Below are 56,926 nucleotides of genomic sequence, written 5' to 3'. Positions count from 1 at the left end.
TCGAGCCGTGACGCGATCGAATTGTCGCGGAAGAGGTCGGACTTGCCGCTCCGCACGCCCGTCGCCGGGCTCCCCAGCCGGGGGGGGAACAGGAACGTGCTCGGCTCGTTGGGTACGGTCGGCCCGAAAGCGGCCGGTGGCGTCGCTCACCACCTTGATCGCGATGTCCGGCCTGCGTACGTGGGCACTGGGGGCGTGTGCCGGAAGTGTTCTAGGTTGGCTCATGTGAGTGTGGAGGGGCGGGGTTACCGGTATGTCGGGCCGGCCGGGCTGAAGGCCGCGGTCCGGCCCGGCAGCGGCGGCTGCCGGATCGACTCGGCGGCCGACTTCGGCAGTTGGGTCGCCGAGCGATCAGCGGCGGAGCTGGTCGAACCGTTCACGTTCGTGGTCGGCATGGACGGCGTGCTTCGGCTGGCGCCGCGACGAAGCGAGCATGTGGCTTGTGCCGGTGGGGAGATGGTTCTGAGCGCCGGCGAGATCAGCTTCGTCCGCGAGGCGGGCCGGTGGGCCGTCGCCGACGTCAGCAACCACTCGACCGGGTACTGCCCGGACGTCAGCTCCTGGTCGGCGGTCGCCCATGCTCTGGACGGCATAGGGCTCGAGCGTCCGTCCGGCTTCACGCACGAAGTGGTCTTCCGGCGCTGTCCCGGCTGCCAGGAGCACAACATCGTGCGCGAGGGCGACTTCGTCTGCGTCTTCTGCGGCAACGACGTGCCCGAGACGTGGAACGTGGACCCCGTCGGATGACTGCCGTCGGTCACAGCCACTCGTTGATGGCCGCGATGCGCCGCGGCCCCGATGACCGGCCCGGCGCGCCCCGTCCAGCGGCCCTGGTGACAGCGCGCCGGCCTTGGTTCCGCCTCACGTGCTTCGGCTCGGCCGCAGACGAGGTCCGTGACTCTCCGGCGCGGAGGCTACAGGTCGAACTCCAGGTGCTCGATGTCCGTGAAGCGGACTTCCTCCAGTTGGCCGGCGCGGCGTCCGCTGTCCTGGAAGTACACCTCCTTGAGCGCTTCGGCGACGATCTCCCGCAGCTGCTGGTCGCCGGCGCCGGTCTGCTGGGCGTCGAAGAGGCGGGCGGCGTACCGTGGCGGCAGGGCGACGGTCAGGTGGCGGAGCCTGTCCTCGTCCGTCGAGCCGATCGGCGCGGTGTAGCCGATCCGGGCACGGGTGTCGATGACGATGCCGTCGGTCGTCGCCGCCTTCCGCCGTGCCCTGGCGCGGATCTGCGGCTGCCAGCGCTCCTTCACCTCGTGTTCCAGACGGGCGGCGAGGTCCGGGCGGGGTTTTCTGATCTGGCCCTTCACGTACCGTTCCACGGTGCGCTGGGAGATGCGCAGCATCTGGGCGACCGCACGGGTGCCTTTGAGCTGTCTGACCAGGTACCGCATCTGCGCGGGCGCGCTTTTGGGCGCCGGGCGGGTGAACGATTTCCGCACCGCGGCGTCCAGGCCGTCCCCGAACAGGGTCATCGTCGCCTTCTCCTACTCGCCGTTGTCGATGTCGGTGACGGTGCCGTCCTTGATGTAGCGGGCGAGGTTGAGTTCCGGGGCGTCGAACCGCTCGCGGACCTCTTCGCCCCACAGGACGCTCTGGGTGCCCTCGTGCTTGACCAGGCCCGGGTTGACGCCGAGCTTGAAGCCGCCGGGCAGCGGCTTGCCGTCCCGGTAGGGCAGGAAGTCCAGCGGGCTCTCGCCACCTGCCGCGTAGACGACGCAGTCGGAGAGGATCGCGACCGGGTACCGGCCGGTGAACGCCGCGTGTTTGACGATCTTGCGGTGGAGGTTGATCCGGGTGCGGGAGATGACGGCCGCGCGGATGTCCGGCCGCCACGTCGGCCGGGCGAGGGCCCGCCACGGCCGGCCCGGCCGCCAGCCCTCGCCGCGGGGCCGTTCGCGCAGTTTGCCCAGGCCGCCCTTGACCGTCGCCTTGATCGCCGAGACGACGATCGTCAGCTGCGGGTCGCGCCCCTGGTAGCCGTTCATGGCCGTCAGGAAGTCGGCCGGCTCCATGTCCGCGTGTACGCCGAGATCGGCCATCGTCGCCAAGTAGGCGCCGCGCAGCCTGTTGTACCAGTCGTCCAGGTAGCGGCCGTTGTCGTGGCGGACGTACGCCTCGATCGGACGCACCTCGTAGCCCAGCTCCACCGCGTACGCGACGGTGGGTGTGGCGTACCAGGCCGCGCCCTCGGGGCGTTCGCCCTTCGGCGTGAACGGGCTGGGCAGCAGACTCGCGTCCAGTTCCGCCCATTTGTCCTTGCCGATCCTCACCCTCGACAGGTCGACGTGGGACAGGTCCACCAGCCACGACCCGGGCAGCTTCGGGTCGAACGCGGGGGCCTTGACGTGCTCCGGCGCGCCGAGGCCGACGACCAGGCCGTTGGCGCCGGCGGCGAAGGCCATGTTCACGTCGATGCCGACCAGGTGCCGCAGGGTGCATTCGTCGTCGGTCATCGGCCGCGCCCAGTCGTACGCCTCCTCGAACAGCTTCTCGCCGGGGCCGCGGACGTGGAAGCGCGGCAGGTCCGCCAGGAGGGGGTGTCCGTCGGGGGCCTCGCACGGGGCGCAGTCCACCGGGTCCTTGCCCAGCGAGCCGGGGTTGCGCTCGGAGTGCCGCTTGCCCGTCGCGTCGGGTTCGGAGGCGCGGGTCGGCGGGTGCAGCGCGGTCATCAGCTCCAGGCCGGTGACGGCGGTGGAGCCGCGCGGCGTCATCACGCGGGAGGCGTACACGCCCAGGGTCCGGGCCAGGTCCGCCGGCGGGAGCTGTGCGGCGTGGCCCCAGTGGCGGGAGTCGAGGGCGTGCCAGGACGGGATGCACAGCTGGACGCAGTTGCGTTCCGCGCCCCGCGCGGGGCGGTAGATCCGCGCCCACGGTCCGAAGCCGCGCTTCGTCAGCTTCCACTCCGCCCGGGTCAGCTGCTTGACGACCTTGTGGCTCTCCGGGATCCGCCCGGCGAGCCGCTCCTCGTCGGTGAGGGCGACGGGGAGGCCGTAGCGCTCCAGCGCGGCCTCGGTGAGCACGAGCAGCGGGTCGGCGTCCTTGCCCGGACCGGACAGCTTCGGCTGACCGAGCTTCGCCTCGCGCAGCGTCCAGTCGACCAGGGCCGGCAGGGACCTGGCGGGCACCTCCAGGACCAGTCCGCCGGTGCAGTACGCCAGGACCTGCCCCTCCGTGTCGACGTCGACGACCGCGAGCGGCCCGTTCTCGAAGCGCGGATCGGCGCCGCCCGCGGGGGTGCCGGCCGGGGCCGCCTTCCGCGCGTCCGGGCGCCGTGACGTCGACGACGGCCCGGGGGTGTGCGGCGCCGCTGCTGGGCGGGCCCGGGTGGGGTTCTCAGCCGTGGTCATGGCTACGGCTTCGGCCCCCTGGCCCGTGGGCAGGGGCCTCTCCTTCGGCGCCGGGGTCACCGGGGTGGTGAGCGTCTCGGGTGTCGCCGTGTCCTCGCCCTGGGCGCCGGTGTCGGCCGGGGCGGGGTACAGCTTGGAGAGTCCGTCGAGGAGACGTGCGTACGCGTCACGCTCCGGCGGGCGGGGTTCGGTCTTGCCGGCCTCCCAGCCGCTGACCGTGGCCCGGCGCACCTGCAGCGCGGTGGCGATCTCGTCGATCGTCAGGCCGTGGGCCTTGCGCAGACGCTTGCGCTCTTCGGGCGATGGCAGTGGGGCGCGGGACGCGAGGAGCGCGTCGACCCGGTCGAACAATTCGGACATGGAAGGCCTCCTGTCCCCCAACCATAGCGTGAAGCGTACGGATTGAGTACGAGTCGAGTACGGATCGCGTACGAATCGTGTGCGGATACCGTTCGATCAGTACAGGGAACTCGGACGGCGGTCGGCGGGATCCCGCGCCGGCGGCGAAGGGGCCTGCGACCGGAGTACGGCAGGGTGCCCTTCCCTTACTGGGCGCAGCCCGGCAAGGACGAGCCGGGCCGGACGGCCCGGCTCGTCGGTCCCTTCCGGGAGCAGGGGGATCACTCGAGCCCGGAGCTGCTGGGGAGCATCAGCACCGAGTCCGTGTGGACCGTGACGCGCACCGGTGTGAAGGTGGTGGCGTCCACCGGCGATTCCCCGGTGCCGGGGTTACGGGCGTAGCGGGGACTCGCGCCTCCGCTGATCTGCCAGCGTATGCGGTGCCCCGCGGCGAAGCGGTGGGCGGTGGAGCTCATCTCCACGGTGACCTGCGAGGGCTCGGATCCGGTTGTCCGGAGTCGGCCCAGTCCGTCGCAGACGTTGACGGAGCGGCCTTGCGCGTCCACGTCGCACAAGCGGGCGAAGACGTCGGCGTGCCCGGTGTCCGTGGAGATGCCCAGCCGCGCGGAGACCGGGCCCAGGATGTCCACGGGCTCGGTCAGTGGTGGGCCGGTGAACGTCAGGACGTCGTCCCGGGCTTCCAGAACGCTGTTGTCGCGTGGGCCGGCGGTGCGGGAGAGCAGAGGGCCTCCGAGGGAGGGGGTGGGGTCGGCCGGGTCGTAGCGGAACGTCGTCAGTGGCGCGGATTCCGTGGGGGGCCGCTGGGTGAGGTGCCCGTCCGGGGCGGGGTACCACGAGGTGGCAGCGGAGGCCGGCGGCCAGTCGTCGAGGTCCCGCCAGGTGTTCTCGCCGTTGATGTGCACGCGTACCGCGGTGGGGCGCAGGCCGGAAGGGTCGGCGCACAGGTGGGCGCGCAGCCAGGCGAGGCTTTCGGCGAACACCTCGGGCCATCCCTGCTGCAGGGCGGAGGTGTGGGTCCAGGGTCCGACGAGCAGGGCGGTTTCGCATCCGGCCCGGCGCAGCCGGTCGTACTGCCCGAAGGTCTGGTCGACGAGCGCGTCGTGCCATCCGGTGATCAGGGCCGTGGGGACGCCGAGCCGCTCCGCCGACTCCGCCAATGACGCGCCGCGCCAGTAGGCGTCCTTGGCGTCCGGGTGCGTCATCACGTCGTCCAGCCAGGGCACCTCGCCTCCCAGGGCGGACTCGTACGCCCCACGCAGGGGTTGCGCGGCGGTGACGTCGCGCAGGCGGCGCTGCAGGCGCAGCGTCGCCTTCAGGAACGGCACCATGCCCTGGTGCTGGTAGGTCATGCCCGCGCCGACGGCGAGGACGTTCTCCAGGCGCAGCGCACCGTCCGCGTGGAACAGGGCGTAGGGATCGTGCAGTCCTACCTGCACCACCATCGCCTTCAGTTCCGGCGGCGGGTCCAGAGCGAGGGCCCATTGCACGTAGCCCAGGTAGCTGGGGCCGACCGTCCCCAGCGTCCCGTTGAACCAGGGCTGCTCGCGCAGCCAGGAGACCGTGGCCCGGCCGTCGGCGGTCTCGTTGCGCCACAGGTCGAACACGCCGCCCGAACCGCCGGTGCCGCGACAGCTCTGCAGGACCACGTGGAAGCCCTGTTCGGCGAAGAGCAGGCCGTACTGGGGCGACCACGGCAGGCCTCGGCCGTAGGGCGAGCGGACCAGGAGGGTGGGGAAGTCACCCTGGGCGCGCGGGAAGTAGTGGTCGGTGATCAACGGGCTGCCGTCGGCGGCCGGCACCACCAGCCCCGGCTCCCATCCGACCTCGTGCCGCTTCGCCGGCAGACCTCGCCAGGTCGCCCTCATCATCCGCGAGGACAGCGGCGGTTTCCCGGCGGGCGGCACCCAGACAGGTCCGGTCACGGCGTCGGGCGTGCGTGATGGCATCGTTCCCCTCCTCATTTCCGTACGTTGTACGAGAATAGAGGATGCTTGGATGACCTTCGCAAGGACCACCCCCGCAACCGGAGGAAGGAGCGCAGGAGCGTGCCCGGTGACCAGAAGTCCAGCGCCGCGAGCGTCGATCCCGAACAGCTCTGGCTGCGTCCCGCCGAGTTCCGCAGAGGCCGCAGACCCTCCTTCAGCCGGGAGGTGATCACCGAGGCGGCCGTCACCCTGGCGGACGCCGAAGGCCTCGAAGCGGTCACCATGCGGCGGGTCGCCGCCCGGGTCGGAGCCGGTGTCATGTCGCTCTACAGCTACGCCCCCGACAAGGAGACACTGCTGGAACTGATGGTCGACCACGTCAGCGGCGAACTGGCGGCCACGGACCCGCCCAGCGGCGACTGGCGTACCGACCTGAAGACCGTCGCCCACCTGCAGCGCGCCCACATGCTGCGCCATCCCTGGCTGCCCGCCGCCCTGACCACCCGTCGCGTCCCGGGCCCCAACACGCTGGCCTTCCTGGAACACGCGCTCGCCGTCCTACGGCCCACCAGGCTGGACGGTGCGGCGAAGCTGGAGGTCTTCGCCCAGCTCACCGCATTCGTGGCCGGACACGTGGCTCACGAGATCGCGCAGGCCGCAGCCGCACGGTCCCCGGAGCGGGCCGCCGCCGAGGCCCGCTACCTCGCCGCCGTCGCCGCCGACGGCCGCCACCCGGAACTCGCCGAAGCCCTCTCCGCCCCCGGACGCCCGCTCACCGCCGAAGCCACCTTCGCCCGGTTCCTGGGCCGCCTGATCGACGGTCTCGACGCCGACTGACGCAACGCGCCCGCGGACGCGTCCCGTCCGCGGCGCCCCGGAGGAACAAGCCGATGGTACGGAGCGCCCGTACGTCGTCACGGGGCGGACCGCGACGCCGACGCCCGGCGGGCCGTGCCGGAGGGCCGAGTGCGTCACCGTACAGTCGGCGCGGGCGGGCGCCGGCCCCGCGCCGCCGGCAGCCGTCCGGGCGGCTCGAACGTGCGCGAGGACGCCCGCCCGGTGCGCGTCCTCCGCGGAATCCGGTACCGCGACGGCATCAGCGGTGCCGAGGAGTCAGCACCCCTTGGAAGAGCGCGCCGTACCGTGACGTCAGTTCCGTACGGTCCATTCGGAGCAGCCCCTCGTCCCCGACCACCCACAGTGCGTACAGCAGCCCTCCCGCCAAGGCGGCCGTCATGCGCGCGCGGACGTCGGCGTCGGGGCCGGACAGACGACGGCGCAGCGGTGCGACGAAGAGTCGCTCGTGCGTGTCGCGCAGACGTTCGCGGATCTGCGGTTCGCCGCTGCTGCGCACCAGGGCCAGGAAGACACCCCGCGCGGAACCACCGAGGTCGACGAGGAGTTCGGCGAGCCGGTCTCCCAGGTGTTCCAGTGGCACGTCGAGCAGTGGCTCGTCATCGATCGTCAGGTGCATCGTCTCCAGGAACAGGAGTTCTTTGCTCTTGAAATGACGGATCACCAGTGCGGGGTCCGTGCCGGCCGCCGCCGCGATCTGGCGGACGGTGGTCCTGGAGAAGCCCTGGTTCCGGAACAGCCGGGCAGCGGCCGAGTGGATGGCCTCGCGGGTCGTGGCACTGGAGCCGGTCTGCAGCATGCGGGACAGGATAGGGGCCCCGGCGCTTCGCAACTGCGGGTTCGCGCGTCCGCGGGGCGATCCGGGGGTCTTTCGTAAGCGTTTCAAGAAGTCCGGTCAACAATGTTGACTCCCCGCCGGGGGGCCTGCACATTACCTGACGGTAGAACTGCTCGGTAACGACGCGGCCCCGCACTCCCCCACGCCCGAACCGCTCCGTTCGCACCGACGGCACGCCCCACCACTCCTCCCCCGAGAAGAGGGATCACATGCCGAAGCACGCCCTGCGGAATGTCATGGCCACATCATCCGCACTCGTCGGTGCGCTCGCCCTCAGCCTCACGGGCGGCACCGCGCACGCCTCCACGTCGCTGGACTACGTCGCCCTCGGCGACAGCTACAGCGCCGGCTCGGGCGTGCTGCCCGTGGATCCCACCAACCTGCTGTGCCTGCGCTCCACCGCGAACTACCCTCATGTGATCGCCGACCGTACGGGCGCCCACCTGAAGGACGTGACCTGCGGCGCCGCCCAGACGAAGGACTTCACCACATCGCAGTACCCCGGGGTCGGGCCCCAGGTGAACGCGCTCGGTGCGGGCACCGACCTGGTGACGCTGACGATCGGCGGCAACGACAACGGCACCTTCATCAACGCCATCACGGCCTGCGGTACCGCGGGCGTCCTCAGCGGAGGCAAGGGCAGCCCCTGCAAGGACCGGCACGGCACCTCCTTCACCGACCAGATCGACGCGAACACCTACCCCGCGCTGAAGACCGCCCTGCGGGCCGTTCGCGCCAAGGCCCCCAACGCCCGCGTGGCGGTCCTGGGTTACCCGTGGATCACACCGGCCGAGGCCGATCCCTCCTGCTTCGTGAAGCTTCCGGTCGCCGCCGGTGACGTGCCGTACCTGCGGGGCATACAGGCGCGCCTCAACGCGGTCGTCGAACGCGCCAGCGAAGAGACCGGCGCCACCTTTGTGGACTTCTCCCGGATCTCCGAGGGCCACGACGCGTGCAAGCCCGGCGGGACCCGCTGGATCGAGCCTCTCCTCTTCGGCGGCAGCCTCGTACCCGTCCATCCCAACGCCCTCGGAGAGCGGCGCATGGCCGAGCACACCATGAGCGTCCTCGGCCTGGGCTGACGGCGGCGCGTCTCACCCTCGACGACCGGTCCGCTCGGCATGTACCACCTCGTGGATGCCGCGCCGTACGGCAGCCGGCTGTACGGCGTTCGGGGGTGCGGGTCATGGGAAACCCTGTTGCGGGGTGATCATCCCCACGGCTAGCGTCAGCCGTCATCGACGTGTAGCTCAGCAGCAGAGCACCGGGCTCGGGACCCGGAGGGCGCAGGGGCGGAACCTGCCACGTCGGCTTATGAACGACAACGCTGAGCAGCAGCCTCCCACCGTGGCCCTGTCCTATCCGCAGGCCCAGCTGGCCAAGGCCTTCGTGACCGCGCTGACCCATGAGGACGCCGGCACCCGGCGCCGCGCCGAGGTGCGCGGGCAGCGCTGGCGGGAGGTGCTCGCGGGACTGGTCACAGGCCGGTTGTCGGTCGGTTCGCGTACGCCCGTGGACGGGTTTCCGGCCTGGGTGACCCTTGAAGTGGTGCGGGGCGGCTTCGCCACCGGGACCGCGAGCGCGGGCGGCCCGCTCCAGGAGTACGAGACCGAGGCCGCGCGAAGTCTCGGGGTGCCCGCCGAGCGGCGCGCGCTCTTCGCCCACTGCCTCACCGAGCCCGGACTCGCCTGGCTGGGGGGCCTGTTGGACAGTGGCCGCTACGAGATCGGCGTGCCCGAGGAGGCCGCGCTGCTCACCATGGCCTGGCTGGTCCGGCACGGGGAGACCGACGCGGCGCTCGACCTCGTGGCGGAACTGGAACCGTTCGCCGACCGGCTGCGGTTCCTGCCCCGCCCGGCGGACGGGCCCGTGCCGGACGCCGGCGCGGCCGTCCACCGGCGCACCGTCTCCGAGGCCGTCGACATCCTGATACGGCGGCGGCCCAACGCGGCCGTCGAGACCCAGCGCGAGGCACTCGCCGTATGGCAGCCGTTCGGCGACGAGCTGCTCGTGCACTGGCTGCGGACGGCGCGGGACGGACGGGTCCTCGAACTCGTCCCGGACGCCGACTGGCTGGCGCACGGCGAGGTCCTGCTCAGCCGTTACCGGCTGCTCGCCGCGGAACACACCCGTTGCACCAAGCACCGCGACCCCAAGGGGAATCTGGGCATTCTGCGCGGCGCGCTGGAGGAGACCGTCGCCGGACGGCCGCTGGACGTGCGCCGGCTCGGTCTGCTGCGGCACGCGGTGGAGTCCATGGTGCGGCGGCGCGGCCTGCCCGGCTCCACCGCCCACACGGCCCTGCGCCGGAGCCAGGCCGAGCAGGCGGCGCTTCCTTCCCACCACGCCCTGGCCCAGCTGATGCTGCGTCGGCTCGCCGTGCTCCCGCAGGAGACGGGCATCACCGATGTCGCCCCGCTCCTGGGCGCGGTGAGCGGGGAAGAAAGCCGGGAGACCGGCCTGCCCGCCGGAGCGGTCGTACCGCCCGTGATCCGCCAGGTGGTCGAGTCCGCGCTGAGCGCACCGCTCGGCACGCTGGTGGAGCGGGGCGTCGTCCCGTCCGCCGAGGTCCTGGCCGGGCTGGTGCCGCAGTTGGTCGCCGCCACCACCGCGCAGGCGTACGGCGACGAGACGCTGCGCACGCTGATGACCGCGAACTACCGGGCGTTCCGCAACCGCCGCTCATTGCTCCTGCTCAACCTGGAACGCCAGGTGCGCTTCGAGGAACTGCCCTGGGTACGGGCGGTGTCGGGGCAGCGATCCGCGGCGCTGGGCAAACCGGACGACGAAGGCGCGCTCGCCGTGCTGCGGCAACTGGGCGAACTGGCCGTACAGGCCTTCCCCGGCACGATCCTGCCCAACCCGCTGGTCCGCGAGTTCGGCGTTCTTGAACGCCAGTGCGACCTGGGCGCCCCGTTCGTGGAAGAGCTGGCCGCCGACATCTTCATGGGCACGTTCAGCCCGAAGTTCCTCACGGCGGCACGGATCGCGGGCGAACTGCTCGGCGGCACGCTGTACGAGCGTTACTACGGCGTCGACTACGCGGCGATCCGCAATCCGGCGATCACCGAGACCGCTACGGCCCTGACCCGTTCCCACGGTGCCCGTACCTCTCCCGGCTTCGCGCGGCTGTGCGCCGAGCGGGCCGGGGCGGTGTCGCGGTCCTCGTCGGTCGCGGCGAACGGCATGGTGATCGAGCAGGCGCAGATCCTCACCACGCACAATCTGGCCACGCTGGTCCACCGGGTGGGCATCGCCCCCCGGCCCGGCTGGGCCGGCCTGGCGCGCTGCTGTTTCGTGACCGTGTGCCGGCTGGTCTCCCGTGTGCACCACAACCCGCGGCCGTTGGGCACCATCAAGGACGCCGCGTACGCGTGGCGCCAGATGGTGTTCCACCTCTCCCTGTGTCCGCCGGAGGAGCAGCGGCAGTTCATCGCGGGCCTGGACGAGGTGATGGCCCGTCAGCCGGACCACGTCGCAACCCGGCTGGCCCCCGCCCTGGCGGGCCTCGCCCTGGTCGCCGAGGGCGGCGCTTTCGGCGGTGACGGAACGGCGGACGGCAGCCGTGCCCGGCGTTTCCTGGGATGGAGCACCGACGGGCACTGGATGCGGTGAGGACGAGAGCGCGGGCGTGGCAAGGCGGATCGCGTCCGGGTCGGCGGTGGCCGAACCGGCAGGTGCCCGTCCGTGCGTGTGGAACACTGCGGGTGTGCCCACCTGGATAACTCCGCGCCGCCTGGGCGCTGTTGCGGTGCTGTACGCCGTCTTCGTCAGCGGCTGGTACCTCGGTCAGCCCCTCCCTCATGTCGGCTGTCCCACCTCCGAAGCGGCTCCCGTCCACGACGCTGCGGTGCTCGGGGAACCCGGCGACGTCTCCGACGACCTGGACCGGCTGTTCGGGCAGTTCGAGCAGGTCGTCACCACCGATATCGTCCACACCGACGCGTTCGTGGCGTGCGAGCCGTGGACGGGCCGCCCTCGCCTTGTCGCCTGGCTCATCGGCGACTGGCGCTGAGAGCGCCGCGGCGTGCCACGGTGCGGGACGGAGCCTCGACGGCACCCCGCCACCGCGGTGATGGTGGCGGGGTGCGTGTGGTCCGTTTCCCGGCGGTGGGAGGCCGCCGGGCGTTCGTCACTTGGCCAGGAACGCCAGCAGGGCGTCGGTGACCTCCTGGGCGTGGGTCCACAGCAGGCCGTGCGGGGCGCCGTCGATGACGACGTAATCGGCCTGCGGGAGCGCCTGGTGGAACGGCTCACCGGTGGACTCGATCGGCAGGATGCGGTCGGCGGTGCCGTGCAGGATGAGCGCCGGTACGTCGATCTTCTCGATGTCGGCGCGGAAATCGGTGGTCCAGGTGTCCACGCAGGCCAGGGAGGCGTACCAGGAGGCGCCGGCGGCGGTGTTCCAACTGGCCCGCAGGGCCTCCTCGCTGATGCGCGTGCCGAGGTTCTCGTCGAGGTTGTAGAAGTCCTGGTAGAACGCGGTGAAGTAGGCGTAGCGGTCGGTGGTGACGGCCTGCTTGATGCCCTCGAAGACGCCGCCGTCGACGCCGCCGGGGTTGTCGTCGGTCTTGAGCAGGAAGGGTTCCAGGGAGGCGAGGAAGGCGGCCTTGGCGATGCGGGCGGAGCCGTAGGTGCTCAGGTAGCGGCCGACCTCGCCGGTTCCCATGGAGAAGCCGACCAGGACGGCGTCGCGCAGGTCGAGCGTCTCGAGCACGGTGTTGAGGTCGGCGGCGAAGGTGTCGTAGTCGTAGCCGGTGGTGGGCCGGCTGGAGCGGCCGAAGCCGCGCCGGTCGTAGGTGATGACCCGGTGGCCGGCCTTCAGCAGGGCGGCGGACTGCTTCTCCCAGGAGTGGCCGTCGAGCGGGTAGCCGTGGATGAGCACGACCGGCTGCCCGGTGCCGTGGTCCTCGTAGTAGAGCTCGATGTCGGTGGTGTTCTCCTGGCCGACCTTGATGAACGGCATGGTGGTTGCTGCCTTTCGGTGCTGGATGTGGTGCGGGGGTGGAATCGGGCGCGGTCAGCGGACCGTGCCGGCGGCCTTCTCGACGATGCGGGTCACGGCGCCGGGGTGGGAGACGGACACCGCGTGGGAGGCGTCGATCTCGGTGGTGCGGGCGTGGGCCCGGTGCGACATGAAGCGCTGTGCGGCCACGGGGATGTTGAGGTCCTCGGTGGTGACCAGGGACCAGGAGGGGATGGTCTTCCAGGCGGCCCCGGTGGACTTCTCCTCGAGCGCGGCGGCGGCGATCGGGCGCTGGCCCGCGGCCATGAGCCGGGCCCGGCCTGCCGGTACGTCCGCGGCGAACTGCTTGTGGAACTTGTCCTGCTCGATGTAGACGTCGGCGCCCCGACTGCCGTCCGGCAGCGTGTGGTTCACCGAGTCGATCACATCGCCGAGGGTGCTGCCGGGGAACTTGTTCGTCAGCCCGAGGGAGCTCTCTCCGGTGTCGGGCAGGAAGGCGGCGACGTAGACGAGGGCCTTGACCTTGTCCTCCAGGCCGGCGGCGGCCTGGCTGATGACGGTGCCGCCGTAGGAGTGGCCGACCAGGACCACGGGGCCGTCGATGTGCTGGACGACGCCGCGCAGGTGGGCGGCGTCGCTCGCCGGACCGCGCAACGGGTTGGCGGCGGCCACGACCGGGTAGCCCGCCCGCTCCAGGCGCTGGACGACGCCGTCCCAGCTGGAGGCGTCGGCGAACGCGCCGTGCTCCAGCACGATCGTCGGCCGGGTCTGGTGGTGGCGGGGCGCCGCGTCGGCCTCACCGGGCAGGGTCACGGCCGTGACGGACAGGCCGACGGCCGCGACACCGAGCAGCGTGATTAACCGGGCCGACGGGGTCGGTCGGGTGATGCGCATCTTCAACGTCCTTCTGTGTGCGGGATTCTGCCCGGATCGGGTCGGGTCGGGTCGGCGAGACGGTCCCGCCCCTGCTGGAAACATAGCGTCAAATTGAATTGGACACAACTTAATTGTCTGAACGGCATGGTCCGGAGCGAGGGCGCGCCGATATCACCGGGGCCGGACTCCCGAGTGCCGTCCGGCCCCGGTGACGGGTCAGCGGGTGACGTCGAACGTGGCCGCGCGGGGCACGAACGTCGTGCCGCCGTCCTTCGCCGTCGCCAGCACCGACACGTGCCAGGTGCCTTCCGCGAGGTCGGCCGCGTCCCGCTGCGTCACCTTCAGCGTGTAGATGCAGCGGGACGTCCCGTCCGAGGTGGCGCGGCACGTGGCCTTGTCCACGTACCGCATCTCCGCCTTCGTCGGGTCGAGTTCGGAACCCACGGGCCACGCGATGACCCTGACTTCGCGGACACCCGAGTCGTCGCTCACGTCCGCGGTGTAGGAGAGCTTCCCCGCGCCCTGCCGGGACGGAGCGGCATAGTCGGCGGAGCCGTTCTCCACGGTCGGCTCCGTGCCGGTGGAGGCCATGGCGTAGCCGCCGGCGGCGAGGGCGACGAGACCGATGACGGACGGGACGAGAACGCGCTTGGACATGAGGGATCCCCCTGCTTGCGAGTGGAGTTTCGATGGGCGGGAAAGCTCAGGAACCGCTGGTCGGTCGGCCGCTTTCCCGATGTGATCGAGACTAGGGCCGGGAGCACCGCCCGATCCTCCCGCCGGAGGACGATCGCCGTGTCGAACCGCGGGTGTGGCATCTCCACCCCAGGTAAGAGAACGGGGTCCGCCTCGAGCCCGAGGACAGCCGCTCACCTGCGGCCATAACCTTGATCTCTCATGAAGAACACCGACGACCGGTTCCTGCCCCTCGTGCTGCTCGGCGCCCAGGCCGCGGTGTGGCCGGGGGCCGATGTGATCCGCGGGAACGTTCCGGCGGAGGCCGGCCTCTTCGTGGCGGCCCTCGTCGCCGGGCTGGTGACGGCCGCGCTTTCGCTGCGCCGTTCGAGGCCGGTGATCTCCCTCGTCGTGGTCGCCGCCGCGTGTGCGCTGGGGGCCGGTCCCCTGCCCGCCGGCGCCATGGCGGTGCTGGGAACGGCGGGTGTGGCTCTGGCCGTGTTCACCCTGGCCGGCGAACGCGACGCCTTCACCGCCCTGTTGTGCGTGACGGCGCTCGCCCTCTGGCAGTCCCTGTACGGCATCACCCTGCACGGGCTCAGTGACCGCGACGGACTCGACCTCGTCCTGACGGCCGTGCTGTACGCCGCCGCGTCCGCCGCCGGAATGCTGGTACGGCGCAGCCGGCGCACCCGGCTGGCCGCCGAACAGCGGCTGAAGCGGGCCGAGATCGAGCGTCACCGGCTCCCGGCGGTCGAACGGCGGCGGATGGAGAGGGAGTTGCACGACGTCAGTGCCCACCATCTGACAGCCGTGGTCGTCACGGCGGGTGCGGCACTCGGGCTGCGCGACCGCCGGCCCGAACTGGCCGAGGAGGCCCTTCGGTTCGCCGCCGAGACGGGCCGTGAGGTCGCCCGGGCGCTCGGCGCGGTGAGGGCGCCGGCGCCCTCACCGGAACAGCAGCCGTCGCCGCGGGAGCGGATGCTGGGTCTGGCAGCCGGTTTCTCCCGGCTCGGTCAGCACGTGGAGTGCGAGATCGACGCGCTGCCGGACGGTGCCGTCGGGGACGCGGCGTACGGCATCGTGCGCGAGGCTCTGACCAACGTGGCGCGGCACGCACCCGGCGCGCACACCACCGTGACCTGCCGGTACGACGACGCCCGTACGGAGGTCGTCGTCACCAGCGCCGCACCGCCGGCCGGTTCACCGGCGCACGGCGCCGGCCTCGGCTCGGGGCGCGGCCAGGGCTTTCTGCGCTCGCGGGCCCGGGAAGCGGGCGGCACCCTGACCAGCGGCCCGACGGCGGAGGGCGGCTGGGAGGTGAGCGCGGTCCTGCCCGGCCGGCTCGCCGCCGCCTCGGTGAAACCTCCGGTCCCGTGGCGGTACCGCCTGGCACAGGTGACGGCCGCCGTCGGTCTCGCCGTGCAACCGCTGCTGCCCCTGCTGGTCGTCCGGACGGAATCCGCGTCGAGCGGTCCGGGGGTGTCGGCGGGCGTGCTCTTCGCGCTGCTGGCCGCGGGGCAGGCGCTCGCACTGCTGTGGCGGCATCGGGCACCCGGCGTCACCCAGGGCGTCGTACTCGCTCTGGCTCCGCTGTGGCCGGTGGCGATGGCCGTGGGCGAGTACACCGGCTGGGTGCTCCTGCCGCCCCTGCTGAGCATGGCCGCCACCTGCGCGGTGACCGCCTCCGCCGCGGCCCGCACGGTCACCGGCCCGTCCGTCGCCGGCGGCCGCCCGCGCCCGCCCGCGTGGACCGGCCCGGTGGTGGCCACGACGGTGCACGCGGCGGCCACCACCGCCGCCCTTCTGCACCGGGGCGTGTCCATCCCCGGCTGGGTGCTCGCCCCGGGGTCGACGGTCCTGGCGGCGCTGGTGGTCGGCGCGGCCTGGTGGGGCGGGACCCTGCGCGGGCGCCGCCGCCGGGCCGCCGGCAGCGCGCAGGCGGAACATCTCGCGGCCTGGACCGAGGAGGCGGTACGGGACGCCTGGGCCGAGCGCCGCCGGATCGCCACCGGGCTGGAGACCACCGTGCTGGCGCGGACCGCCGACATGGTCGCGCAGGCCGAGGCGGGCCGGCTCGACGAGGTCGCCGAACGCGCCCGCGAGGCCCTCGCCGCGATGCGCGCCCTGCTCGATGCGGTCCGGGACGCCGGGGCCGTGCCCGCGCTGCGGCCGCAGCCCACCCTGCAGGCTCTCGACCTCCTCGCCCATCAGATCCGGGCCACCGGCCGCGACGTCGGGATACGGCTGACCGACCGGATACCGAGACGGCTGCCCACCACCGTGGACCTGGCTGCCTACCATGCCTGCGAAACGGTGCTCGCGGCCGGCGGCGAGGAGCCGATGGCGGTGGAACTCGACGCGGACGACACCGCGTTGACGATCACGGCGATCGGCGTTCCGGACACCGCACGTCCCGCCCTGTGCCGGCGGCTGTCGGCGCGGACGGCGATGGCCGGCGGAACGGTCACCGCCGGCCCGTCGGGTCCGGTGCGCGTCCTGCTGCCGCTGACCGCGGCACCGGCCGCACCGCGGGACGACGAGGAGGGACAACGATGAGCCTCAGGGTGCTGGTCGTCGACGACCAGGGCATCGTACGGGCGGGGTTCGCCGCCGTGATCGACGCCGAGGAGGACTTGACGGTCGTCGGCGAGGCCGCCGACGGCGCCGAGGCGGTACGGCTCGCCGGGGAACTGGCACCCGACGTGGTCCTCATGGACGTCCGCATGCCCCAACTGGACGGCATCGCCGCCACCCGGATCATCACCGGGCGTCCCGACGCGCCCCGTGTGCTGGTGCTGACCACCTTCGACCTCGACGCGTACGTGTTCGACGCGCTGCGCGCCGGCGCCTCCGGTTTCCTCCTCAAGGACGTGCACCCCGGCGAACTGCTGAACGGCATCCGGGTGGTGGCCGCCGGTGAGAGCGTCCTCGCCCCGTCCGCGACCCGCCGGCTCATCGGCCACTACGCCTCCAGACCGGGCACCGCGTTTCCGGGCGGCAGCACTCCCCGCGAGCTGAACAGCCTGACCGGCCGTGAGCGCGACGTCCTCGGCCTGATCGCCGCGGGACTCACCAACACGGAGATCGCCGAACACCTCGGCATCACCGTCGGCACGGTGAAGTCCCACGTCAACGCGCTGCTCCGCAAACTCGAACTACGCGACCGGGTCCAGGCGACGATCCTCGCCTACGACCTCGGCCTCGCCCACCCCAACCCGCCCCACTCCCCCGCCTGACAGCCCACCGGCCACCGGCCACCGGCCACCACGATCCAGGAGTCCACCACCATGACCGGTCCAGGTCCGTCCGTCCCGCGCGGTGTGCGCCGTGCCCTCGGCACCGCCGCCGCCCGTGTCTACCTGGCGGGCTGCGCGCTGCTGCTCGGATGGGCGCTCGTGGTCGCCTCCGACGGGTCCATGGCGGCTGTCGTCCCGCTGTTCGCCACCCTCCCGGCCAGTCTCGTCCTGCTGCTCGTCCTTCCCGAAGGCGGCATGATGTTCCTGCTCTCCATCGTCCTCGGAGCGCTGATCAACGCCGTGGTCATCGGCTGGTGCGCCCGTGCGCTGCGCCGTGGGAGCACCCCGGGCACGGCGTCCTGACGGCCTGCGGTGGCGGTTCAGGAGGCCGCTCGGCTCATGCCGTTGAGACGTGCCCGTCACGGCCCTCGGACACGGTGTCCACCCACACGGGCCCAGCCCTTCGGCTGCTCGGGGAGCGGTTTGCCGACCCGCTTGCCGTCGCGGTCGACGTAGTGGAAACGCCGCTTCTTCAGGTCGAATCGGTCGATCAGCCCCATCACCAGAGGGTGGCTGCGGGGATGCGCATCGCGCCCGCCTCGGCGTGCTGGCGGCTATGACCGAACGTTCCCCTCTCGTCCCGGAGTCGACCCGAAGGAGCGAAGCTGCGACGGATCCTGACGTCACGGCGGGTCCGCCGGCGCGGACGGCTCGGGGAACCCGAAGGAATGAATGCCGGGCGACCCCGCGATGCCGTCGCGATCTTTCCCGCACACTGCCAGGTGCGTATCCACATCCGTGCCCTCCGGCGGGCTCGCGCGGCGCGTCGCGTACGCGGCGCCGTCCCGGGCCCACAGGAGTGCGGGGCGACCGAGGGGGGAAGGGTGGCGCAGCCGCGCGCTCGGTTCGGCGACAGGGCCCGTTACTGGTTCGACAGCACGCTGACCCGCGGCGCCTCCGCCCTCGTCGGCTGGATGGCGCTGTTGTGTCTGGCCGTCGTCGTCCCGGCCAGTGCGGTGCTGGTGTGGACCGACCCCGACGCGCCGGCGTCCCTGACGGACCGGTTCGCGCAGGTGTGGCGCCTGACCGGGGAGACGCTGCGGCTGGGCGGTTCGACGGGTACGCCGCTGCGAGCGACGTTGTCGCTGCTGCTCGCACTGGTCGCCCTGCTGTACGTCTCGACCCTCGTCGGTCTGATCACGACGGCGCTGACGGAGCGGCTCACCGCGTTGCGCCGGGGCCGTTCCACGGTGCTCGAACAGGGGCACGCCGTGGTTCTGGGGTGGTCGGAGCAGGTCTTCACGGTGGTGGGCGAGCTGGTGGCCGCCAACGCCAACCAGCGGCGGGCGGCGGTGGCCGTGCTGGCCGACCGGGACAAGACCGCCATGGAGGAGGCCCTGAGCACGAAGGTGGGTCCCGGCGGCCGCACGCGGCTGATCTGCCGCAGCGGCCCCACCACCGACCCGGCCGTGATCGGCCTGACCAGCCCGGAGACGGCCGGTGTCGTGCTGGTGATGCCGCACGACGAGCCGGACGCCGACGCCGAGGTGGTCAAGACACTGCTGGCGCTCAGGGCGGCCCTGCCCGGGGACGCCGCCCTTCCGCCCGTCGTCGCCGCCGTCCGGGACGACCGCTACCGCCTGGCCGCCCGTCTCGCCGCCGGGCCGGGCGGCGTCATCCTGGAGAGTGACACCGTCACCGCCCGGCTGATCGTCCAGGCCGCGCGCCGCCCCGGGCTCTCCCTCGTCCACCGGGAACTCCTCGACTTCGCCGGCGACGAGTTCTACCTGATCGCCGAACCGGCCCTGGCGGGGCGGCCGTTCGGCGACGCGCTGCTGTCCTACCCGACGTCGAGCGTCGTCGGGATGGTGCGCTCGGGCACTCCCCTGCTCAACCCGCCGGAGCAGACGCCCCTGGCCCCGGACGACCTGCTCGTCGTCATCTCCCGTGACGACGACACGGCCTGGCTCGGCGACTGCGCGGAGCTGGTCGAGAAGGGGGCGATGGCGTCCGGGCCGCCGGCACCCGCGCGAGCGGAGCGGGTTCTCCTGCTGGGCTGGAACCGCCGGGCGCCGCTCATGATCGACCAGTTGCGCCGCCGCGCCCGGCCCGGATCCTCCGTCGACGTGGTGGCGGACGAGGACGAGGCGACGGTCCGGCAGGTGGACGAGGCCGACGCGCACGGCGGCACCGGCCTGGCCCTGACGCTGCACCACGGGGACGTCACCCGCCCCGAGACCCTGCGGCGTCTGGACGTCCACTCCTACGACAGCGTGATCGTGCTCGGCCGGGACCCCGCTCCCGGACAGCCGCCGGACGACCCGGACAACCGCACGCTCGTCACCCTCCTGCTGCTGCGCCAACTGGAGGAGGCCACCGGGCGCGAACTACCGGTCGTCACCGAACTGATCGACGACCGCAACCGGGCGCTGGCCCCCATCAGTCCCGGAGCCGACGTGATCATCAGTGGCAAGCTCGTCGGCCTGCTCATGGCGCAGATCTCCCAGAACCGTCACCTGGCGGCGGTGTTCGAGGAACTGTTCTCCGCCGACGGCACCGGGGTCCGTCTGCGGCCGGCCGCCGACTACGTACTGCCCGGGTGCGAGACGTCCTTCGCCACGGTCGTGGCCGCGGCACGTCGTCGCGGCGAATGCGCCATCGGTTACCGGAGCCACGACGGCCCACCGACGGGTCCCGGTCACGGCGTGCGGGTCAACCCGCCCAAAGCCGAGCGGCGCCGGTGGACGGCCACGGACGAGGTGGTCGTCATCGGCGAGGACTGACGGACGGTCCCGCTCGGCCGCGTCGGGGCAGGGGCGGGTCCGCCGGTCACTCGCCGGGGGCCGGGGGCAGGCGCGCCCCGACCCGCGCGGCCATGTCACGCAGCCAGATGTGGGCGGCGTCGTGGGTGTGCACCGGGTGCCACCAGAGGGCTTCCCGCAGGGGCACGGCCTCGTACGGCGGTTCCATCAGCCGCACCGCGGCGACCGGTGCCAGCAGCCTGGCCAGGCGTGCCTGGATGAGGGCGATGCGCCGGGTGCCGGCGATCATCAGGGGCAGCAGCTGGAAGCTGTCGACGGAGACCTCCACCCGCGGCTCGATGCCGAGCATGCCGAGCTGGCGCACCGCGGGGGCGTCGTACGTGCGCTGGTACGTCACCCACGGCAGCCGGGCCAGGTCCCGCCGGGTGAGCCGGTCGTCGACGTCCGGGTGGTCGGCGGCGACGAGGAGGACCCAGTGGTCGTCGTAGAGGTGGGTGGCGGGGAAGCCGCTGATGATGCCGTGCGGCATCAGGAGGCCGTCGGTGGCGCTGAGCAGGGTGGCGGTGTCGTCGACCACGGTCGGGGGCGTCTGGGTGAAGCGCAGCCGGATGCCGGGGGCCTCCTCGTGGACGACGCGGGCGAGTCCGGCGCCGAAGACGGCCACCGCGTAGTCGGAGGCCACGAGCTTGAACTCGCGGTTCTCCCGCGCGGGGTCGAAGTCGGCCTGGCTGGAGAAGAGGCGTTCCAGCACGTCGTAGGCGGTGGAGGTGCGGTCGAGGAGGACCTGGCCGAGGGCGGTGAGCTCGTAGTGGCCGCCGACGCGGTCGAGGAGGGCGTCGTCGAAGTGGCGGCGCAGGCGGGCCAGGGCGGCGCTCATGGCGGGCTGGCTGAGGCCGACGCGCTGTCCGGCCCGGGTGACGTTGCGCTCCTCCAGGAGGGCGCGCAGGGCGACGACGAGGTTGAGGTCGAGGCGGGCCAGGTTCACGGTCTTCCCCTTGCGGTGCGGCGACGACACCAGGAGCAATAAACGCCGTGGATGCCGATTATCCACGGAATCGATTTCCCTGATCACTGGTGGCGGGTCCAGATTAGTGGCACCGCAATCAGGAGGACATGTTCGTGAAACCTGAAGCCGCGTCCGCGCTCTTCGCGGGACCGTTCGCCCTGGCCACTCTCTCGGCCCCGGACGGGCCGGCCTTCCCCGCCCTCGTGACCCCCGACGCCCGGGCCCTCGATCTCCGGGCCGCCTTCGGTGACGAGCGGCTGACCGTCCTGGGACTGCTCGGCCGCTGGGAGACGGCACTGCCCCGGCTGCGCGCGCTGGCGGCCGACACCGGCCTCGACCGCATCCCCGTCTCGGACCTCCGCGTACACGCGCCGGTCGAGCCGCGTCAGGTGCTGCAGTCCGGGGCGAACTACCGGCAGCACGTCATCGACCTGCACGTCGCGCACCGGGCGCCCGGTGACGACCGGCCGGAGGAGGAACGGCGGGCGGAGGCGGCGCAGATCATGGACTGCCGGGCGGCCGAGGACCTGCCGTACGTCTTCATCGGCCTGCCGAGCGCGATCACCGGCCCGTACGACGACGTCGTCCTCCCCGCGTGGGCCGAGCAGCCGGACTGGGAGCTGGAGTTGGCGGCCGTGATCGGCCGGCCCGCCCACCGGGTCTCCGTGGAGGAGGCGCTGGACTGCGTGGCGGGGTACACGATCGCCAACGACCTCACCGACCGCGCCACCGTCTTCCGCCGGGACATGCCGCAGATCGGCACCGACTGGCTGCGCAGCAAGAACGCGCCCGGCTTCACCCCGCTCGGCCCGTGGATCGTGCCCGCCGAGTCGATCGCGGACCCCGGCGACCTGCGGGTCACGCTGAAACTGAACGGCGAGACCATGCAGGACGAGTCCACCGGGGACATGATCTTCAACGTGGCGCGCATGGTGGCGTACGCCTCGCAGACGGCGCGGCTGCTCCCCGGTGATCTGGTGCTGACCGGGAGCCCGGCCGGCAACGGCATGCACTGGGGGCGGCTGCTGCGCGACGGCGACGTCATGGAGGGCACGGTCACCGGTCTCGGGGTCCAGCGCACCCGTTGTGTCGCGGAGGACGCCGCGTGAACCGCCACGACCCCGAGGGCGCGATCGCCGAGGCCGCCAAGTCGTTCTCCAATTGGGGGCGTTGGGGCGAGGACGACCGGCTCGGCACCCTCAACTTCCTGGACGAGGGCAAGCGCCGTGAGGGCGCGGCGCTGGTGCGGCGGGGCGTCAGCTTCTCGCTCTCCCAGCGGTTCGACATGAACGGCCCGCAGAAGGGCTGGCGGCGGCGCACCAACCCGGTGCACACCATGCTGGACACCGGCACCGACGCGGCCCTCGGCCACCAGGGGTTCCCGCACGGGCTGGGCGGCGCCGACGACGTGATCGCGATGCCGTTGCAGTGCTCCACGCAGTGGGACGGGCTCGGGCACATCTTCGACCACGGCAAGGCGTGGAACGGCCGCCCCGCCGAGAAGGTCGTCACCTCCGACGGCGACCTGGTCACCGGCATCGAGCACGCGGCGCCGCACGTGGCCGGGCGCGGGGTGCTCCTCGACGTCGGGCGGGTGGTCGGCGAGGACGGTGAACTGCCCGACGGGTTCGCGATCACCGAGGACCATCTGACCGCCACCGCCGAGGCGCACGGGGTGAGTGTCGGACGCGGGGACATCGTCGTCGTGCGGACCGGGCAGCTCGCCCGGGTCCGCCGGGACGGATGGGGCGAGTACGCCGGCGGTCCCGCGCCCGGGCTGTCGTTCACCACGGCCGGCTGGCTGCACCGTACGGAGATCGCCGCGATCGCCACCGACACCTGGGGCTTCGAGGTCAGGCCGAACGAGTTCGAGCACGCCTTCCAGCCGCTGCACCAGGTGGCCATCCCGAACATCGGCCTGCTGATCGGCGAGATGTGGGACCTGGAGGCGCTCGCCGAGGACTGCGCCGAGAACGGCGGGTACGACTTCTGGCTCACCGCCGCTCCGCTGCCCATCACCGGCGCGGTCGGCTCCCCCGTCAACCCGGTCGCCGTCAAGTAACCAGCGGAACGAAGGAGTTCCCCCATGAGCACACCCCGTACGGTCCTCGTCGTCGGCGGCGGCGCGGCCGGCAACGCCGTCACCGTCCTGCTGCGCCGGGCCGGTCTGGCCGTGGACCTGATCGAGGCCAGGTCCGACTGGAACGCCACCGCCGGCTCGGGCATCACCCTCCAGGGCAACGCCCTGCGCGTCCTGCGCGAACTGGGCGTCTGGGAGCGGGTGGAGGAGTCCGGCTTCGGCTTCGGGTCCGTCGGCATCACCGCGCCGGACGGCACCGTACTGCATGTGGCCCGTGACATCCGCACCGGTGGTGACGATCTGCCCGCCACCCTCGGCATGCAGCGTCCGCGGCTCCAGCGGATCCTGATCGACGCGGTCCGCGCGAGCGGCGCCTCGGTGCGCCTGGGCACCCGGGCACAGTCCCTGGAACAGGACGCCGACGGGGTGACCGCGCGGTTCACGGACGGCACCGAGGGCCGCTACGACCTGGTGATCGCCGCCGACGGCCTGGGCTCCACCACGCGGGCGGCGATCGGCATCACGGCGAAGCCCGAGCCCACCGGCATGGCCATCTGGCGCGTCGCCGCACCACGGCCCGCCGGCGTGACCCGCACGGACCTGGCCTACGGCGGCCCGGCCTACATCGCCGGCTACTGCCCGACCAGCGAGACCACCCTGTACGCGTACGTCGTCGAGGCGAACCGTGACCGCGCGTCGATCCCGCCGGAGTCGTACGCCGACGAGATGCGCCGGCTGGCCTCCTCCTACGGCGGCTTCTGGCCGGAGATCACCGAGCACATCACCGACCCGGCGAAGGTCAACTACACCTGGTTCGACCGGATGCTGGTCGAGGGCTCCTGGCACCGCGGCCGGGTGGTGCTGGCCGGGGACGCGGCGCACTGCTGCCCGCCGACCCTCGCGCAGGGCGCCGCCCTGTCCCTGGAGGACGCCCTCGTCCTCGCCGAACTGCTCACCGGCGGCCGGGAGTGGGACGACGCGCTCTTCCAGGCGTACTACGAGCGTCGCGCCCCGCGGGTCCGTGCGGTGGTCGAGGCGTCCGTGCGGATCGGGCAGTGGCAGCTGGACGGCGTCCGTGACGCCGACGTGCCCGGCCTGATGGGCCGCACCATGACGATGCTGCGGGAGGCGCCGTGACCGGGCCCACCGTGGACGTGCACGCGCATGTCCTGCTGCCCGAGGTCGAGGCGCTGGTGGAGGGCCTGCCGGGCCTCGCGGAGGCGAGGGCGCTGGACGCCCGGCGCAACGGCCGTGCCGCCCTGGCCGTCAACGGCCCGATGGTGCGGGAGCGCGTCACGCGGCTGACGGACGTCACGGTGCGGCTGGCCGCCATGGACGCGCAGGGCGTGGACGTCCAACTGGTCAGTCCCTCGCCCTCGCACTACCACTACTGGGCGGACCGGGAGACGGCCGAGAAGGTGTACCGGACCGCCAACGAGGCGACGGCGGCGCACTGTTCGGCCGCCCAGGACCGGCTGCGCGGGCTCGGCCTGGTGCCGCTCCAGCACCCGGACCTGGCGGTCCGTGCCCTGGACCACGCCCTGGGGCAGGGACTGGCCGGGGTGGAGGTCTCCAGCCACGCCCCCGGGCGCGAACTCTCCGACGCAGCCTACGAACCCCTGTGGAGCCGGGCCGAGGAGACCGGCGCGATCCTCTTCCTGCACCCCTTCGGCTGCACCCTGGACGAGCGGCTGGACCGGTGGTACCTGTCCAACACGGTCGGCCAGCCGGTGGAGAACGCCGTCGCGCTGTCCCATCTGATCTTCTCCGGGGTCCTCGACCGGCATCCGGGACTGAAGGTGATCGCCGCGCACGGCGGCGGTTACCTGCCCACCCACATCGGCCGCAGCGACCACGCCTGGTCGGCCCGCTCCGACGCGGGCGCCGGCTGCGCCCACCTGCCCAGCAGCTACCTGAAGCGCCTGTACTTCGACTCCCTCGTCCACGACCCGCACGTCCTGCGGGAGCTGGTACGGGCCGCCGGGGCGGACCGCGTCCTGCTCGGCTCCGACTTCCCCTTCGACATGGGCACCGAGGACCCGGTCGCCGCCCTGCGCGCCGCGCGGCTCTCCCAGACCGACTTCGACGCCGTACGAGGCGGCAACGCCGCCGCCCTGCTCTCCCTGGAGTGATTCTCATGCGTCTGCTCACCCACCTGCGCCACGTCGACCTGGCCGTGCCCGACTACGACAAGCAGCTCGACTTCTACTCCGGCGTCTGGGGCCTGACCAAGGTCGCCGAGGACTCCGGCATCTCCTTCCTGGCCGCCGAGGGCTCCCCGGAGCAGTACGTCGTCCGGCTGCGCAAGGCCGACGAGAAGCGCCTCGACCTCGTCTCCTACGGCGCCGCGAACGCCGCCGACGTCGACACCCTCGCCGAGCGACTCCTCGCGGGCGGTGTGCGGTTGGTCTCCCGGCCGGGGAAGGCCGACACCCCCGGCGGCGGTTACGGCTTCCGCTTCTTCGACGTCGACGGCCGCACCATCGAGGTCTTGGCCGACGTCGAGGTCAGGCGGCACCGCAGGATCGAGGAGAAGGAGTCCATCCCGGTCAAGCTCTCCCACGTCGTGCTCAACTCCCCCGACCTGAACCGCACGCGCGAGTGGTACGAGCGTCACCTCGGCTTCGCGCTGTCGGACACGCTCAGCTCGCCGCACATGGGCGAGGTCATGCACTTCATGCGGATCAGCAACCAGCACCACTCCATGGCCCTCGCCAAGGGCCCGCACACGTCCCTGCACCACGTCTCCTTCGAGATGCGCGGCATCGACGAGTACATGCGCGGCTCCGGACGCGTCATCCGCGCCGGGTACAAGAAGATCTGGGGTCCGGGCCGCCACATGGCCGGCGACAACACCTTCACCTACTTCCTCGACCCGCACGGCAACACCGTCGAGTACACCACCGAGCTGGAACTCCTCGACGAGGACACCTGGCACCCCCACGTCTACGACTTCTCCCAGCCGGAGGTCACCGACCAGTGGGGCACCGCCAACCCCATGAACGAACTCGTCGCCAAGGAGTCGTTCAACGACCCCGACCGCGGCGTCTTCGTCGCCCCGCCGGTCTGATCACACCCCCGCTCCCGGGGGCGCGGCCGGCCCTGTCACCTGCCCTGACTCGGCCCCGCCGCGCCCCCGGGCACCGCCCGCCAGGAGCCGCACCATGCGTTTCGCCGCCTACGAACACCATCACCGTCGCCGCGTGGCCGTCGTGGAGGGCGACGGCACCCTGCTGCCGCTGCCCGGCGTCGCGTCGCTCACCGACCTGCTGCGGGAGTCGGGCGGGCTGCCCGGACTGCTCGCCGCGGGCGCGGCGGCGCTCGACGTGCCTCCCGGCCCGCACGTGTCGCAGGTCCGCCTGCTGCCTCCGCTCCAGCCCGCCTCCGTCCGGGACTTCGTCACCTTCGAGGAGCACGTCGAGGGCGTCCGCAGGTCAGTGGACGGCGCGGCGGGTGTGCCGGAGCAGTGGTACGCCGCGCCGACGTTCTACTTCACCAACCCGCACGCGGTCTACGGCCCGCACGACGGCATCCCCGTCCCGCCCGGGTCGGGTGTCCTGGACTTCGAGCTGGAGGTCGCCGCGGTCATCGGCCGCGAGGGCCGTGACCTCACCCCCGAGCAGGCCCGCGACCACATCGTCGGCTACACCGTCTTCAACGACTGGTCCGCCCGTGACCTGCAGTCCGCCGAGATGAGGGTCGGCCTCGGCCCCTGCAAGGGCAAGGACACCGCCACCTCCCTCGGCCCGTACCTGGTCACCGCCGACGAACTGGAGCCCTGCCGGGACGCCGACGGCTTCCTGCGCCTGGCGCTGACCGCCGAGGTCAACGGCGAGAAGGTCGGCGAGGACCTGCTGTCCCACATGAGCTGGACCTTCGAGGAGATGACCGCCTACGCCTCCCGCGGCACCCGGGTCGTCCCCGGTGACGTGCTGGGCTCCGGCACCTGCGGCAACGGCGGCTGCCTCGCCGAACTCTGGGGCCGGCGCGGCGAGCGGACCCCGCCGCCGTTGAAGCCCGGCGACACCGTCACCCTCGCGGTGGAGGGCATCGGCACCCTCACCAACACCGTCGTCCCCGGCGCCGAGCCCGTCCCCCTGCCGTCCGGCCGGCGCCGCACCCGGGAGCGGCCGTGACCGACCCGCGCCCCAAGAGGCTGCTCGGCAAGGTCGTCGTCGTGACCGGGGCGGCGCGTGGGCAGGGTGCCGCCGAGGCCGAGGCGCTCACTCGCGAGGGCGCCCGCGTCATCGCCACCGACGTCACCGAGACGCCCGGCTGCCGCCGGCTCGACGTCACCAGCGAGCAGGACTGGGCCGAACTCGCCGCCGAGTTGCGTGAGTCGTACGGGCAGGTGCACGGCCTGGTCAACAACGCGGGCATCACCTGGCGGGCCCGCGTCGGCGAGGTGCGCCCCGAGGACATGGCGCGCGTCCACGCGGTCAACGTCACCGGCCCGCTGCTGGGCATCCAGCACCTCGCACCGCTCATGCCGGCGGGTTCCTCCGTCGTCAACGTCGGCTCGTCCGCGGCCCTCACCGCGCACTATCCGGTCGCGTACACGACCAGCAAGTGGGCGCTGCGGGGCCTGTCGCACACCGCCGCGCTGGAACTCGGGCCGCGCGGCATCCGCGTCAACACGGTCCACCCCGGTTACATCGAGACGGAGATGACCGCCTCCGCGGCGCCCGTCTTCCGTGCGGCCAACATCCGCGAGACCCCGCTCGGCCGCACCGGAACGGTCGACGAGGTCGTTCCGCTGGTGGTCTTCCTGCTGTCGGACGAGTCCTCGTTCATCACGGGCGCCGAGATCCCCGTCGACGGCGGGCTCACCGCGCACGGCGGCGTCAAGTCGGTCTCCGACGCGCTGCGCGAGGGGGCCTCGTGAAGCGGCTGGAAGGCAAGGTCGCCCTGATCTCCGGCACGGCCCGCGGTCGGGGCCGGGCCGCCGCGCTGCGGTTCGCGGCCGAGGGCGCGCTCGTGGTGGGCGGCGACCTGCTGCACGAGGAAGCCGTCGACACCCAGCGGCTGATCGCCCGTGAGGGCGGCACCGCCCTCACCCCCGGTCCCCTCGACGTCACCGACGAGGAGTCCGTGCGCTCCTGGGTGGCGGAGGCCGTCGACGCCTTCGGCGGCGTCGACATCGTGTACGCCGACGCCGGCGCGGTCCGCTTCGGAGGCATCGACAGCCGGCCGTACGAGGACTTCGCCCGCACGGTGCGCGCCGAGCTGGACTCGGTGTGGCTGACCGTCCGGGCGGCCTGGCCGCATCTGATCGCCAGTGGCGGCTGCGTCCTCACGGTCGGCTCCACCGCGGGGCCGACCGGTTCGCTCACCGGCCGGCGGACAGCGCACTCGGCGTCGAAGGGCGGTGTGATCGCCCTGACCCGCCAACTGGCCGCCGAGGGGGCGCCGTACGGTGTCCGCGCCAACTGTGTCAGCCCCGGGGTGATCGACACCGAGGGCTCCCGTGCCGGCCTCCTCGCGGAGGACCGTCCGATGCGCTCCGTCGCCCGGCACATCCCCCTCGGCCACACCGGCACACCCGACGACGTGGTGAACGCGGCCGTCTTCCTCGCCTCGGACGAGGCGTCGTACGTCACGGGCGCCGACCTCGTCGTGGACGGCGGCTGGTCGGCCGTCCTGCCCGGCGCCACCCCCTGAAAGGAACTCGCTCGTGAACAAGGTCCGCGGCAGTGCCGCAGAGGCCGTCGCCGACATCCCGTCCGGTGCCTCGCTGGCCGTCGGCGGCTTCGGCCTCAGCGGCGTACCCGAGGTACTGATCCGCGCCCTGTACGAACAGGGCGCCTCCGGTCTGGAGGTCGTCTCCAACAACTGCGGCGTGGACGGCCGCGGCCTGGGCGTCCTGCTCGCCGCCGGCCGTATCGCCCGGGTCACCGGCTCCTACGTGGGCGAGAACAAGGAGTTCGCCCGCCAGTACCTCAGCGGGGAGCTGGAGGTGGAACTGACTCCGCAGGGCACACTCGCCGAACGGCTGCGGGCCGGCGGCGCGGGCGTCCCCGCCTTCTACACGCCGGCCGGTGTCGGCACCCAGGTGGCGAAGGGCGGGCTGCCGTGGCGGTACGCGTCCGACGGGGCGGTCGCCGTCGCCTCCCCGCCCAAGGAGACCCGTGACTTCGCCGGCCGCCCGCACGTCCTGGAGCACGGCATCACCACCGACTACGCCCTCGTACGGGCCTGGCGCGGCGACCACCACGGCAACCTGGTCTTCCGCCGTGCCGCCGCCAACTTCAACCCGCTCGCCGCCATGGCCGGCCGCGTCACCGTCGCCGAGGTCGAGGAACTGGTCGAACCGGGCGGGCTGCGCCCCGACGAGGTGCACCTGCCCGGCGTCTACGTGCAGCGGGTCGTGGCGCTGAGCGCCGACGAGGCCGCCGACAAGCGCATAGAGAAGAGGACCGTACGCCCATGAGCTGGACCCGCGACCAGATGGCCGCCCGTGCCGCCGCCGAGCTCACCGACGGCTCCTACGTCAACCTCGGCATCGGCCTGCCCACCCTCGTTCCCGGCCACCTCCCGCCCGGCGTGCACGTCGTCCTGCACTCGGAGAACGGCGTCCTCGGCACCGGCCCCTACCCCACCGAGGACCAGGTCGACCCCGACCTGATCAACGCGGGCAAGGAGACCGTCACCGTGCTGCCCGGCGCGAGCTTCTTCGACTCCGCGCTCTCCTTCGGCATGATCCGCGGCGGCCACATCGACACCGCCGTGCTCGGCGCCATGCAGGTCTCCGCGAACGGCGACCTGGCCAACTGGATGATCCCGGGGAAGACGGTCAAGGGCATGGGCGGTGCCATGGACCTGGTGCACGGCGCCCGCCGCGTCATCGTCCTCATGGAACACACCGCCAAGGACGGCACCCCGAAGATCCTCGAGGAGTGCGCCCTCCCCCTCACCGGCGAACGGTGCGTCCACCGGATCATCACCGACCTCGGCGTCCTCGACGTCACCGGAGACGGCCTCGTCCTCGTCGAGACCGCTCCGGGCACCACCGTCGAGGACATCACCGCCCGCACCGCCGCGCCCCTGCGCCTGGACGGCGCCGCGGCGTACTCGAGGGCCGTCCGGTCCCGGTGATCGGCGGGAGGGACCGGCCCACGTGCGGGCCGGCCGGCCGCGCATTAGCGTGGGGAGCGTCGGCGGCAGCCGGCAGCGTGCACCCGGGGAAGGTGACGCCCATGCCGGACACGGAAGCAGCCATGCCGAGGGCCGTCCCGGAGGAAGCCCTGGCTCACGAGCTCCGCTCCTCGCTGCACGGTGAGGTGATCGACCGTGGCCATCCCGGCTACGACGAGGCCCGAGCCGTATGGAACGGGCTGATAGACCGGCACCCCGCACTCGTCGCCCGGTGCTCGGGCACGGCGGACGTGGTCGAGGCGGTACGGGCGGCGCGGAAGTTCCGGCCCGTCGTCAGCGTCCGCGGCGGCGGGCACCAGGTGGCGGGCAGCGCGGTATGCGACGACGGGCTGGTGATCGACCTCTCGCACATGAAGGGCGTGCACGTCGACCCCGCCGCGCGCACGGCCCGGGCCCGGGCGGGGGTGACCTGGGGCGAGTTCGACCGCGAGACCCAGCTGTACCGTCTGGCCGCGCCGGGCGGGGAGATCTCGGCGACCGGGATCGCCGGCCTCACCCTCGGCGGCGGCTTCGGCTTCGTGATGCGGACGTTCGGCCTGAGCTGTGACAGCCTCCGCTCCCTGACGGTCGTCACCGCGGACGGCACGGTACGCACCGCGAGCCGGGAGGAGGAGCCCGAGCTGTTCTGGGCGGCGCGCGGCGGCGGCCGGGGCATCGGTGTCGTCACCTCCTTCGAGTTCGATCTCCACCCGCTCGGCCCCGAGGTGGCCGCCGTGCTGGTCCTCCACCCGTACGAGCGTGCCGAGGAGGTGCTGCGGGCCTGGCGGGACGCGGCGGCCGTCGCGCCGGACACGGTGACGCCGGAGCTGCTGCTGTGGAGCGTCCCCGCGGACCCCGGGGTTCCGGCCGAACTGCACCGGGCGAGCTGCGTGATGGTCGGGGCCGTCCACGGGGGTCCGCCGGGAGACGACGCCGCGGCGGCGCTGGCCCCGCAGCGCGAACTGGGTCCGCCGCTGGCCGACTTGAGCGGAACCGTGCCCTACGTCGCGTTGCAGGGCGCCAACACCTGGCGGTTCCCCGACGGGGAGCGCTACTTCATGAAGTCCCACTTCATGGACGACCTCGGCGACGAGGCCGTCCGGACCCTGGTGGACTGGTACTCCCGGCGGCCGACCCCGGAGAGCCTGATCGTCGTCCGCACCCTGGGCGGCGCCGTGGCGCGCGTCGGTCCCGACGACAGCGCGTTCGCACACCGGTCCGCACGCTTCAACGTCAGCATCGACGCGGGCTGGCAGGACCCGGCGCTGGACGACACCGCGATCGGCTGGGCACGCTCGGCGTGGGACGCGATGAAGCCCTTCTCCAGCGGCGGGACGTACGTCAACTTCGCGGGGCTCGGCGAGGACGCCGGGGAGTTGAGAGGAGCGGTGTTCGGCTCGCACGAGGAGCGGCTCGAGCACGCCCGCGCCGCGTACGACCCGGAGGGCCTCTTCCGGTCGGCCGCGTACCGTCCATGACCGTGACGTGGAACGGCCGCAGGGTCCGGCGGCGGCGGACGGGTCTCACCGCCGAGGCTCTCGACCGTACGGGGCGTGGAGTCGTGGCTGCGCGCGCCGGTGGAAGCCGCCTCGCGGGGTTCGCGCGGCGCGGTGGGCAGAAGGCGGCCGGGCCACCGCGCCGTGGCGCGGCGTGACCGGGCCGGCGACATGTGCGGGATCCGACGTCCCGGAGCGTGCAGCGGGTTGAGGTGACCAGCGGTGGGGGCGAGTACCTCCCGCACCCGCCGGTGCGGGCTGCTCCTACTCTCCGTCGTCCGCCGGCCCCGTGAAGGACGGTCCCCGCCCGCCGAGGGCCGCGTCGGCGGCCCGCAGATGGTGAGCGACCGGACCGAAGGAGACCAGGCCGCTGCCGCCGCCGGCCGACTCACCGTCGGCGGCGGCGAGTTCGTCACGGGCGCGGCGCAGGACCTCCTGGTGTCCCACGGCCGCGGCGGTGCGGGCCAGTACGCACCAGAGCGCCTCCTGGAGAAGGTCGTGGGGTGGCCGGGGAACCGTCGCGAGTGCCTGCCGGGCTCGCTCGGTGGCGCCGGAGGCGGCCTGCAGCAGAGGGACGAGCCACGGCCGGTAGGGGCCGGCGTCGAGGCCGGCGAAGTCGTCGGGGTCGGGCAGGGTGCCGTCCCGCATCGACGGGACGAGCGCGACGAGGACGGCCGCTCCCCGGGTGAGTCCGGGCATGCCGTGGCCCGCGGTCTCCGCGAGGAGCTTCGCGTACCGGGGGCGGGCCGCAGGCCATCCGTCGGTCTCGCAGGTGCGCAGGGCCCGGTACCAGGAGGTGAACACCGCGGCGAGCGGCCGTTCGTTGCGGTGCGCCAGCCGGTCGATCTCCCCGGCCTCCGCGTCCGCCGCCGCGAGGTCGCCGAGACCGGCGAGGGCCTGGAGGCGGACGAGGCGGCCCAGGACCTCGTGGCCGGGCAGTTGGTGGTCGACGGCCAGCCGGGTCAGTTCGGCGCCGAGGGCGTCCCGGCGGGCGGCCGACCCACAGGTGGTGAAGGACTGCATGAAGGCGCCGTTGAGGGCGAAGGCGAGCACCGCGGGGTCGCCGAGGCGGCGGGCGAGGCGGACGGCCTCCTCGGCGGCGCGTTCGGCGCGCAGCCGCCACGGTTCGGCGGCGGAGGTGGCGGCCGCCCGGGGAAGCGGCGCGTCCGCGGCGGCGTCGCCGCGTGATTCGACGGCGACGACCGACAGCAGCCGGGCCCGCAGCGCGGGCGGTCCGTCGGGGCCGAGCCGGGCGGCGGCGCGGGCGGCGGCCCGGACGAGTCCGCCGGCGTCGGCGGGGTCGTCGGCCCGGGTCCAGACCGCCGGGACGTCGTAGGAGCCGATGATCCTCGCGGCCAGCTCCGCGTCCCCGGTCGTCTCGGCCGCGGCGACCAGCTCGCGCCGGTGCTCGCGCGCCTCCTGCAGGCCGTCGGCGCCGGTCACCGCGAGGTCTCGCAGCAGGCCGGCGGTGGCGTGCAGCCGGGCCCTGGACCGGGCGGGCACCGAGCGGTCCCACGCGGCGGCCGTGCGGTCCCAGACGCCGTCCGCCGCCCCGGCCGGCTCGGTCGCGGAGCCGGTGGTGCCGCTGAGTATGCGGGCTTCGGCGCGTGCCAGAGCGGCTCCGGTGTCCGGTCCGTACGCGCTGACGAGGGCCTGACGGGCGTGCCGCAGGGTCTCCAGGGCCTCGCCGCGGCGGCCGGACCGGTCCAGGGCGGTCGCCAGCAGCACCCACCCGTCCTCCCGCCCCGGGTGCGCGGTGACGTGGGCCCGCAGATCGACGACGGCGTCCCGGGCGGCGCCGGTGGCCAGGAGGGCGTCGGCGCGACGCTCGACCGCGTCGAGGCGGAGCGCCTCCAGCCGGGCCTGTTCTGCGGCGGCCCACGCGACGGCGGGGAAGTCGGCCAGGACCGGCCCGCGCCACTGGGCGAGCGCCTGGTCCCACAGGGCGACCGCCGCGTGCGGCGGCGCCCCGGCGGCCCGTGCGGCCGTGTCCTCGAACCTCCAGGCGTCCACCGCCTCGCGTCCGGCGCGCAGGACGTATCCGGGGCCTTCGGTGACCAGCAGCCGCGACGGCTGCCGGGAAGGGCGCCCGGGTTCCAGGGCGCGGCGCAGCGCCGCGACGAAGGTGCGGAGTGCGCCGATCGCGCCGGCCGGGGGTTCGTCCTCCCACAGGTCGGCCACGAGCCGGCCGACCGGGACCACCCGGTTGCGGGCGATCAGCAACCGTCCGAGCACCTCCCGGTGGCGGGGCGCGCCGAGCGGCAGGGACGCGCCGTCGGAGTCCCAGGCGGCGACCGGTCCCAGCAGTCCGAACTCCACACCCACGGCACGGTCCCTTCGAGGGCGGCGCCGTCCCCGGGGGTGCCGCCTGTCCACTCATCGATCGCTGATCCGGGGCCCGCAGCCTGGGTGACGTCCCCGGACGTCCCGGGCCGCCGGGCCCGGGACGTCCACTCTGCCACGAGCCACAGGAGTCGCTGTGACACACCCGAGCATCCCCGGATTCACCGAGCACCGCGTACCGGTCGGCGACGGCCTCGCGCTGAACGCCGCCGTCGGCGGCAGCGGTGCCCCGGTCGTGCTGCTGCACGGTTTTCCGCAGACCCACCTGATGTGGCGGCACGTCGCCGCCGATCTCGCCGCCGACCACACCGTCGTCTGCCCGGATCTGCGCGGCTACGGCGCCAGCGACAAACCCACGGAAAGCGGCCCGGACGTCTACTCCAAGCGCACCATGGCCCGGGACGTGGTCCGCCTCGCCGCCAAGCTGGGGCACGACCGCTTCGTTCTGGCCGGCCACGACCGCGGCGCCCTCGTCGCCTTCCGCGCCGCGATGGACCATCCGGGCGCCGTGTCCCGGGCGCTCTTCCTCGACGTCCTGCCGACCCTCGACATGTGGGACGCCCTGCACGGCGTGTCCGGCGCGGTCGGCTTCCACCTGTATCTGATGGCTCAGGCGCCGGGCCTGCCGGAACAGATGATCGAGGCGTCCGCCGACGCCTTCTTCGGTCACTTCCTCGACGCCTGGACCGAGACCCCGGACGCGATCCCCGCCGATGTCCGCGCCCACTACCTCGCGGCGTCCGCGGCGGCCGTGCCCTCCATCGTCGCCGACTACCGCGCCTCGGCCGGCGTGGACGTGGACCACGACACCGCCGACCGGGAGGCGGCCAACCGGCTGGCCATGCCGGTCACCGTCCTCCAGCAGGACTGGGGCGCGGCACTCGGCTACCACGCCCAGGGGCTGTGGAGCGCCTGGGCCGGGGACCTGCGGCACCGCACGGTCTCCTGCGGCCACTTCATGGCCGAGGAGGACCCCGCGTTGGTCGCCGGCGAGATCCGGGCCCTCCACGACCGCTGACGACCACCGTCCCGCTCTCTTCCCCGGGCGACGTACCCGGCTCACGTCTTCGCGCCACGGCCTGGCCGACAACGTGCCCGACGGCGGCGCGCGGTGGGAGATCATGCCGAGGAACCGGGTGGCGGCCGGTTCGGGACCGCCCGGTACGACCGCTCCGGCTTCACGCCCGGCCCGGTGCCGGCAAGTACAGGGAAGCCGAGCCTGAGACGCGGCAACGTCCTGCCGGTGGCCTTCAGATGTGCAGTTCGGGAGGAAAGCCCGTCCAGCGCAGCTCGGTGGGCAGATGCCGCATGTCGTTGGAGAGGAGGACGGAGGCGGGCCGGCCGGGCGCGTAGCGGATGACCGTGAGTGCCGCGTTGCAGTGGTTGAGGCCGAGCCACCGCCACTTCGGCGCGTGCATGGCGTCCCGGACGAGCCAGGCGACCAGGAAGTTGTGGGTGACGACCAGTTCGTGCCGGTCCTGTTCACCGTCCACCGCCCCGGTGAACAGGTCCAGCGCCCGGCGGGCCAGCTCGGGTCCGTGCTTCCGCTCCTCATCGCTCGCACCGGCGAGGAAGCGGAGATGGAAGTCCGCCGACTCAGCTGGGAGTTCAGCCCTCTCCGGTAGGTGGGGCACGTAGTCACCGGCGGCTTCCGAGACGTGCAGAGGGACGCTCTTCAGCTGGTCGCCAATCAGGCGTGCGGTCTGCTCCGCCCGCGGCAGGGGGCCATGGTGGACAGCGGTGAGGGGGATGTCCCGGAGGCGCCGGCCGAGCAGGGTGGCTTGCCGTCGGCCGGCCTCCGTCAGGCCGCTCTCGTCCGGTGACGCCTCGCCGTGCCGGACGAGATAGAGGTAACGGGTGGCGGTGCCGGTCATCTCGAGCTCCTTCGAATCTGCTGGTGATCTTGTGCGGCCACGGACGCCGTCCCTCCGGGCGCCGGCTCACCCGAGTTCGGCGACCAGGTCGCCGGCCGTCACGCGGACCAAGGTCTCCGAGGCGTCTCCGGGGCCGGGGAACAGCCGGTAGAGAGTGCCCGATGCCCGCGCCGGCCCGACGCCGCCGTGGACCGTGGCCACGAACACCCGCTTGCCGGAGGCGAGTTCGGCCGCCGCCCGGTCGGGGTCGGGGTGCCGGCGGTGTTCCTCGCCGTCCTCCGCCGAAGACACCCTGGTGGCGAACGCGGCCGCGTCCTCGTCCGGACGCCGCCGGTACCACAGCAGTGCGGGCTCCGGTTCCCGGGTCATCACGGCCACCTCGACGGAGCGCGCCGCCGCTCGCCAGACCGCGAGGTCCCACAGGGTGGTCCGGCCGCCGGAGCCGAACTGCTCCCACAGATCTCGGGCCACCGTGGCCAGTACGCCACCGCCGTGCGAGCCGATGCTCTGGAAGCCGCCCGTGGACGGCAGATGGGTGTCCGTCCACAGCGCCCGGCGACGGCCCAGGTCCACGATCATCGGCAGGCACACCTGCGAGTCGCCCGCCAGGTCGAAGCGCTGACGGACCGTGCGCGGATCGTAGGACGCGTCCCGCGGGCCGTGTGCGGGCAGCGCCATGAAGCCCGCGAAGGCGTCCGGCAACTCCTCGAACGGCACGTTGTTGTAGCTGAAGACCAGCGGGACGGCATAGACGTCCCCCCGCTCCGCCAGCCGCTCCAGGTGCAGGTCGACGTACTCGGTGGCGCCCCGCGGCGCGGGGGCGGACGTGAGGTCGCCGGAGTGGACCGCGGCGTCCGCGCCGTACACCAGGTCGGTGTAGTCGCACAGTCCGGTGAACCGCCACTCGGCGTCGAAGAACGCGACGGAGAGGTCCAGGTCCGTGCGGTTGCCCTGTGGTTCGGTCCAGTGCAGGAACAGCCGCAGCACCGCGCCCCCGGGCAGGGTCTGCGTGCTGCCCCGGGGCACCGCCACCAGGGCCTTCGCGGTGGACCGCTCGGTGAACGGCACGGTGAGGTCGGCCAGGCCGGCGTCCAGTACCGACAGCTCGTACGGCTCCCCGGCGGCGAACCGGCGCAGCACCTCCGCCCGCAGCAGCGTGATCGCCTCCGTCACCAGCCCGGAGGGCAGTGGAGTCCGCCGCTCCAAAACGGTCAGGGCCCGGGTGACCTCCCCGCGCGGGAAGAACACGCGGCGGCGGCCGGTGCGGTCCTCGGTACGCGTCCGCAGCGCTCCGAGCGCCGACAGCAGCGGACCCGGGCCCACCTTCGGCAGCCCGCGCAGGAGGGCTTTCTCGAGTTCGGGTTCGAGGGTGTCGGCGGTGTGCAGGCGGAGCAGCAGGTCCAGACGGCGGACCAGTTCGCCGGGACGCTCCCCGGCGAGGGCCGCGGCCCTGCCCGTATCGCCCTCGGCCACCGCCTGTTCCAGTCGCCCGGCCCAGGTGGCCGGGCGGATCCGGGTGCCGTCCACGCGGACGGCGTCCGGGTGCGCGGCGGCCGTCTCCAGCAGGGCGGCACCGAACGTGGTGCCGGGATCCACCGGGGTGCCGCGCAGGACCGCGAAGGCGAGGGCTGCGCGCGAATGCCGGGCGTGCCGCTCGAAGGGGTGCAGGACCTCCGCGGCCCGCTTCCACTCCGTGGGGTGCCGCAGCACATCCTCCACGAGGTAGGGCGTCGGCAGGTCGTCGAGGACCGAGAGCAGTTCGCGGCGCAGCGGGCGCGGCGGGCTCGTGAACCGCGACGGCGTCACCAGTCCCGCGTCACCGCCGGAGAGCACGGCGAGCAGCCGCAGCACGTCGGTGGCGGTGGTGAGTTGCCCGGTCAGCAGCTTTCGCGGTGGCAGGCCGTCCGGCGCCTCGCGCACCAGCGCGCCCAGCACCATCGCCTTGGTCTCCCGGACCGGGATGTCCCCGGGCAGCAGGCCCTGGCCGGCCGGGGTGAGGGGCAGCAGTGTCAGCAGGTCGTCGCGGTCCTGCGGGGAGAGCGGGGTCCGGCGGGCCAGCAGGGCGTCGACCACGGCGGTGGCGTCGGCGGCCCGGTCCGTGCCCAGGCGCAGCAGCCGCAGTGGTCCTGGCACCGGTGCCTTGGCGGCGCCGACGGCGCGGACCGGCCGCAGGAAGGGGTCGTCGGCGTCGATACGACGGTGACACACCGGGCAGCCCGCGTAGTCGGACCCGTCCCAGCACAGCCGGCACACCAGGTGCGCGCAGGGCGAGACGGGGAACACCGTGCGTGCCTCGCCGCACAGCACGCAAGGCTGTTCCGGCTGTTGCAGCAGGTAGGCGAAGACCCGGTCCACGTACAGCGCCTCGGTGTCCCGCGGCACGGTGCGCGGGAACCGGCGGAAGAGCGGGACGTGGGTGCGGTCGGAGCCGAGCAGGTCGTCGGTCAGCCCGACCAGGCGGGTGTGCGCGACCGCCAGTTCCTCCGAGGGCAGCGAGTCGAGCGCCGCGTGCAGCCGGGGAGAGAGGAGGTGGCCGCGGCCGAGCAGTTCGGCCTCGAGCCGGCGCAGTGCCGGTCCTGTCCCGCGGCCGGACGCGAGCGCCCCGTCCACGTACACGGTCTGGATACGGCGCAGCAGTACGGACTCGGCAGCGAGCAACAGGGGGAACCCTCCACGACGACCGGGACAGGGGAACGGGGGCGGAGAGTGGGCGCGCTGGGTCTTTTCGCAGAAGGTGAGAAGGATGCGCGTCAGGGAGCCGCCCCCGTCGCACCCGATCCCATCACACACGCGCACGGTCGCCAAACGAATAAACGGTCTTCCTCGGTGCGAGCGTCTGACGACCGTGCGCCGCTTCCCGTAGCGGTCCTACGGCGGTGTCAGTGGGAGCGCCGGCGTCGCAGGCCGACGAGGACGACGGTGCCCAGCAGCAGGGCTCCGGCGCCTGCCGTGACGACGAGCGCCGTGTGGGTCGTGCCCGTGGCGGGGAGTGTGCCGCCGGACGGTGCCGTCGTGGTCGGGGTGGTCGGGGTGGTCTGCGCGTCGAAGGAGAAGGTGACGCTGTCGTTGGAGGCGTCCGGGTCATGCAGGGGGACGCCGGCCGGGCCGGGGCGTACGGTCGCCGTGCCCTTGGCGCCGTCGTAGTCCTCGGTCAGTTTCACCCGCAGGATGAACAGTTGGCTCTTTCCGGGAGTGAGGTCGAACGGCACGGGGCACACGTAACGCCGGTGACCGGCCTCGAACGGCGCCGTCTCGGTGGCGCTGACCCGGAGCAGGCATTCGCCGTAAGGCCTGTCCTCCCCCTCCTCGTAGATGTTGCGGGACCCGACCATGCCCTTGGGCAGGACGACGTCGACCACGACGACGGGCTTCTCGTCGACCACGTACACGGAGGCCGGTCCGTGGTTCACGGCCCTGAAGTCCAGGGCCCACCGGTCCTGATCGACCTCGACGGTGGCAGCGAAATCCGCGGAGTTGTCGGCCGCGACGGTGAACCGGCCCTCGGCACCCTTCTCGAACGCGCCTTCCGCCCCGGACGCCGGCACCAGGCGGAGTGCGGGCCCGGTGCCCTGGTGCCTGCCGACGCCTCCGGTGGCGGGTTCCTGGCCCGGCTCCAGCAGGCTGGCCGAGTAGTCGACCACGTTGGTCAGGACCCGTTTGCCGACCTTGGCGGTGAGGGGGCTGCTCAGCTCCACGGTGGCCCCCACGGCCACGGGCGCGGTGACGACGCAGGTGACGGTCGTCCGGCCGGCCGGTTCGGGATCGAAGTCCTCGTCGTAGGTGCAGTTGGAGAACTTGTGGTCGAAGAGCAGACCGCCCTCCGATGCCCAGCGCAGCTGGATGCGCCGGTCCGTGGCCAGATCACCGGTGTTGCGGAGCCGGAGCGGGATGTCGATCCGGGATCCGACGGCGGCGTGCGTCGTGTCCGGCACCTTGCCGACCACCAGGTTCGGGACGCCGACGACCACCTTCGCCGTCGCGGTGGCACCGGTCCCGTGCTCGGCGGTGACGGCGTACTTGATCGTGCCGGTGTCGCCGAGGGTCGCGCCCGGGGCCGCGCGCAGGGTGAAGTCGACCGACCGGCTCTGCGTGGATTCCTCGTTGACGCAGGTGAAGACCCGCCCTTCGGCCTCGCACCTCGGGTCGTCGGCCGAGACGTTCGCGATGCCCGCGAGATCACGCGCGTCGATGACGAGCGTCTCGTCGGTGGGGGTGGGAACCTGCGCCCCGCCGTCCCAGAACCCCCAGCTCACATGGACCGGCTGGGCCGCCGGTCCCACGTTGATCTGCTTGCCGGCACTGATCGTCGCGTACGCCTGCGTCGGCAGAGGGGACGGGTCGTCGGCGACAGCGGTCGCACCGGGCGCCAGGGCTGACACCACGGCAGTCAGCACTGCCCCGAACATCGTTCGCTTGGACTTCATACGCATTCCGATGCACGGGGTGCCCCGAAGGTTGCCCACAGGCACGCCTGTTTCCGTGGGCGCGTCCGCGGAGGCCGTCGCGGTCACGCCGGGACAGGCCGCTTCTCAGACGGGCGGCGGAGCAGCAGCGGGGTCGCCAGCAGGAGCACGCCGGCCAGTCCGATGGCCGTGCGCGGACCGAGCAGGCTGCCCAGCACGCCCCACAAGGCTGTCAGGAGTGCGGTCGTGGCCCTGGTCGTCACCGCCCAGGCGGTCAGTGTGCGGGTGACCCGGTCGGTCGCGACGCGCTGGAGGCGGTAGGTGGCGTGGACGGGGTTGAAGACCCCGCAGCAGAGGATGAGCCCGAACTCGACGCCGATCACCAGCAGCAGTCCGCCGGTGCCCGGCCCCAGGAAGGTCAGGCCGATGGGCCAGACGGCGCGCAGCGACCCGGCCGCGACCAGGATCCGGTGCTGCCCGAACCGGGTGACGAGCGGCCGGGCCAGCCGCGATCCGAGCAGCCCGCCGATCGAGGGCGCGGCGAAGGCGAGGCCGTACTGCCACGGTGCGAACCCCAACTGCCCGAGCATCTGGACGGCCAGCAGCGGTTGGGCGGCCATCACCAGGCCGTTGAACAGGGCGGTGTTGAAGAACAGCGGACGCAGGGCCGTGTCGGAGAGGATGTACCGCCAGCCGTCGAGCAGGTCCCCGGCTCGCATGCGTGCGGCCTTCCGGCGCTCGGGCCGCGACTCGTGCCCGCCCGTCGCACGGATGCCCAGAGCCGAGAGCAGGTGGCTGACCGCGTCGGCCACCACCGTCGCCACCGGGCCGAGCAGCCCGACCGCCGCGCCGCCCAGCGGCGGTCCGACGATCGTGATCGTCCAGGCCGTGGACTCGAACCGGGCGTTGGCGACGAGCAGGTCCTCGGCCGGCAGCAGGTTCTTCAGGTAGGCGCCGGAGGCGGCGCGGAAGGTGATGTCGGCCGCCGCGACGACGACCGAGACCAGCAGGAGCTGGAGGAAGGTGAGCGCGCCGAGCGCGTACGCGGCGGGGACCGTCAGCAGCGCCGCGAACCGCGTCAGGTCCATCGCGATCAGCACCTGCCGCTTGCGGCGGAACTCCACCCACGGGCCGAGCGGCACAGCCACGGCCGCGCCCACCGCGGCCCCCACGGAAGACAGCGCGGCGACCTCGGCCGGTCCGGCGTGCAGCACCTGGACGGCGATCAGCGGGAACGCGCCGAAGGCGAGCCATGTGCCGAGCGCGCTGGTCCCGTACGCCGCCCAGAACCATCCGAACGGCCGCCCCAGCCGGTGTCCGTTCTTCATGTCCGGTTCCCCTCGCCCTTGATCCGCACAACCGGTCCGCGACCGGGAGTATCCAAGCGAGGGCCATGGCCGGGGATCAAACAACCGGAGGTCCGCCGGCCACAACCAACGGTTGTGACATTAGGGTGGTGGTGTGGACCTCGACGCCGTACGGACCTTCGTCGCCGCCGCGGACGCGGGGCGGTTCCAGGAGGCCGCCGCCGAGCTGGCGGTCACCCAGCAGGCCGTGTCCAAGCGCATCGCCTCGCTGGAACGCGGCCTCGGCGTGCGGCTGTTCACCCGTACCGCCCGCGGTGCCCGGCTCAGCATCGACGGGCAGGCGTTCCTTCCCCACGCACGCGAACTGCTGCGCGTCGCCGAGCGTGCGGAGGCGTCCGTGCGTCCCGGCCGCCGTCCGCTGCGCGTCGACGTGATCGCCTCGCGTGTCGCGCCGTCGGGCCTGATGCGCGCCTTCCACCGCGCCTACCCCGAGATCGACCTCGACGTGGTGATGCTGTTCGACGTCGGGACGGCCGTCGCCGCCCTCCGGTCCGGAACGATCGACGCGTCCTTCCGCGCCGTCGCCATGCCCGGCCGGCCCCTTCCCGAGGACATCGAGTCGGTCCGGGTGCTCGACGAGCCGCTCCAGCTCCTCACCGGCCCCGCCCACGCGCTGGCGGCCGCCCGGTCGGTGACCGTCGCACAGCTCGCCGGGCACCGGATCTGGATGCCCGGCATCGTCCCCGGAACCGAGTGGGCCGCCTACTACGACGACCTCGTCGCCGAGTTCGGCCTCACCATCGAAGCCACCGGCCCCAACTTCGGCTCCGACGCGCTCCTCGACACCGTCGCCGACACCCCGGCCCTCGCCACCCTCATGAGCGAGCGGACCCGTCTCGTCTGGCCGGCCGGCCACGACCTGCGCCGCCTCCCGGTCACCGACCCGACCCCCGTCTACCCGCACTCGCTCCTGTGGCACCGCGACAACCCGCACCCGGCGCTGGCCGTGCTCCGCGCCCACCTCGCCACCACATCGGCGGGCCACGACGCCGCCGGGACCTGGACACCCGACTGGGTGACACCGCGCTGAACGCCGCCGCGTCCACGCTCGTGCGAGCCGTCGTCCCGCCGTTCACCGAAGGGGCGCTCCCCCGGAGGTCGCGCCCTCTTCGGACCCGGACAGCGTCGGCGTGCGGTTCATCACGAACGGCGCCGCCCACCGCGTGGACGGTCCCTCGACCTCTCCCTTCCCCACCATGGGCGGCTCGCGGGCCGAGCACTTCGACCTCCTCACCGGCCTGCCCGGCCGGGGGGACACCGTCGTCGGGAACGACGTCTGGTTCGGCCACGGCACGACGGTGACGCCCGGCGTGCGGATCGGGCACGGCACGTGAAGCGGGCGCGGCCTGTGGGGTGAGCGGCTGTTTCGGCTCTCCGCTCAGGGTTGGGAGGTGGCGACCTTGACCCCGAACCCGATCAGGACGACACCGGTGACGCGGTCCATGGCGCGTCGTACGGCAGGCTTCTCGAAGAAGGCGCGGGCCTTGGCCAGCACCAGCACGTAGCTGCCGAGCCAGACGAGTGTCAGGGCCGTGTGGATGAGGACCAGCAGGGTCATCCCGAGATGCGGTGAGAGGCCGGACGGCGCGAGCGTGGGCAGGAGGCCGGTGTAGAAGATCGCGATCTTCGGGTTGAGGACGTTGCTGACCAGCCCCGTGCGCCACGGGTTGCCGGACGGGGCCGCGGGACCGGCCGCCGGCGTCACCGAACGACCGCTCCGGCTCTGCAGCAGGGCCTGGACGCCCAGGAAGCCGAGGTAGAGAGCCCCGGCGAGCTTGACGACCGTGTAGGCCGTGGCGGACGCCGCCAGGACGGCCGCCAGACCGACCACCGTGAGCGCACCCCAGATGAGCAGTCCCGCCGTGATGCCGCCGACGGTGCGCAGGCCGTCCTGCCGGCCGGACGAGACGGCTCGCTTCGTCACCACCGCCATGTCCGGGCCGGGAACCACGGTCAGGACGGCGAGCACGCCCATGGCCGCGAGGAGCTGAACGAGCATGGGTTCAGTCTCGCACCCGGGACCGTCCGCGGTTTCCGAGGGGCGGCCTCGCGGAACGGTCGAGCCGCGCCCCGTGTCCCCGGCGAAGACGGTGGCGATACGTCACCGCGCTCACCGCTGTGACCGCCGTTCACCGAGCCGCGCGTGACGCCGGGTCGCGTCCGGGTGTCGTGGGTTCATGGGGTTTCGGCGTGCCCTGCCAGTGCGGCGGTGTCCGTCCGGGCGGCGGCGTTCGCCTCCGTGGTGGTCGCCCGGGACCTCGCCGTGGTGCGGGCCGGCAGGGTGAGTACCGCAAGGCATCCGACGACCAGGGCGATGCCGGCCCATCCCGGCAGGGGCAGGCGTTCACCGACGACGAGCACGGCCAGGACTGCGGCGACGGCGGGTTCCAGCAGCGAGAGGGTGGTCGCGGTGCTCGCCGGAACGTGTGCGAGGCCCCAGCCGAACAGGACGTATCCGACGAACATCGGCACCAGGGCCATGTAGATGCCGACGGACGCGTTGGACCAGGAGTCGAGGAGCGGGCCCCCGGTGGCCAGCAGCACCGGCAGCAACAGCAGTCCGCCGAGGCCGAAGACCGTACCCATGGCCGCGCCGGAGGTGACACCGCGGCTGATCAGACGATGGGCCGCCCAGGAGTACAGGGCGTAGGTGAGCCCGGCCACCAGGCCGAGCCCCACGCCGAGCACGGTCTCCCCCGCGGACCGGGCCCCGGAGCCGGAGTGGGCGCCGGCGGCTTCGGCCGCGCACAGCAGCACCGTCCCGGACAGGCCCAGCGCCGCGCCGGTCATCCAGCGGCGCGTGAGGCGGCGCTCGTCGACGACGCGCTCGATCAGGGCCGAGGCGAGCGGGGCCGAGCCGATCGACACCACGGTGCCGACGGCGACCCCGGCCAGACGCATGGAGGAGTAGAAGGCCAGGGGGTAGGCCCCGACCGACAGCAGGCCGATCAGCACCGCCCCCTTGTGCGCCCGCAGCCGAGGGGCTTCCCGACGGATACGCGGGGCGGCGACGAGGGCCTGGAGCAGTCCGCCCAGGCCCATGGCGACGGCCCCGATCGCGAGCGGTCCCACCGCGGGGGCGAAGGTCGCGGCGGTGCCCGTGGTGCCCCACAGCACCGACGCCACCAGCACGCACACCGCTCCCGCACCCGTCGTACCGCCGCGGGGCCGGCGCCGGGTCACAGCCGGTCCAGCAGGTCGGTCGCCATCGCCCGGGCGTGCTCCAGGCGCGTGCCCACGCCCTCCAGGCCGGCGCGGGCCATCGCGCCCTCCAGCAGGAACGCCAGGTGCTCCGCCACCGCGCGCGCTTCCGCGGGCCGTCCGGGAAGCAGCTCCTCGAGGTGGCCGGCGAGCAGGGACTCGACCTCCTCCTTGTGCCGGCGCACCACGGCCCGGCCCTCGTCCCCGGCGGGCAGCTCGGCGGCCGCGTTCAGCAGACCGCAGCCCCGGAACCCGTGCTCGTAGGCGTGGGCGGCGTGATCGGCATACGCGTCGAAGACGGCCAGCACTCCCCCGCGGCCGTCTTGGGACCGCTCCAGCCGGCGCCGGTACAGGCCCAGCCACTCCTCATGCCGTGCGTCGAGGTAGGCCCTCACCAGATCGGCCTTGGAGGAGAAGTTGTTGTACAGGCTCATCTTCGCCACGCCCGCCTCGGCGGTGATCGTGTCGATGCCCGTCGCCGTCACACCGTCCGCGTAGAAACGGCGCGCAGCGGCGGCGAGCAGCTTCTCCCGCGCGGCCCCTCGCCGCGTTCCGGTCTCGCTCATCACAGCTCCCTCCTGCACTAGGTAGATCAGTCTACCTAGTGCAGGAGGGAGCTTTTCGGTGAGTCGCCCGGCACCGGCTCGTCCTCAGCGCTGCCGGCCGGCGGTACTCCCGTTCAGGACTGCGGTCGCTTCCCGTGGTTCGCCGCGTGGTTGCGGCGCGACTTCTTCTTGCGGCGCCTCTTCGAGGACATGCGCGTCTCCCTGGTGACATACAGCCGTGAGACCACGTCTCACCCGGCACTTCCCGGACCGACGAACGGCAACGGCCCGTTCAGCCAGTGTTCCCCGCGGTGCGGGGCGCCGCCACTCGCACACCGGCCGGCCAGGTCACCGGAGCCAGGGGAGGCCATGCCGGCGGCGACGGCGGGGACCGCCCTCGTCGACATGGTTGTCGCCCCGCGCGCGCCGGGCGACGATGTCCCCCAGCGCATCGCCCCGCGGGAGGCCATGGTGACCGATCCCTGGGTGGCCCTGGAGCCAGGAGCCGACCCTGCCGAGCGCGTACGCGTGCTGCACCGGGCGCACGATGCCTTCACCGAAGCCGGTACGGTGCCGCGCCCGGTGCGCGGCGTGGTCGCCGAGTCGTGGCGGCGCTCGGCACGCGCCGGGGTGCACCCGGACGGCACCGCCGACATCGAACTGACGGACAGTGATCTGGGGGCCTGCCGGGCCGAGCACCCGCTGGCGCATGTGATGCCGCTGTTCCGGGAGTTGCTGGGCACGTTCGTCTCCGACGGCCGGCACCTGCTCGCGGTGTGCGACGCGCGCGGCAGGCTGCTGTGGGTCGAGGGGCACACGTCGACGCTGCGGCGGGCACGGCGGATGAACTTCGTGCCGGGCGCGCGGTGGTCGGAGAGCGCGGTCGGGACGAACGCGCCGGGCACGGCGGTCGCCGTGGGCCGTCCGGTCCAGGTGTTCGCGGCCGAGCACTTCGTGCGGCGCGTACAGCCGTGGACGTGCGCGGCGGCCCCGGTCCACGACCCTCGCACGGGGCGGCTGCTCGGTGCCGTGGACATCACCGGCGGGGACGGCCTCGCGCATCCGCACAGCCTGGGGTTCGTGCAGGCCGTGGCGCGCGCGGCGGAGTACCGGCTGGCGCTGCTCGCCCCCGGGAGCCGGGCTGCCGGCGGGCCCGAACTGGCGGCACTGGGCCGCGACCGGGCGGTGCTGACGACGGAGGGCCGCAGGATCCGGCTCAGCCGCCGGCACAGCGAGATCCTCGTCCTGCTGGCCGGGCGTCCCGACGGCCTGACCGGTGACGAACTGCTGTGCGCCCTGTACGAGGACGAGTCGGTGACGCCGGTGACACTGCGCGCGGAGCTCGCCCGGCTGCGCCAGGTCCTCGGGCCGGGACTGCTCGCGTCGCGGCCCTACCGGCTCACGGCGTCCCTGGAGTCGGACGTCGCCGTCGTCGAACGCCGGCTGGCGACCGGTGCGGTCACCACCGCCCTGGCCGCCTACCCGGGCCCGTTGCTGCCGGCCTCGCGGGCCCCCGCGGTTGTACGGCTCAGGCGCCGCCTCGCCGACGGTCTGCGCGCGGCGCTGATCGCCCGCTCGGATCCCGACCTGCTGGCCGACTGGGTCCACGCGCCGTGGGGCGAGGAGGACGTGGAGGCGTGGCGGGCGCTGGCCACGGCCCGGCCGACGGCCGTGAACCGGGTCCGGCTGGCCACGCTCGAATCGGAGTTGAGGGCCCCGGACGGCTGGACCCGCTTCGAGGACCGGTAGCGACGCCGCCCGTCCGCAACGTGGTTGCAACGTCCGTGTCCCTACGCTCCGGCGCGGAGCTGCCCGACGGCGGGCAGCGCTGCCGAAGGAGGCCAGTTCCGTATGACCCGTTACGCGGCGCCCGGGAGCGAGGGCGCGATCGTCTCCTACCAGTCCCGCTACGACCACTTCATCGGCGGCGAGTACGTACCTCCGGTCGCGGGGCGGTACTTCGAGAACCCGAGCCCGGTGAACGGACAGCCGTTCACCGAGGTGGCGCGCGGCACGGCGGAGGACGTCGAGGCGGCGCTCGACGCGGCGCACGCGGCCGCGCCCGGCTGGGGGCGCAGGCCGGCGTCCGAGCGGTCCGACATCCTGCTGAAGATCGCCGACCGCATGGAGGCCGGCCTGGAAGCACTCGCGGTGGCGGAGAGCTGGGAGAACGGCAAGCCCGTGCGGGAGACCCTGGCGGCCGACATCCCGCTGGCCATCGACCACTTCCGCTACTTCGCCGGGGCCGTGCGCGCCCAGGAGGGCTCGCTCAGCGAGGTCGACGACGACACGGTCGCCTACCACTTCCACGAGCCGCTGGGCGTCGTCGCCCAGATCATCCCGTGGAACTTCCCCATCCTGATGGCGACATGGAAGCTCGCACCCGCCCTCGCCGCGGGCAACGCGGTCGTCCTCAAGCCCGCCGAGCAGACGCCGGTCTCCATCCACTACTGGCTGAGCCTCGTCTCCGACCTGCTGCCGCCGGGCGTGCTGAACATCGTCAACGGCTTCGGCCCGGAGGCCGGAAAGCCGCTCGCGTCGAGTCCGCGGGTGGCGAAGGTGGCCTTCACCGGCGAGACGTCCACGGGGCGGCTGATCATGCAGTACGCGGCCGAGAACCTGAAGCCGGTCACGCTGGAGCTGGGCGGCAAGTCGCCGAACATCTTCTTCGACGACGTGTGGGAGAAGGACGACGAGCTGCGTGACAAGGCCCTCGAGGGGTTCACGATGTTCGCGCTGAACCAGGGCGAGGTGTGCACGTGCCCCTCCCGGGGACTGATCCAGCGCGGCAACTACCCCGACTTCCTGGCCGCGGCCGTCGCCCGCACCGAGCTGATCAGGCCCGGACACCCGCTCGACACCGACACGATGATCGGCGCGCAGGCCTCCAGCGAGCAGCTCACCAAGATCCTGTCCTACATCGACATCGGCCGGAAGGAGGGCGCCAAGGTCCTCACGGGCGGCGAACGCGCCGAGTACGACGGTGACTTGAAGGGCGGCTACTACGTGCAGCCGACCATCTTCGAGGGCGACAACCGGATGCGCGTCTTCCAGGAGGAGATCTTCGGTCCCGTCGTCTCGGTGGCCTCGTTCGACGGCTTCGACGACGCGATCAGGATCGCCAACGACACGTCGTACGGCCTCGGCGCGGGCGTGTGGACCCGCGACATCAACACGGCCTACCGCGCCGGGCGCGCGATCCAGGCGGGCCGCGTCTGGACGAACTGCTACCACGCCTACCCCGCGCACGCGGCGTTCGGCGGCTACAAGCAGTCCGGGATCGGCCGGGAGACGCACAAGATGATGCTGGACCACTACCAGCAGACGAAGAACCTGCTGGTGTCGTACTCGCCGAAGAAGCTGGGCTTCTTCTAGGCGCAGGGAAAGGGCGTCTGACCAGGGCTGATGCCCGGCAGGCGCCCTCCTCGGAGCGCTTTTGAGCAGCGAGCGGAAACACACCCTTGATCCCGATGTCTCCCACCCGTGTCCCAGCTCTGACCAGCGGTTCCGGGGCGTTTCCGGGCCAAGGTCTCGCCAACAGCGCCTGATGGAATGGGCGCTTGGTGCCTGCGGTTACAGGTTTTCCGTCTCGCCGTCGGCGATGAACCGTGTCAGGCAGTGCTCCAGCAGCTCCAGGAACTGCCGCAGGTCATCGGCCACCTTGTCGAGCTCCGGTTCGTCCAGCGACGCCGTCCGCGTCCGGTAGACCGCCCCATCAGGGCCCGCGAGGTAGGCCAGGCCACCACCGTTCGAGCCGATGACCAGGCCATGGACCTTTCGGTCCGTGCCGGCATCGACGATGCCGTCCTCCTGGAGTCGCTGCAGGACGTCGATGGCCGGCTCGAGGAAGTAGCCGTTGCCGACGTCCGCCCAGGTGACATCGCCGATGCTGTCGTAGAAGGTGACCAGGTCAGCTGGTGCAGGGGCGACTTGGGCAAGCCTGCGAGCCGCGACTCGATCACCGTGGCCGGCCGGCCGGACCTCGTTGGTCCCAGGAGGGAAACCGTGCCGATCCTCGAACTCGCCCGTCATGGCCGCGAGAGTCCTGGAGATTCCGTCCGTCCACGAGGTCAGCCAGGCGGGCGAAAGCGATCGGTCACTCATGATGCCGGATCATGGCATGAGCCAAGGAGCCGTTTTCAACCTCATGCTGACGCATGGTGAAGGACGGGGACGGCCTTCACGCTGTCGCGTGATGCGGTTGGTGCCGCAACGGAGTTTCCGCAGCAGGCGCCGGCCTTTCAAGGCGGCCATGGCCTGCTCGCCGACGCAGCGGATCTTGGCATGGGTGGTGTTGTGCCGTCGCTGCCACCGCTTGAGTCGACGGCCCCGGAACGGGACACGGACGGGGCGGCCCGCGCCCTGGTACGCCTTGTCCGCCCAGCACTTGAGTCCCGCCTCTGTGAGGGCGTGGACGATCCCGTGTGCGCGGGCCGCGGTCAGGTCGTGCGTGCCGTCCTCATCGCCTCGGCCAGACTCGGTGCGAGGACGGCGAGCACTTCAACGGCCTCGCGCACGTAGCGACAGACGGTCGCGATGCCGATGCCGAACCCGGCGGCAAGCTGTACGCAGGTGTCGCCGCACCGCAGGTGGGCCAGGGCCGGCAGAGCCTGCCGCCCCGGCGCCACCGTCAGGCTGGAAACGGCCCAGTGCCGGTCATTGCACTTCCTTCTTCTGGTAGTTCTCGAATGTGGGCGGATTGGCCCACGACCCGTAGCCCGGCGCCTTCGCGCCGGATGGGTGGGCACCGATCGCCCGCCACAGCAGTCCCTCGGTGTAGGCGTCGGGGGAGACGACGAACGGGGGTGTGCGTCCGTCTCTGCCGTGCGCGCGGTCTTCCCCGGCCTGGTGCTGTCCGGACGCGGGCTGCCTGGGCCGGCTTCCCTCGGGCTGGCTGTCATCCGGGACGGTGGGCTTCGCTCCGCCCCGTCCGGGCGCCGTCCAGGCCGCCACGTCCACGCGTCCCGCCAGTTCCGGGCCGTACCAGACGCCGACGTACCAGAGCTTGATGATGCTTTTCACGACTGGATCGGCGGGAACGACAGAGGGATCGGCAGAGATCACTTTCTGGATCGCATCCGGCCCTTCTTGATTCACGACCGTTTCGTAGTACGCCTCTGCCTGACCGGTTCCCCATAGGTCGAACTCGTTGAACCCGGTCACAGTGGCAGAGAACTTCACGAATTCGCGTAGCTTCTCTTGTGTGGTCGTTCCTTGCGTCACGATGCCACCTCCTTCGACGGTCTAGATCTCGAATGTCGGGCCGGCGTTCGCCCCTGGATGCCCTGTGAGCGGGTTGCGGATGAGCCGGTTCATGCTGTCGCGAATGCGGAACATCTCCCAGACCGCCTTGAGCAGCAGGTCGGGCTGACCGTTGTAGGCCAGATTGATACTGATCAGGAAGGTGGCGTAGGACTGGTTGAATTCCTTGGCCGCCGCCAGGATTTCCGGGTCTCCCGCGAGGTCCGCCAGCTTGATGTCCGGCTTCACCGGATAGACGGCACTCCAGTCGACGTTCAGATCCGGGCCGGAAGGCTCGCCCGGCTTGTCACCCTTCTGGTAGTACCGCCCCTTCTTCAGTTGCTGGAACCTGTAGTAGTGGGCGATTTCATCCTGGCTGTCGAAGATGCCGCCGTGCAGTCCTTCGCCCTGCTCCGCGACGAGGGTGAGCGCCGCGACCGCGGTGTCGCGCCCAGTCACCTTGATCACGTCGCCGCCACCCGAGTAGAAGTACTCGGGGGTCACCTGGCGAGCGGGATCGCCGGTGAAAATCGTCTTCCCTTCCTTACGGGCCTGGTCCTCCAGGTGGTTGATTCCCCGGATGATCTCCTCGTAGAACTCACCGATGCTCAGGAAACGCTGGGTGGGTTCTCCAGGGACGAGGCCGAGGACGGTGCCGGACTCCTCGAGTTCCGCCAGTTTCTCCGGTGGCGGCGCCGCGCCGTTGGACGTCAGCCCAAGGGCCGCCCAGTCCATCGGTACGAGCCTGTCTTCCTCACTACTCGCCTGCGCGGGCTTCTCGATCTTCAGGAACGTGTCGAGAGCCTCGTGCGAGAACGGCCGGAGATGCACCTCGAAGTAATCCGGACCACACGGCAGGTGCGTCGGATAGTTCGGCACGAAGCTGGGCTTGGTGAGGTCCGGCGTCCCGCCCACGGCGTTCATGACGTTCGCGACCAGGGTGAGGTGCAGCATCTCCTCGACGGCCACGACCCTGATGACGTGCCAGGCGTCCGAGTTCTTCCCCGGCTGCAGCGAGTAGAGGGCGGTCAGGTAGGGCGGGAGCGTCGCATGCTCCAGCTGGAGCCCCTTGTAGAGGTACTCGTGCAGCTCCTCGATGGTCTGGATCCTGGAGCCCTGGGACGGCTCTGATTCCGAAACGGACATGTTCCCCCAATCGTGGGCGGTGGCGGTTGCGGTGACCGGTGTCGCGTTCGACCCGCCGATCTGTTGGCCGTCTAGCTGCGGACGGTGGCCGGCGCCTTCGCGGCACGCAGGTACCTGACGATGTGGGTCGAACTGCGGAAGGCGAGCGCCGCCATGGTCAGGCTGATGTTGGAAGTCCCGATCGAGGGCAGGCTGCCGGGCCCGACAAGGTAGAGGTTGTCGTGGTCCCACGACTGCTGGGTGTGGTCGACCACCGAGTTCGCCGGGTCGGTTCCCATGATGTGGGTGCCCGCGAGGTGGTTGCCGCCCACGATGTTGTACCACTGGCCGTCGTGCTCGACGGCGCTGTAGCGGTCCTTGTCGTACGTGGTCCGATCCTCAGCACCGAGCTTCTCGAAGATGTCGGTCGCGAGCTTGCGGGCGAATGCGGCGCCCCGCATGGTGTAGGGCGGGATCTTGAGCGACACGACCGGTTTCAAGTTGCCGATGGCATCCTTGTACCGATCGTCCACAGTGACCGTGTTGCTCCTGTCGGGCAGCAGGTCGATCATGAAGGCCAGCAGAAGCTGTCGGGAGATCTGGTTCCCGAGCGTCCTGCGCAACTCCGCCCCGCGCAGGCCGCGCTTGTCGACGAGTTCGACCAGGTCCGTGTAGGGCGAGCCGGTTGCCCACCCCCAGCCGTCGTTGTGGATGTCCACGCCGAATCCGGCCTGGGTTGCGCGGAATCGCCCGCCGCGCAGGTCGGTGATTCCGCTCGTGCAGGAGGTGCCTCGCATCGTGCCGGCCGGCTCGGGCAGCAGGCCCCAGGACAGCAGGTACGCATGGTCCATCAGGTTGCAGCCGATGAGCTTGCTGCGGCTCATACGCTGCATGTCGGAGGCCAGCATGAGCCGGGCGTTCTCGATGGCGTGCGCGCAGAGAATGTAGACGGTGCCCTTCACCGTGTACGTCTCGTAACTGTCGGAGTCGAGCGACTGGTAGTTCTTGATGGTGATCCCGGTCACCCGTTGGTCCTGCTCGTTGATCTCGACCTTGGACGCGACGGCCTGCGTCACGATCTTGACGTTGCCCTTGCGGAGCGCCTTGGCCAGCGTCTTTCCCGCGTGATACTTGGCCTGCACGGGGCAGATCGGGACGCAGTTGGTGTTGCCCTGACACCGCTCGCCCTCTTCCACCTGGCTCGTGCTCACCGCGCCGACCGGGACGAAGCCCTTGCCGCCGTCGTACGCGGCGTTCGGCACGCCGTTACGGGCCTGCGGAAAGCTCCGCACCTGGAGGGTGTAATCGTCGTCCGCCAGGTTGACCCGCATGCCGTCCACGCCTCGGGCGACCGTCTGGTCGAGATAGGACGGCGGCATGCGGTGCATCGGGAACACGTATCCCCTGGGGAAATGCATTCCCAGGTATGCCTGGTCCTCGACTTCGGCGGCTACGCCCAGTTCGGCCTCGGCCTGCCGGTAGTAGGGTTCCAGGTCGTCATAGCCGAGCGGCCAGTTCAGGCCCTGGCCGTACTTGGTTTGCAGATTGAAGTCCTCGGGAAGCATGCGCAGCGCTTTCCCCTCCCAATGCATGGAGGTGCCGCCGAGGACCCGAGTGAAGGTGGTGTCCGTGCAGTACTTGTCCTCTTGTACGAGGTAGAAGTCGTCTCGGGGTGTGTCCGGACGCACCGGCATGGTGTCGGTGCTCCTGGGCATCCGGGCATTGGGGTTGAACGGGTAGGGTGACTGGTTGTCCTTGATGACTGCGCCGTAGAACCGCGACAGGTACGACTCGTACTCGGCGAGGTCCAGGTCCTTGCCGGGGCCGGCTTCGAGAATCAGCACCTTGTAGCCTGCCTGGCTCAACTGCTCGGCGACGATGGAACCTGCCATGCCGCCGCCGACGACAACGGCATCCCACTCGCCTCTCGCGGCCTCTGCGGCGCTGGTCTGCGTCGCGGCGCCGGCTGGGAAGATCACCGGGTCTGCATCGTCGTAAGACGTCATTGATTCCCCTTGTCGCGTCTGGGGGTGACCTCACCCCGAGTTACGGGCAGAACAGCCCGGTGACGGATCCCACCAGCCGTCAGAACGGATGGTGATCGAATGACTGTCGAAGGCCCGCCACTTCCACTGCCAAAAGAGAACCAGCTCAGAAGCCGAGTTCAAGCTGGAGAACCAAGGCGAGCAAGCGTCGCGGAGTCCACCGATGAATCGATAAGGGATTCCCGTGGGACCCAGCGGGTCCCACCACCAACTGCGGCCGTTCGTTGCATTGTTGGCCCGTCCGCGTACGTCGCGCACGAGGACCACCCCCGGCTCTACGATTGACCACATCTGACGCCGCTCGTTGATTCCATTGGGTATCGCGGGAAGGGCCTCGGTACGAGGCTTGCATGCATCGCTGTCATTCCGCTCTACCGCTGCGGGGATCCTGTCGGTAAACCCACCGTTCGGGCGTAGTCAGTGCGCCGTTCCCAACCTCGCGTTGACGCGCGAGGTTGGGAACGGCGCACTGACGGAGCCCAAGGGCTGTCCCGCAACCGCTGGCTGGGCGAGGCAATCAGGTCTGCAGAATGCCCGCTCAGCACAGGCTGTCAGGGTGGCCCGGCGACTGATACCAAGTCGCCAGCACGAGCCCGAGCAATATCACTGTGGCAAAAACCGTCAGTGCCAGGGGTGCCAGCAGGCCCCGGCGACCGGTCAACTTGCGCATCACAGCCCACAGTACGGTCGAGGCCGTCGCCGTACCGATCACTGCCACCACCAACCAGACGAACGGCTGTACATGGCGACCGAGGTGGCAGCTCGCCCAGGAGTCGAGCAGCAGCACCGCGGTCGCAGACCCCGATCCCAGAAAGACCACCCAGCCGAACAACCAGGCGCCGGCGCTGTACTGCGGGCTGTTGGCCGCGGGGGAAGGCCGTACTTGCCCAGTACCCACGGATTCGCCTTTCGCCATGCTGGTGTGCGCCAGGAGTGGTCGGGCAACGGCCGAGCCGCCCGGGGACGCGCGATGCTACATCCAACGCCCTTTACAAGTGACATGATCTTGGTGTGGCTGGTGTGATCACGGCGTCGGGGCCGTCTTGGACAGCCCCGTTCACCGGGCTGAGTCCGCGAGCGTTCGGCAAGCTGATCACGATGCTGCGTCGTGAGGGAGCCGATGCTCCCCGGGCTGGTCGGCCCTGGTCGCCGCCCCTGGAGGACCGGGTGTTGCTGATGGCCGCGTACTGGCGGACCAACCTCACCCTGCGCCAACACGCCCCGCTCTTCGGCGTCTCAAAGTCCGCTGCCGACCGGATCGTCGACCACACCGTCGCCGAGCAGTCGAAGAACTACAAGTACTCCACCAACCACCAGGTCGTCATCGACGCCGACACCTGACTGGTCGTGGCGATCGGACGCCCGGTGCCCGGCCACCGCCACGGCAGCAAGGCCTGGGAGGAATCGGGAGCGAAGGCCGCCGTCGGCAGGACCACCACCATCGCCGACGGCGGCTACCCGGGCACCGGCCTCGTCGTTCCGCACCGCCGCCCACCCGGCGGAGAACTCCCCGAGTGGAAACAGGAACACGATCACTCCCACAAACAGGTCCGTGCGCGTGTCGAGCCTGTCTTCGCCCGCATTAAGACCGTGTCCTGCATGGTCAGTTGGTCGTTTGGGGGATCGCCAGGCCGCTGTTGCCGCCGGCGCGGGTGCGTCCGCAGGGCGGTGGGGTTGCGAACATCGCTGACGAGGCGGTGTTCGCCGCGATCATCTATGTGCTGGTCAGTGGTTGCGCCTGGCGGGCGTTGCCGCCGTGCTTTGGGGCGTCGAAGTCGACCGTGCACCGCCGGTTTCTCATCTGGTCCCGGGCCGGTGTGCGGGGACGACTGCACCAGAAGGTGCTCGAGCTCCTGGACGGCCAGAACCTCGTCGACCTGTCGCGCGCTGTCCTCGGCTCCGCTCACGTCCGCGCTCTCGCCGACCTCGCACACGCCGGATGGCAGCCTTCCGACTGGGCGCGCATCATGCGCCAAAGGCGCCGCAAAACGGTCGTGGCCTGCGATGTTTGCCACGACCGCATCCATTCGGAACAGCCGGCCAGATCACTCACGCCGTAATCACTGGAGAGCCGGATGACCGGGAAACCGTCATGTCCGGTTCGGCGGGAGGCCGCGCGGAACAGGACTCGCCCCTGGCGAGCACCTCACCCCGCGGCCGACCCAACGTCCTGGCTGACCGGCTACCGGCGCCTCGACCTGACCATGTAGGACACGGCCCAAGTACAGCCGCGCCTACCTGAAGTGGGCATTCACCAGGGGCAGTGCCTTGCGCTGCGCCCGCGGACGAGGAACGCCGGCGCCCGGTTACACCTTCGACGGTCAGGAACTGTCCGCACTGACGACACGCCCGTAGCGGCATGACCGCCGGTGCCGTTCTCGGGGTTGAGGAACTCTGCCCCGCGACCTGAGGCTGACCCGCTGTCGTCCCCGGGTGGGACCCGCGGAGGACGTAGTACTGCGGATTCAGTACCGCACAGTGTCGGCAGCCGGATGACGACAGGACACCCCCCTCTTCAGGAGTCTGGAGGCACCTTCGAGACCTGGATGTGGAGACCTTCCCGTGGCTGCTTTTCTGTATCGAATAGGCCGCTTGGCCTTCAGGCGACGCTGGACCGTCGCCCTTGTCTGGGCCGCCGTGCTGGCCGCCGTAGGACTCGCCGGCATGACCGCGCCGGAGGCGGAGGAGGAACCCTTCTCCATGCCGGGGATCGAATCGCAGGAAGCCTTCGACCTGATGGAGGAGCGGTTCCCCGGCGCCGCCGCCGACGGCGCCACCGCCCGCGTCGTCTTCGTCGCGCCGAACGGCGAGAAGGTCACCGCCACCGAGAACAAGCAGGCCGTCGAGGCCGCGATAGCCGAACTCGGGGACGGCACGCAGGTCGCGAGTACCGTTGACCCGTACGAGTCCGGCGCGGTCAGCGAGGACGGCTCCACCGCGTACACGACCGTGACCTACAAGGTCGATGCCTCCGGACTCACCGACGCCAGCCGCAGCCACCTGGACGAGTCGCTCGAGCACGCCCGTGACTCCGGGCTCACCGTCGAGGCAGGCGGCGACGCCATGGAGGACATGGGCGGACCCAGCGGCACCGCCGAGGCGATCGGCATGTCCGTCGCCGCGGTCGTCCTGCTGATCACCTTCGGCTCACTGGCCGCCGCCGGACTCCCGCTGCTCACCGCGCTCATCGGCGTCGGCATCAGCCTGTTCGCCATCACGGCCC

General features: G+C 72.0%; 49 protein-coding genes, 1 tRNA gene and 3 pseudogenes (1 of these 53 running past the window's edge). 29 read left to right on the top strand and 24 right to left on the bottom strand.

Going from position 1 to position 56,926, the window contains the following annotated elements:
• Window positions 1-225 precede the first annotated feature (225 nt).
• Window positions 226-747: a hypothetical protein gene (locus ACZ62B_RS29390; protein WP_468722683.1), complete on the top strand. Its 522-nt coding sequence runs from the start codon at window positions 226-228 to the stop codon at window positions 745-747.
• A 167-nt stretch (window positions 748-914) separates the two neighbouring features.
• On the opposite strand, the gene tpg is transcribed toward ACZ62B_RS29390, so the two are convergent.
• The 3 genes from tpg to ACZ62B_RS29375 form a co-directional block, all read right to left on the bottom strand.
• Entirely contained in the window at window positions 915-1,472 is a 558-nt protein-coding gene (gene tpg / locus ACZ62B_RS29385; RefSeq protein ID WP_468887133.1) for a telomere-protecting terminal protein Tpg, read from the bottom strand.
• Between the two features lie 12 nt (window positions 1,473-1,484).
• On the bottom strand, window positions 1,485-3,707 hold the full coding sequence (gene tap, locus ACZ62B_RS29380) for a telomere-associated protein Tap (protein WP_468722687.1): 2,223 nt from the start codon (window positions 3,705-3,707) through the stop codon (window positions 1,485-1,487).
• 260 nt (window positions 3,708-3,967) lie between these two features.
• Window positions 3,968-5,653: a CocE/NonD family hydrolase gene (locus ACZ62B_RS29375; RefSeq protein WP_382052199.1), complete on the bottom strand. Its 1,686-nt coding sequence runs from the start codon at window positions 5,651-5,653 to the stop codon at window positions 3,968-3,970.
• A gap of 99 nt (window positions 5,654-5,752) precedes the next feature.
• Between ACZ62B_RS29375 and ACZ62B_RS29370 the strand changes: the two genes are divergently transcribed.
• Window positions 5,753-6,469 (top strand): TetR/AcrR family transcriptional regulator, encoded by a 717-nt coding sequence (locus tag ACZ62B_RS29370; protein WP_344566616.1) that lies wholly within the window; start codon window positions 5,753-5,755, stop codon window positions 6,467-6,469.
• Between the two features lie 259 nt (window positions 6,470-6,728).
• Here ACZ62B_RS29370 and ACZ62B_RS29365 read toward each other — a convergent pair whose 3' ends face one another.
• On the bottom strand, window positions 6,729-7,286 hold the full coding sequence (locus ACZ62B_RS29365) for a TetR/AcrR family transcriptional regulator (protein ID WP_344566618.1): 558 nt from the start codon (window positions 7,284-7,286) through the stop codon (window positions 6,729-6,731).
• A gap of 248 nt (window positions 7,287-7,534) precedes the next feature.
• On the opposite strand from ACZ62B_RS29365, the gene ACZ62B_RS29360 reads away from it, so the two are divergent.
• The 4 genes from ACZ62B_RS29360 to ACZ62B_RS29345 all read left to right on the top strand — a co-directional run bounded on the left by ACZ62B_RS29360 (window position 7,535) and on the right by ACZ62B_RS29345 (window position 11,340).
• The gene (locus ACZ62B_RS29360) at window positions 7,535-8,407 is read left to right on the top strand and encodes an SGNH/GDSL hydrolase family protein (protein WP_344566620.1); all 873 of its coding nucleotides are present in this window, start codon (window positions 7,535-7,537) and stop codon (window positions 8,405-8,407) included.
• 157 nt (window positions 8,408-8,564) lie between these two features.
• A tRNA-Pro gene (locus ACZ62B_RS29355) sits at window positions 8,565-8,636 on the top strand.
• 3 nt (window positions 8,637-8,639) lie between these two features.
• Window positions 8,640-10,940 carry a hypothetical protein gene (locus ACZ62B_RS29350; RefSeq protein WP_469692703.1) on the top strand — a complete coding sequence of 767 codons (2,301 nt, stop codon included), beginning with the start codon at window positions 8,640-8,642 and terminating at the stop codon, window positions 10,938-10,940.
• Between the two features lie 94 nt (window positions 10,941-11,034).
• Window positions 11,035-11,340 (top strand): hypothetical protein, encoded by a 306-nt coding sequence (locus tag ACZ62B_RS29345; protein WP_468722690.1) that lies wholly within the window; start codon window positions 11,035-11,037, stop codon window positions 11,338-11,340.
• 117 nt (window positions 11,341-11,457) lie between these two features.
• On the opposite strand, the gene ACZ62B_RS29340 is transcribed toward ACZ62B_RS29345, so the two are convergent.
• The 3 genes from ACZ62B_RS29340 to ACZ62B_RS29330 all read right to left on the bottom strand — a co-directional run bounded on the left by ACZ62B_RS29340 (window position 11,458) and on the right by ACZ62B_RS29330 (window position 13,824).
• Complete coding sequence (locus ACZ62B_RS29340) at window positions 11,458-12,291, bottom strand: alpha/beta fold hydrolase (protein ID WP_344566626.1); 834 nt, start codon at window positions 12,289-12,291, stop codon at window positions 11,458-11,460.
• A gap of 54 nt (window positions 12,292-12,345) precedes the next feature.
• Window positions 12,346-13,185, bottom strand: a complete 840-nt coding sequence (locus ACZ62B_RS29335) for an alpha/beta fold hydrolase (protein WP_468722693.1) — start codon at window positions 13,183-13,185, stop codon at window positions 12,346-12,348.
• A gap of 198 nt (window positions 13,186-13,383) precedes the next feature.
• On the bottom strand, window positions 13,384-13,824 hold the full coding sequence (locus tag ACZ62B_RS29330; protein ID WP_469692701.1) for a DUF5707 domain-containing protein: 441 nt from the start codon (window positions 13,822-13,824) through the stop codon (window positions 13,384-13,386).
• Window positions 13,825-14,064: 240 nt separating this feature from the next.
• Between ACZ62B_RS29330 and ACZ62B_RS29325 the strand changes: the two genes are divergently transcribed.
• Genes ACZ62B_RS29325 through ACZ62B_RS29315 form a run of 3 tightly spaced genes read left to right on the top strand, consistent with a single transcriptional unit; the run spans window position 14,065 to window position 17,444 of the window.
• Window positions 14,065-16,401 (top strand): sensor histidine kinase, encoded by a 2,337-nt coding sequence (locus ACZ62B_RS29325; RefSeq protein WP_469692700.1) that lies wholly within the window; start codon window positions 14,065-14,067, stop codon window positions 16,399-16,401.
• A complete protein-coding gene (locus ACZ62B_RS29320) occupies window positions 16,398-17,081 on the top strand; it encodes a response regulator transcription factor (RefSeq protein WP_344566634.1) in 684 nt (227 codons plus the stop codon). Before ACZ62B_RS29325 ends, ACZ62B_RS29320 begins: the two co-directional genes overlap by 4 nt.
• A gap of 51 nt (window positions 17,082-17,132) precedes the next feature.
• Entirely contained in the window at window positions 17,133-17,444 is a 312-nt protein-coding gene (locus ACZ62B_RS29315) for an SCO4225 family membrane protein (RefSeq protein WP_344566638.1), read from the top strand.
• Between the two features lie 56 nt (window positions 17,445-17,500).
• On the opposite strand, the gene ACZ62B_RS29310 is transcribed toward ACZ62B_RS29315, so the two are convergent.
• Window positions 17,501-17,641, bottom strand: coding sequence for a hypothetical protein (locus ACZ62B_RS29310; RefSeq protein ID WP_468722700.1), 141 nt, complete (start codon window positions 17,639-17,641; stop codon window positions 17,501-17,503).
• A gap of 324 nt (window positions 17,642-17,965) precedes the next feature.
• Here ACZ62B_RS29310 and ACZ62B_RS29305 point away from each other — a divergent pair, with 324 nt between their 5' ends.
• A complete protein-coding gene (locus ACZ62B_RS29305) occupies window positions 17,966-19,864 on the top strand; it encodes a CASTOR/POLLUX-related putative ion channel (protein WP_468722702.1) in 1,899 nt (632 codons plus the stop codon).
• A gap of 46 nt (window positions 19,865-19,910) precedes the next feature.
• Here ACZ62B_RS29305 and ACZ62B_RS29300 read toward each other — a convergent pair whose 3' ends face one another.
• Window positions 19,911-20,828 carry a LysR family transcriptional regulator gene (locus tag ACZ62B_RS29300; protein ID WP_469692742.1) on the bottom strand — a complete coding sequence of 306 codons (918 nt, stop codon included), beginning with the start codon at window positions 20,826-20,828 and terminating at the stop codon, window positions 19,911-19,913.
• Window positions 20,829-20,956: 128 nt separating this feature from the next.
• On the opposite strand from ACZ62B_RS29300, the gene ACZ62B_RS29295 reads away from it, so the two are divergent.
• The 11 genes from ACZ62B_RS29295 to ACZ62B_RS29245 all read left to right on the top strand — a co-directional run bounded on the left by ACZ62B_RS29295 (window position 20,957) and on the right by ACZ62B_RS29245 (window position 31,541).
• Entirely contained in the window at window positions 20,957-21,958 is a 1,002-nt protein-coding gene (locus ACZ62B_RS29295) for a fumarylacetoacetate hydrolase family protein (protein WP_469692697.1), read from the top strand.
• The gene (locus ACZ62B_RS29290; protein ID WP_344566644.1) at window positions 21,955-22,911 is read left to right on the top strand and encodes a cyclase family protein; all 957 of its coding nucleotides are present in this window, start codon (window positions 21,955-21,957) and stop codon (window positions 22,909-22,911) included. The genes ACZ62B_RS29295 and ACZ62B_RS29290 overlap by 4 nt, the downstream gene beginning before the upstream one ends.
• Window positions 22,912-22,935: 24 nt before the next feature.
• Entirely contained in the window at window positions 22,936-24,066 is a 1,131-nt protein-coding gene (locus ACZ62B_RS29285; RefSeq protein ID WP_344566646.1) for an FAD-dependent oxidoreductase, read from the top strand.
• Window positions 24,063-25,061 (top strand): amidohydrolase family protein, encoded by a 999-nt coding sequence (locus tag ACZ62B_RS29280; RefSeq protein ID WP_469692694.1) that lies wholly within the window; start codon window positions 24,063-24,065, stop codon window positions 25,059-25,061. Before ACZ62B_RS29285 ends, ACZ62B_RS29280 begins: the two co-directional genes overlap by 4 nt.
• 5 nt (window positions 25,062-25,066) lie before the next feature.
• On the top strand, window positions 25,067-25,999 hold the full coding sequence (locus ACZ62B_RS29275) for a VOC family protein (protein WP_468880470.1): 933 nt from the start codon (window positions 25,067-25,069) through the stop codon (window positions 25,997-25,999).
• Window positions 26,000-26,093: 94 nt separating this feature from the next.
• A complete protein-coding gene (locus ACZ62B_RS29270; RefSeq protein WP_468880473.1) occupies window positions 26,094-27,065 on the top strand; it encodes a fumarylacetoacetate hydrolase family protein in 972 nt (323 codons plus the stop codon).
• Complete coding sequence (locus ACZ62B_RS29265; RefSeq protein WP_344566654.1) at window positions 27,062-27,814, top strand: SDR family NAD(P)-dependent oxidoreductase; 753 nt, start codon at window positions 27,062-27,064, stop codon at window positions 27,812-27,814. Before ACZ62B_RS29270 ends, ACZ62B_RS29265 begins: the two co-directional genes overlap by 4 nt.
• Window positions 27,811-28,590: an SDR family NAD(P)-dependent oxidoreductase gene (locus ACZ62B_RS29260; RefSeq protein ID WP_469692692.1), complete on the top strand. Its 780-nt coding sequence runs from the start codon at window positions 27,811-27,813 to the stop codon at window positions 28,588-28,590. Before ACZ62B_RS29265 ends, ACZ62B_RS29260 begins: the two co-directional genes overlap by 4 nt.
• Before the next feature lie 13 nt (window positions 28,591-28,603).
• Window positions 28,604-29,359 (top strand): CoA transferase subunit A, encoded by a 756-nt coding sequence (locus ACZ62B_RS29255; protein WP_344566658.1) that lies wholly within the window; start codon window positions 28,604-28,606, stop codon window positions 29,357-29,359.
• Complete coding sequence (locus ACZ62B_RS29250; protein WP_469692690.1) at window positions 29,356-30,024, top strand: CoA transferase subunit B; 669 nt, start codon at window positions 29,356-29,358, stop codon at window positions 30,022-30,024. Before ACZ62B_RS29255 ends, ACZ62B_RS29250 begins: the two co-directional genes overlap by 4 nt.
• 101 nt (window positions 30,025-30,125) lie before the next feature.
• Window positions 30,126-31,541 (top strand): FAD-binding oxidoreductase, encoded by a 1,416-nt coding sequence (locus ACZ62B_RS29245; protein WP_468887109.1) that lies wholly within the window; start codon window positions 30,126-30,128, stop codon window positions 31,539-31,541.
• A 282-nt stretch (window positions 31,542-31,823) separates the two neighbouring features.
• On the opposite strand, the gene ACZ62B_RS29240 is transcribed toward ACZ62B_RS29245, so the two are convergent.
• Window positions 31,824-33,884: an AfsR/SARP family transcriptional regulator gene (locus tag ACZ62B_RS29240; RefSeq protein WP_469692688.1), complete on the bottom strand. Its 2,061-nt coding sequence runs from the start codon at window positions 33,882-33,884 to the stop codon at window positions 31,824-31,826.
• A gap of 154 nt (window positions 33,885-34,038) precedes the next feature.
• Between ACZ62B_RS29240 and ACZ62B_RS29235 the strand changes: the two genes are divergently transcribed.
• Entirely contained in the window at window positions 34,039-34,920 is an 882-nt protein-coding gene (locus ACZ62B_RS29235) for an alpha/beta hydrolase (RefSeq protein WP_469692686.1), read from the top strand.
• Between the two features lie 232 nt (window positions 34,921-35,152).
• Here ACZ62B_RS29235 and ACZ62B_RS29230 read toward each other — a convergent pair whose 3' ends face one another.
• The 4 genes from ACZ62B_RS29230 to ACZ62B_RS29215 all read right to left on the bottom strand — a co-directional run bounded on the left by ACZ62B_RS29230 (window position 35,153) and on the right by ACZ62B_RS29215 (window position 41,507).
• Window positions 35,153-35,776: a histidine phosphatase family protein gene (locus tag ACZ62B_RS29230; protein ID WP_344566668.1), complete on the bottom strand. Its 624-nt coding sequence runs from the start codon at window positions 35,774-35,776 to the stop codon at window positions 35,153-35,155.
• 66 nt (window positions 35,777-35,842) lie between these two features.
• Entirely contained in the window at window positions 35,843-38,434 is a 2,592-nt protein-coding gene (locus tag ACZ62B_RS29225; RefSeq protein WP_469692684.1) for an MXAN_6230/SCO0854 family RING domain-containing protein, read from the bottom strand.
• Between the two features lie 221 nt (window positions 38,435-38,655).
• Window positions 38,656-40,200 carry an LPXTG cell wall anchor domain-containing protein gene (locus tag ACZ62B_RS29220; protein WP_469692683.1) on the bottom strand — a complete coding sequence of 515 codons (1,545 nt, stop codon included), beginning with the start codon at window positions 40,198-40,200 and terminating at the stop codon, window positions 38,656-38,658.
• Window positions 40,201-40,283: 83 nt separating this feature from the next.
• Window positions 40,284-41,507, bottom strand: a complete 1,224-nt coding sequence (locus ACZ62B_RS29215; RefSeq protein ID WP_468880491.1) for an MFS transporter — start codon at window positions 41,505-41,507, stop codon at window positions 40,284-40,286.
• A 133-nt stretch (window positions 41,508-41,640) separates the two neighbouring features.
• On the opposite strand from ACZ62B_RS29215, the gene ACZ62B_RS29210 reads away from it, so the two are divergent.
• Entirely contained in the window at window positions 41,641-42,576 is a 936-nt protein-coding gene (locus ACZ62B_RS29210) for a LysR family transcriptional regulator (RefSeq protein ID WP_468880494.1), read from the top strand.
• Between the two features lie 97 nt (window positions 42,577-42,673).
• A pseudogene (locus ACZ62B_RS29205) lies at window positions 42,674-42,874 on the top strand (LbetaH domain-containing protein); the annotation flags it as partial.
• A 50-nt stretch (window positions 42,875-42,924) separates the two neighbouring features.
• Here ACZ62B_RS29205 and ACZ62B_RS29200 read toward each other — a convergent pair.
• From ACZ62B_RS29200 to ACZ62B_RS29185, 4 genes are all read right to left on the bottom strand, one after another.
• Window positions 42,925-43,545, bottom strand: a complete 621-nt coding sequence (locus tag ACZ62B_RS29200) for a LysE family translocator (protein WP_468880497.1) — start codon at window positions 43,543-43,545, stop codon at window positions 42,925-42,927.
• A gap of 176 nt (window positions 43,546-43,721) precedes the next feature.
• Entirely contained in the window at window positions 43,722-44,729 is a 1,008-nt protein-coding gene (locus ACZ62B_RS29195) for a DMT family transporter (RefSeq protein ID WP_468880500.1), read from the bottom strand.
• Entirely contained in the window at window positions 44,726-45,313 is a 588-nt protein-coding gene (locus ACZ62B_RS29190) for a TetR/AcrR family transcriptional regulator (protein WP_468880502.1), read from the bottom strand. The genes ACZ62B_RS29195 and ACZ62B_RS29190 overlap by 4 nt, the downstream gene beginning before the upstream one ends.
• 113 nt (window positions 45,314-45,426) lie before the next feature.
• On the bottom strand, window positions 45,427-45,504 hold the full coding sequence (locus tag ACZ62B_RS29185; protein WP_465270132.1) for a 50S ribosomal protein bL37: 78 nt from the start codon (window positions 45,502-45,504) through the stop codon (window positions 45,427-45,429).
• Window positions 45,505-45,763: 259 nt separating this feature from the next.
• Between ACZ62B_RS29185 and ACZ62B_RS29180 the strand changes: the two genes are divergently transcribed.
• A complete protein-coding gene (locus ACZ62B_RS29180; RefSeq protein WP_344566781.1) occupies window positions 45,764-47,041 on the top strand; it encodes a GAF domain-containing protein in 1,278 nt (425 codons plus the stop codon).
• 102 nt (window positions 47,042-47,143) lie between these two features.
• On the top strand, window positions 47,144-48,667 hold the full coding sequence (gene exaC / locus ACZ62B_RS29175; RefSeq protein ID WP_469692680.1) for an acetaldehyde dehydrogenase ExaC: 1,524 nt from the start codon (window positions 47,144-47,146) through the stop codon (window positions 48,665-48,667).
• A gap of 198 nt (window positions 48,668-48,865) precedes the next feature.
• Here exaC and ACZ62B_RS29170 read toward each other — a convergent pair whose 3' ends face one another.
• The 6 genes and pseudogenes from ACZ62B_RS29170 to ACZ62B_RS29145 all read right to left on the bottom strand — a co-directional run bounded on the left by ACZ62B_RS29170 (window position 48,866) and on the right by ACZ62B_RS29145 (window position 54,490).
• Window positions 48,866-49,324: an SMI1/KNR4 family protein gene (locus tag ACZ62B_RS29170; RefSeq protein ID WP_469692678.1), complete on the bottom strand. Its 459-nt coding sequence runs from the start codon at window positions 49,322-49,324 to the stop codon at window positions 48,866-48,868.
• 113 nt (window positions 49,325-49,437) lie between these two features.
• A pseudogene (locus ACZ62B_RS29165) lies at window positions 49,438-49,992 on the bottom strand (helix-turn-helix domain-containing protein).
• Window positions 49,949-50,515, bottom strand: coding sequence for a hypothetical protein (locus tag ACZ62B_RS29160; RefSeq protein WP_469692676.1), 567 nt, complete (start codon window positions 50,513-50,515; stop codon window positions 49,949-49,951). Before ACZ62B_RS29160 ends, ACZ62B_RS29165 begins: the two are co-directional and overlap by 44 nt.
• A 21-nt stretch (window positions 50,516-50,536) precedes the next feature.
• A complete protein-coding gene (locus tag ACZ62B_RS29155; protein ID WP_468722739.1) occupies window positions 50,537-51,679 on the bottom strand; it encodes a ferritin-like domain-containing protein in 1,143 nt (380 codons plus the stop codon).
• A 71-nt stretch (window positions 51,680-51,750) separates the two neighbouring features.
• Window positions 51,751-53,664 (bottom strand): GMC family oxidoreductase, encoded by a 1,914-nt coding sequence (locus tag ACZ62B_RS29150; RefSeq protein WP_468722741.1) that lies wholly within the window; start codon window positions 53,662-53,664, stop codon window positions 51,751-51,753.
• A gap of 577 nt (window positions 53,665-54,241) precedes the next feature.
• Window positions 54,242-54,490 (bottom strand): hypothetical protein, encoded by a 249-nt coding sequence (locus ACZ62B_RS29145; protein WP_344566693.1) that lies wholly within the window; start codon window positions 54,488-54,490, stop codon window positions 54,242-54,244.
• Window positions 54,491-54,714: 224 nt separating this feature from the next.
• Between ACZ62B_RS29145 and ACZ62B_RS29140 the strand changes: the two are divergent.
• The 3 genes and pseudogenes from ACZ62B_RS29140 to ACZ62B_RS29130 all read left to right on the top strand — a co-directional run.
• A pseudogene (locus tag ACZ62B_RS29140) lies at window positions 54,715-55,293 on the top strand (transposase family protein); the annotation flags it as partial.
• A 5-nt stretch (window positions 55,294-55,298) separates the two neighbouring features.
• Window positions 55,299-55,763: a transposase gene (locus ACZ62B_RS29135; RefSeq protein ID WP_468722858.1), complete on the top strand. Its 465-nt coding sequence runs from the start codon at window positions 55,299-55,301 to the stop codon at window positions 55,761-55,763.
• 502 nt (window positions 55,764-56,265) lie between these two features.
• Window positions 56,266-56,926 carry the 5' portion of an MMPL family transporter gene (locus ACZ62B_RS29130; RefSeq protein ID WP_468887083.1) on the top strand. Its footprint extends 1,544 nt past the window's final position, so the window shows 661 of its 2,205 coding nt (coding positions 1-661); the start codon lies at window positions 56,266-56,268; the stop codon falls past the right edge of the window.

The sequence above is a fragment of the Streptomyces sp. NPDC053426 genome, from assembly GCF_055585405.1.
This window is presented reverse-complemented; position numbering and strand designations above follow the sequence as displayed.

Bases quoted from the DNA above. Each gene is read 5' to 3' on its own strand.
- tpg (WP_468887133.1), bottom strand. From the start codon at position 1,472: ATGACCCTGTTCGGGGACGGCCTGGACGCCGCGGTGCGGAAATCGTTC.
- tap (WP_468722687.1), bottom strand. From the start codon at position 3,707: ATGTCCGAATTGTTCGACCGGGTCGACGCGCTCCTCGCGTCCCGCGCC.
- ACZ62B_RS29375 (WP_382052199.1), bottom strand. From the start codon at position 5,653: ATGCCATCACGCACGCCCGACGCCGTGACCGGACCTGTCTGGGTGCCG.
- ACZ62B_RS29365 (WP_344566618.1), bottom strand. From the start codon at position 7,286: ATGCTGCAGACCGGCTCCAGTGCCACGACCCGCGAGGCCATCCACTCG.
- ACZ62B_RS29360 (WP_344566620.1), top strand. From the start codon at position 7,535: ATGCCGAAGCACGCCCTGCGGAATGTCATGGCCACATCATCCGCACTC.
- ACZ62B_RS29350 (WP_469692703.1), top strand. From the start codon at position 8,640: ATGAACGACAACGCTGAGCAGCAGCCTCCCACCGTGGCCCTGTCCTAT.
- ACZ62B_RS29340 (WP_344566626.1), bottom strand. From the start codon at position 12,291: ATGCCGTTCATCAAGGTCGGCCAGGAGAACACCACCGACATCGAGCTC.
- ACZ62B_RS29335 (WP_468722693.1), bottom strand. From the start codon at position 13,185: ATGCGCATCACCCGACCGACCCCGTCGGCCCGGTTAATCACGCTGCTC.
- ACZ62B_RS29330 (WP_469692701.1), bottom strand. From the start codon at position 13,824: ATGTCCAAGCGCGTTCTCGTCCCGTCCGTCATCGGTCTCGTCGCCCTC.
- ACZ62B_RS29325 (WP_469692700.1), top strand. From the start codon at position 14,065: ATGAAGAACACCGACGACCGGTTCCTGCCCCTCGTGCTGCTCGGCGCC.
- ACZ62B_RS29320 (WP_344566634.1), top strand. From the start codon at position 16,398: ATGAGCCTCAGGGTGCTGGTCGTCGACGACCAGGGCATCGTACGGGCG.
- ACZ62B_RS29315 (WP_344566638.1), top strand. From the start codon at position 17,133: ATGACCGGTCCAGGTCCGTCCGTCCCGCGCGGTGTGCGCCGTGCCCTC.
- ACZ62B_RS29310 (WP_468722700.1), bottom strand. From the start codon at position 17,641: ATGGGGCTGATCGACCGATTCGACCTGAAGAAGCGGCGTTTCCACTAC.
- ACZ62B_RS29295 (WP_469692697.1), top strand. From the start codon at position 20,957: ATGTTCGTGAAACCTGAAGCCGCGTCCGCGCTCTTCGCGGGACCGTTC.
- ACZ62B_RS29285 (WP_344566646.1), top strand. From the start codon at position 22,936: ATGAGCACACCCCGTACGGTCCTCGTCGTCGGCGGCGGCGCGGCCGGC.
- ACZ62B_RS29275 (WP_468880470.1), top strand. From the start codon at position 25,067: ATGCGTCTGCTCACCCACCTGCGCCACGTCGACCTGGCCGTGCCCGAC.
- ACZ62B_RS29270 (WP_468880473.1), top strand. From the start codon at position 26,094: ATGCGTTTCGCCGCCTACGAACACCATCACCGTCGCCGCGTGGCCGTC.
- ACZ62B_RS29250 (WP_469692690.1), top strand. From the start codon at position 29,356: ATGAGCTGGACCCGCGACCAGATGGCCGCCCGTGCCGCCGCCGAGCTC.
- ACZ62B_RS29245 (WP_468887109.1), top strand. From the start codon at position 30,126: ATGCCGGACACGGAAGCAGCCATGCCGAGGGCCGTCCCGGAGGAAGCC.
- ACZ62B_RS29230 (WP_344566668.1), bottom strand. From the start codon at position 35,776: ATGACCGGCACCGCCACCCGTTACCTCTATCTCGTCCGGCACGGCGAG.
- ACZ62B_RS29220 (WP_469692683.1), bottom strand. From the start codon at position 40,200: ATGAAGTCCAAGCGAACGATGTTCGGGGCAGTGCTGACTGCCGTGGTG.
- ACZ62B_RS29215 (WP_468880491.1), bottom strand. From the start codon at position 41,507: ATGAAGAACGGACACCGGCTGGGGCGGCCGTTCGGATGGTTCTGGGCG.
- ACZ62B_RS29200 (WP_468880497.1), bottom strand. From the start codon at position 43,545: ATGCTCGTTCAGCTCCTCGCGGCCATGGGCGTGCTCGCCGTCCTGACC.
- ACZ62B_RS29190 (WP_468880502.1), bottom strand. From the start codon at position 45,313: ATGAGCGAGACCGGAACGCGGCGAGGGGCCGCGCGGGAGAAGCTGCTC.
- ACZ62B_RS29185 (WP_465270132.1), bottom strand. From the start codon at position 45,504: ATGTCCTCGAAGAGGCGCCGCAAGAAGAAGTCGCGCCGCAACCACGCG.
- exaC (WP_469692680.1), top strand. From the start codon at position 47,144: ATGACCCGTTACGCGGCGCCCGGGAGCGAGGGCGCGATCGTCTCCTAC.
- ACZ62B_RS29170 (WP_469692678.1), bottom strand. From the start codon at position 49,324: ATGACGGGCGAGTTCGAGGATCGGCACGGTTTCCCTCCTGGGACCAAC.
- ACZ62B_RS29155 (WP_468722739.1), bottom strand. From the start codon at position 51,679: ATGTCCGTTTCGGAATCAGAGCCGTCCCAGGGCTCCAGGATCCAGACC.
- ACZ62B_RS29150 (WP_468722741.1), bottom strand. From the start codon at position 53,664: ATGACGTCTTACGACGATGCAGACCCGGTGATCTTCCCAGCCGGCGCC.